The organism is Novosphingobium sp. BL-52-GroH (assembly GCF_044813085.1).
Lineage (GTDB): Bacteria > Pseudomonadota > Alphaproteobacteria > Sphingomonadales > Sphingomonadaceae > Novosphingobium.
In genome coordinates this window covers 3,060,001-3,116,295 of sequence record NZ_CP171152.1, presented here as the reverse complement: position 1 = coordinate 3,116,295, position 56,295 = coordinate 3,060,001, and the positions used below count along the sequence as shown (strand labels likewise).

At 67.2% G+C, this 56,295-nt stretch carries 49 protein-coding genes, 1 tRNA gene and 1 pseudogene (2 of these 51 cut by a window edge); 16 read left to right on the top strand and 35 right to left on the bottom strand.

All coding sequences use genetic code 11. From position 1 onward, the window contains the following. Positions 1–602, bottom strand: the 5' portion of a protein-coding gene (locus ACFFDA_RS27645) for a nucleoside hydrolase (protein ID WP_404480448.1). It extends 523 nt beyond the left edge of the window; 602 of the gene's 1,125 nt are visible here — the first part of the coding sequence; the start codon lies at positions 600–602; its stop codon lies off the left edge, out of view. Positions 603–895: 293 nt separating this feature from the next. On the opposite strand from ACFFDA_RS27645, the gene ACFFDA_RS27640 reads away from it, so the two are divergent. From ACFFDA_RS27640 to ACFFDA_RS27620, 5 genes are all read left to right on the top strand, one after another. Continuing rightward, positions 896–1,231 carry a glycine zipper 2TM domain-containing protein gene (locus ACFFDA_RS27640; protein ID WP_404480447.1) on the top strand — a complete coding sequence of 112 codons (336 nt, stop codon included), beginning with the start codon at positions 896–898 and terminating at the stop codon, positions 1,229–1,231. Between the two features lie 543 nt (positions 1,232–1,774). After that, on the top strand, positions 1,775–2,512 hold the full coding sequence (locus ACFFDA_RS27635) for an SDR family oxidoreductase (RefSeq protein WP_404482898.1): 738 nt from the start codon (positions 1,775–1,777) through the stop codon (positions 2,510–2,512). Between the two features lie 85 nt (positions 2,513–2,597). Then, positions 2,598–3,845 (top strand): class I SAM-dependent methyltransferase, encoded by a 1,248-nt coding sequence (locus ACFFDA_RS27630; protein ID WP_404480446.1) that lies wholly within the window; start codon positions 2,598–2,600, stop codon positions 3,843–3,845. Positions 3,846–3,946: 101 nt separating this feature from the next. Continuing rightward, the gene (locus ACFFDA_RS27625) at positions 3,947–5,164 is read left to right on the top strand and encodes an argininosuccinate synthase (RefSeq protein WP_404480445.1); all 1,218 of its coding nucleotides are present in this window, start codon (positions 3,947–3,949) and stop codon (positions 5,162–5,164) included. Positions 5,165–5,296: 132 nt separating this feature from the next. After that, complete coding sequence (locus tag ACFFDA_RS27620; protein WP_404480444.1) at positions 5,297–5,785, top strand: septal ring lytic transglycosylase RlpA family protein; 489 nt, start codon at positions 5,297–5,299, stop codon at positions 5,783–5,785. 234 nt (positions 5,786–6,019) lie between these two features. On the opposite strand, the gene ACFFDA_RS27615 is transcribed toward ACFFDA_RS27620, so the two are convergent. From ACFFDA_RS27615 to ACFFDA_RS27500, 24 genes are all read right to left on the bottom strand, one after another. Continuing rightward, positions 6,020–7,030, bottom strand: a complete 1,011-nt coding sequence (locus tag ACFFDA_RS27615; protein ID WP_404480443.1) for an adenosine deaminase — start codon at positions 7,028–7,030, stop codon at positions 6,020–6,022. 129 nt (positions 7,031–7,159) lie between these two features. Further along, positions 7,160–8,449, bottom strand: coding sequence for a guanine deaminase (gene guaD / locus ACFFDA_RS27610; protein WP_404480442.1), 1,290 nt, complete (start codon positions 8,447–8,449; stop codon positions 7,160–7,162). A 40-nt stretch (positions 8,450–8,489) separates the two neighbouring features. Then, entirely contained in the window at positions 8,490–9,413 is a 924-nt protein-coding gene (gene xdhC / locus ACFFDA_RS27605) for a xanthine dehydrogenase accessory protein XdhC (protein ID WP_404480441.1), read from the bottom strand. Next, complete coding sequence (gene xdhB / locus ACFFDA_RS27600; protein WP_404480440.1) at positions 9,410–11,737, bottom strand: xanthine dehydrogenase molybdopterin binding subunit; 2,328 nt, start codon at positions 11,735–11,737, stop codon at positions 9,410–9,412. The genes xdhC and xdhB overlap by 4 nt, the downstream gene beginning before the upstream one ends. Before the next feature lie 255 nt (positions 11,738–11,992). Further along, the gene (gene xdhA / locus ACFFDA_RS27595; RefSeq protein ID WP_404480439.1) at positions 11,993–13,408 is read right to left on the bottom strand and encodes a xanthine dehydrogenase small subunit; all 1,416 of its coding nucleotides are present in this window, start codon (positions 13,406–13,408) and stop codon (positions 11,993–11,995) included. Next, the gene (gene uraH, locus ACFFDA_RS27590; protein WP_404480438.1) at positions 13,409–13,741 is read right to left on the bottom strand and encodes a hydroxyisourate hydrolase; all 333 of its coding nucleotides are present in this window, start codon (positions 13,739–13,741) and stop codon (positions 13,409–13,411) included. After that, the gene (locus ACFFDA_RS27585; RefSeq protein ID WP_404482897.1) at positions 13,738–15,162 is read right to left on the bottom strand and encodes an NAD(P)-binding domain-containing protein; all 1,425 of its coding nucleotides are present in this window, start codon (positions 15,160–15,162) and stop codon (positions 13,738–13,740) included. The genes uraH and ACFFDA_RS27585 overlap by 4 nt, the downstream gene beginning before the upstream one ends. 11 nt (positions 15,163–15,173) lie before the next feature. Next, positions 15,174–15,614: a 2-oxo-4-hydroxy-4-carboxy-5-ureidoimidazoline decarboxylase gene (gene uraD / locus ACFFDA_RS27580; RefSeq protein WP_404480437.1), complete on the bottom strand. Its 441-nt coding sequence runs from the start codon at positions 15,612–15,614 to the stop codon at positions 15,174–15,176. After that, positions 15,611–15,991, bottom strand: coding sequence for an oxalurate catabolism protein HpxZ (gene hpxZ, locus ACFFDA_RS27575; protein ID WP_404480436.1), 381 nt, complete (start codon positions 15,989–15,991; stop codon positions 15,611–15,613). Before hpxZ ends, uraD begins: the two co-directional genes overlap by 4 nt. Continuing rightward, positions 15,978–16,868 (bottom strand): allantoinase PuuE, encoded by an 891-nt coding sequence (gene puuE / locus ACFFDA_RS27570; protein WP_404480435.1) that lies wholly within the window; start codon positions 16,866–16,868, stop codon positions 15,978–15,980. Before puuE ends, hpxZ begins: the two co-directional genes overlap by 14 nt. Before the next feature lie 34 nt (positions 16,869–16,902). Then, on the bottom strand, positions 16,903–18,090 hold the full coding sequence (locus ACFFDA_RS27565) for a pyridoxal-phosphate-dependent aminotransferase family protein (protein ID WP_404482896.1): 1,188 nt from the start codon (positions 18,088–18,090) through the stop codon (positions 16,903–16,905). Positions 18,091–18,154: 64 nt separating this feature from the next. Continuing rightward, positions 18,155–19,393, bottom strand: a complete 1,239-nt coding sequence (locus tag ACFFDA_RS27560; protein WP_404480434.1) for an allantoate amidohydrolase — start codon at positions 19,391–19,393, stop codon at positions 18,155–18,157. Positions 19,394–19,556: 163 nt separating this feature from the next. After that, positions 19,557–21,134: a gamma-glutamyltransferase family protein gene (locus ACFFDA_RS27555; RefSeq protein WP_404480433.1), complete on the bottom strand. Its 1,578-nt coding sequence runs from the start codon at positions 21,132–21,134 to the stop codon at positions 19,557–19,559. Between the two features lie 10 nt (positions 21,135–21,144). Further along, positions 21,145–22,086: a 5'-methylthioadenosine/S-adenosylhomocysteine nucleosidase gene (locus ACFFDA_RS27550; protein WP_404480432.1), complete on the bottom strand. Its 942-nt coding sequence runs from the start codon at positions 22,084–22,086 to the stop codon at positions 21,145–21,147. Beyond that, positions 22,083–23,432 carry an NCS2 family permease gene (locus ACFFDA_RS27545; RefSeq protein WP_404480431.1) on the bottom strand — a complete coding sequence of 450 codons (1,350 nt, stop codon included), beginning with the start codon at positions 23,430–23,432 and terminating at the stop codon, positions 22,083–22,085. The genes ACFFDA_RS27550 and ACFFDA_RS27545 overlap by 4 nt, the downstream gene beginning before the upstream one ends. Positions 23,433–23,524: 92 nt before the next feature. Next, entirely contained in the window at positions 23,525–24,883 is a 1,359-nt protein-coding gene (locus tag ACFFDA_RS27540) for an AtzE family amidohydrolase (protein WP_404480430.1), read from the bottom strand. Beyond that, complete coding sequence (locus ACFFDA_RS27535) at positions 24,880–25,068, bottom strand: hypothetical protein (RefSeq protein ID WP_404480429.1); 189 nt, start codon at positions 25,066–25,068, stop codon at positions 24,880–24,882. The genes ACFFDA_RS27540 and ACFFDA_RS27535 overlap by 4 nt, the downstream gene beginning before the upstream one ends. Before the next feature lie 183 nt (positions 25,069–25,251). Further along, positions 25,252–26,631, bottom strand: coding sequence for a class II fumarate hydratase (gene fumC / locus ACFFDA_RS27530; RefSeq protein ID WP_404480428.1), 1,380 nt, complete (start codon positions 26,629–26,631; stop codon positions 25,252–25,254). A 183-nt stretch (positions 26,632–26,814) separates the two neighbouring features. Further along, a complete protein-coding gene (locus ACFFDA_RS27525; RefSeq protein ID WP_404480427.1) occupies positions 26,815–27,723 on the bottom strand; it encodes a LysR substrate-binding domain-containing protein in 909 nt (302 codons plus the stop codon). A gap of 104 nt (positions 27,724–27,827) precedes the next feature. Continuing rightward, positions 27,828–30,023, bottom strand: a complete 2,196-nt coding sequence (paoC, locus tag ACFFDA_RS27520; protein ID WP_404480426.1) for an aldehyde oxidoreductase molybdenum-binding subunit PaoC — start codon at positions 30,021–30,023, stop codon at positions 27,828–27,830. 10 nt (positions 30,024–30,033) lie between these two features. Next, positions 30,034–30,984, bottom strand: a complete 951-nt coding sequence (locus ACFFDA_RS27515; RefSeq protein WP_404480425.1) for an FAD binding domain-containing protein — start codon at positions 30,982–30,984, stop codon at positions 30,034–30,036. Continuing rightward, on the bottom strand, positions 30,981–31,628 hold the full coding sequence (gene paoA, locus ACFFDA_RS27510; protein WP_404480424.1) for an aldehyde dehydrogenase iron-sulfur subunit PaoA: 648 nt from the start codon (positions 31,626–31,628) through the stop codon (positions 30,981–30,983). The genes ACFFDA_RS27515 and paoA overlap by 4 nt, the downstream gene beginning before the upstream one ends. Before the next feature lie 235 nt (positions 31,629–31,863). Beyond that, the gene (locus ACFFDA_RS27505) at positions 31,864–33,153 is read right to left on the bottom strand and encodes an MFS transporter (RefSeq protein ID WP_404480423.1); all 1,290 of its coding nucleotides are present in this window, start codon (positions 33,151–33,153) and stop codon (positions 31,864–31,866) included. 93 nt (positions 33,154–33,246) lie between these two features. Beyond that, complete coding sequence (locus ACFFDA_RS27500) at positions 33,247–33,708, bottom strand: Lrp/AsnC family transcriptional regulator (RefSeq protein WP_404480422.1); 462 nt, start codon at positions 33,706–33,708, stop codon at positions 33,247–33,249. 132 nt (positions 33,709–33,840) lie between these two features. Between ACFFDA_RS27500 and ACFFDA_RS27495 the strand changes: the two genes are divergently transcribed. Then, the gene (locus ACFFDA_RS27495; RefSeq protein WP_404480421.1) at positions 33,841–34,893 is read left to right on the top strand and encodes a Leu/Phe/Val dehydrogenase; all 1,053 of its coding nucleotides are present in this window, start codon (positions 33,841–33,843) and stop codon (positions 34,891–34,893) included. Between the two features lie 99 nt (positions 34,894–34,992). On the opposite strand, the gene ACFFDA_RS27490 is transcribed toward ACFFDA_RS27495, so the two are convergent. From ACFFDA_RS27490 to ACFFDA_RS27480, 3 genes are all read right to left on the bottom strand, one after another. Beyond that, positions 34,993–36,783 carry an acyl-CoA dehydrogenase C-terminal domain-containing protein gene (locus ACFFDA_RS27490; protein ID WP_404480420.1) on the bottom strand — a complete coding sequence of 597 codons (1,791 nt, stop codon included), beginning with the start codon at positions 36,781–36,783 and terminating at the stop codon, positions 34,993–34,995. A 135-nt stretch (positions 36,784–36,918) separates the two neighbouring features. Beyond that, positions 36,919–39,243, bottom strand: a complete 2,325-nt coding sequence (locus ACFFDA_RS27485) for a 3-hydroxyacyl-CoA dehydrogenase/enoyl-CoA hydratase family protein (protein ID WP_404480419.1) — start codon at positions 39,241–39,243, stop codon at positions 36,919–36,921. Continuing rightward, a complete protein-coding gene (locus tag ACFFDA_RS27480; RefSeq protein ID WP_404480418.1) occupies positions 39,240–40,376 on the bottom strand; it encodes a thiolase family protein in 1,137 nt (378 codons plus the stop codon). The genes ACFFDA_RS27485 and ACFFDA_RS27480 overlap by 4 nt, the downstream gene beginning before the upstream one ends. 236 nt (positions 40,377–40,612) lie before the next feature. On the opposite strand from ACFFDA_RS27480, the gene ACFFDA_RS27475 reads away from it, so the two are divergent. The 5 genes from ACFFDA_RS27475 to ACFFDA_RS27455 all read left to right on the top strand — a co-directional run bounded on the left by ACFFDA_RS27475 (position 40,613) and on the right by ACFFDA_RS27455 (position 45,401). Then, a complete protein-coding gene (locus tag ACFFDA_RS27475; RefSeq protein WP_404480417.1) occupies positions 40,613–41,047 on the top strand; it encodes a DUF2147 domain-containing protein in 435 nt (144 codons plus the stop codon). Positions 41,048–41,102: 55 nt separating this feature from the next. Continuing rightward, positions 41,103–42,398 carry an OmpP1/FadL family transporter gene (locus tag ACFFDA_RS27470; protein WP_404480416.1) on the top strand — a complete coding sequence of 432 codons (1,296 nt, stop codon included), beginning with the start codon at positions 41,103–41,105 and terminating at the stop codon, positions 42,396–42,398. Beyond that, a complete protein-coding gene (locus ACFFDA_RS27465) occupies positions 42,398–44,092 on the top strand; it encodes a long-chain fatty acid--CoA ligase (protein WP_404480415.1) in 1,695 nt (564 codons plus the stop codon). Before ACFFDA_RS27470 ends, ACFFDA_RS27465 begins: the two co-directional genes overlap by 1 nt. 62 nt (positions 44,093–44,154) lie before the next feature. Then, positions 44,155–44,547, top strand: coding sequence for a MerR family DNA-binding transcriptional regulator (locus tag ACFFDA_RS27460; protein ID WP_404482895.1), 393 nt, complete (start codon positions 44,155–44,157; stop codon positions 44,545–44,547). After that, positions 44,544–45,401 (top strand): acyl-CoA thioesterase, encoded by an 858-nt coding sequence (locus ACFFDA_RS27455; protein ID WP_404480414.1) that lies wholly within the window; start codon positions 44,544–44,546, stop codon positions 45,399–45,401. The genes ACFFDA_RS27460 and ACFFDA_RS27455 overlap by 4 nt, the downstream gene beginning before the upstream one ends. 12 nt (positions 45,402–45,413) lie before the next feature. Here ACFFDA_RS27455 and ACFFDA_RS27450 read toward each other — a convergent pair whose 3' ends face one another. Continuing rightward, complete coding sequence (locus tag ACFFDA_RS27450; RefSeq protein WP_404480413.1) at positions 45,414–45,968, bottom strand: TetR/AcrR family transcriptional regulator; 555 nt, start codon at positions 45,966–45,968, stop codon at positions 45,414–45,416. A gap of 74 nt (positions 45,969–46,042) precedes the next feature. Between ACFFDA_RS27450 and ACFFDA_RS27445 the strand changes: the two genes are divergently transcribed. Beyond that, on the top strand, positions 46,043–47,794 hold the full coding sequence (locus ACFFDA_RS27445; protein WP_404480411.1) for an acyl-CoA dehydrogenase: 1,752 nt from the start codon (positions 46,043–46,045) through the stop codon (positions 47,792–47,794). 43 nt (positions 47,795–47,837) lie between these two features. Here the strand turns inward: ACFFDA_RS27445 and ACFFDA_RS27440 are convergent, their stop codons facing one another. The 3 genes from ACFFDA_RS27440 to ACFFDA_RS27430 form a co-directional block, all read right to left on the bottom strand. Then, complete coding sequence (locus tag ACFFDA_RS27440) at positions 47,838–48,395, bottom strand: GNAT family N-acetyltransferase (protein WP_404480410.1); 558 nt, start codon at positions 48,393–48,395, stop codon at positions 47,838–47,840. A 1-nt stretch (position 48,396) separates the two neighbouring features. Continuing rightward, positions 48,397–49,575 carry an aromatic amino acid transaminase gene (locus ACFFDA_RS27435; RefSeq protein WP_404480409.1) on the bottom strand — a complete coding sequence of 393 codons (1,179 nt, stop codon included), beginning with the start codon at positions 49,573–49,575 and terminating at the stop codon, positions 48,397–48,399. A gap of 153 nt (positions 49,576–49,728) precedes the next feature. Then, positions 49,729–50,538, bottom strand: coding sequence for a DUF1134 domain-containing protein (locus ACFFDA_RS27430; protein ID WP_404480408.1), 810 nt, complete (start codon positions 50,536–50,538; stop codon positions 49,729–49,731). A 272-nt stretch (positions 50,539–50,810) separates the two neighbouring features. On the opposite strand from ACFFDA_RS27430, the gene ACFFDA_RS27425 reads away from it, so the two are divergent. Next, positions 50,811–50,902: transfer RNA gene (locus ACFFDA_RS27425), tRNA-Ser, on the top strand. Between the two features lie 315 nt (positions 50,903–51,217). Here ACFFDA_RS27425 and ACFFDA_RS27420 read toward each other — a convergent pair. The 3 genes and pseudogenes from ACFFDA_RS27420 to ACFFDA_RS27410 all read right to left on the bottom strand — a co-directional run bounded on the left by ACFFDA_RS27420 (position 51,218) and on the right by ACFFDA_RS27410 (position 54,020). Further along, positions 51,218–52,127: pseudogene (locus ACFFDA_RS27420) on the bottom strand (IS630 family transposase). A gap of 62 nt (positions 52,128–52,189) precedes the next feature. Then, positions 52,190–53,361, bottom strand: a protein-coding gene (locus ACFFDA_RS27415; RefSeq protein WP_404480407.1) for an IS3 family transposase whose coding sequence is annotated in 2 segments (ribosomal slippage) — positions 52,190–53,097 and positions 53,097–53,361 — 1,173 coding nt in all. Because the reading frame shifts where the segments join, the coding sequence is not laid out codon by codon here. Between the two features lie 233 nt (positions 53,362–53,594). Beyond that, on the bottom strand, positions 53,595–54,020 hold the full coding sequence (locus ACFFDA_RS27410; RefSeq protein ID WP_404480406.1) for a hypothetical protein: 426 nt from the start codon (positions 54,018–54,020) through the stop codon (positions 53,595–53,597). Positions 54,021–54,189: 169 nt separating this feature from the next. Here ACFFDA_RS27410 and tnpA point away from each other — a divergent pair, with 169 nt between their 5' ends. The 3 genes in view from tnpA to tnpC are tightly spaced (at most 31 nt apart) and all read left to right on the top strand, a layout consistent with a single transcriptional unit that may run on beyond the window. Beyond that, entirely contained in the window at positions 54,190–54,645 is a 456-nt protein-coding gene (tnpA, locus tag ACFFDA_RS27405) for an IS66-like element accessory protein TnpA (protein WP_404476433.1), read from the top strand. A 26-nt stretch (positions 54,646–54,671) separates the two neighbouring features. Next, positions 54,672–54,998: an IS66 family insertion sequence element accessory protein TnpB gene (tnpB, locus tag ACFFDA_RS27400; RefSeq protein WP_404476432.1), complete on the top strand. Its 327-nt coding sequence runs from the start codon at positions 54,672–54,674 to the stop codon at positions 54,996–54,998. Positions 54,999–55,029: 31 nt separating this feature from the next. Continuing rightward, positions 55,030–56,295 carry the 5' portion of an IS66 family transposase gene (gene tnpC / locus ACFFDA_RS27395; protein WP_404476430.1) on the top strand. Its footprint extends 306 nt past the window's final position, so only the first 1,266 of its 1,572 coding nucleotides appear in the window; the start codon lies at positions 55,030–55,032; the stop codon falls past the right edge of the window.

The following is a 56,295-nucleotide window of genomic DNA, read 5'->3' as shown; positions in this document are numbered from 1 at the left end:
AAGCCCTCGTCCAGCCGCTGCGCCAGCGCCAGGTTGGTGAGCGGGCCCATCGCGATCACGCTGACCTGCCCGGGATACTTGCGCGTCATCTCCAGCAGGAACTCGGCCGCCGAGCCCGCGCGCGCCTTCGCCGTGGGCATCCCTTCGGGCAGCGGCGGCACGGCGAAGGGCCCGTGCGGTTCGCGCCGCTTCATCGTGTTGTAGGCGGGCCAGGCGTCCATCCACGCGCCCTTGTAGGGCAGCGTGCCGTAGAGCGCCTCGCGCCGGGCATTGCGCTCCTTGGAATTGACCAGCGGAAAGACCGCGCCCTGGACCACCGGCACGTCGGTGCGGCCGACCAGTTCGAGCATCCGCAACGTCGCCGCCGTTTCCTCGGGCGCCCAGCCGTCGCCGCTGACGGTGGTGACGCCCAGCACTTCGACGGCGGGGTCCTGCAGCAGCATGAGGATGGGCTGGAGGCCCGGCCCCTCGAAGGCGTCCTGGTCGATGATGACCTTGCGCTTTTCCGGGTGGCTTTCCGGCGCCGCGGCTGCCGGGACGGGCAAGGCGAGCGCGGCCGCCAGGAGGGGGAGCAACGCGAGGCGAAGGGAACGCAAGGGCAAGGCATGTCTCCGGATGAACGCATTGCTCTATCGACGGGGAGAAGGTGCAGCCAACACAATAGTCCGCACGGGCCGTTGCCGAATTTGCCGCGCCTGCGGCGGCGCCACGCGGAAGCCTCGCCAAGGTTGCGCCATAATTTCCGGGCGACGCCATCCACCTCCGTTCGTCGCTCGACAGCATCGGTTCGTCACGCATTCCGGATCCCAACGCGTCGTTCATCCGACGTTGTGGATCAATGAACGAAGAGCCGCGTTACCAGTTCATTCCACGCAACCAATGAGGGCACACTCCCATGCGTAAGATCATTCTCGCTGCCACCATGATGGCGCTTGCCGCACCGGCCATGATGGCCGTTTCCGCTCCCGCCGAGGCGCGCGACCGCCACGAGCGCAAGTATCACCGCACCCATGACGGCGTGCGCTACTGGCGCGGCAACGACGGCCGTTATCGCTGCAAGAAGAACAACGGCACCACCGGTCTGCTGATCGGCGGCGTCGGTGGCGCCCTTGCCGGTCGCGCGATCGACACCCGCGGCGACCGCACGGTCGGCACGCTGCTGGGCGCTGCGGGCGGTGCCGTCCTCGGCCGCGAGATCGACCGTGGCGGTTCCAGGTCGCGCTGCCGCTGAGCCGGCCGCAAGGTTCCAGAAAGAAGGCGCGCCGTTCCCCCGACGGCGCGCCTTTCTTTTTGGCATGGTCAGGGCCCGGACGGATGCAGGGCGCCAAACCATGGAGCAAAAGAGCACCAGGAGCGGCAGCACGGACGCCGCGGCGCTGCAAATGCCGGCCAGGATCGACAGCGGCGATTTCGGTCGCTCATCGTGAAAAGTGCATAGAGACGGCAGAATCCGACGAAGCTGTCTCCGTCCGGACGGAATCGCAGTCCCGCCGTCCGTGCGGGACGATCGGGCGGGTGGCGCCAAGGCGACGATGCTCTGGAAGGCGACGATGCTCGGGCGCATCCACGATCGCCGGTCGCGGGGCCTTTCCTACGCCGGCCGGCTATGCTCCAATGCCATGATGTGCCAGCCCCTTGCCTCCCCTGCCCCCATGCCCTTCGAAACCGCCGACGACCGCTCCGGGATCGCTTCGCCAGGACAGTGTAAACCGTGTAAACCTGTCGCCTTGCGCGGGGGCGTCCGGTGAGTTCCATCGCAGGCAAGCGCCCCGCCATGCTGGTGACCGGCGGCGCCAAGCGGATCGGCGCCGCGATCGCGCGGGCCTTCGGGGCGGCAGGCTGGCACGTGGTGATCCACTACGGCCGTTCGCGCGCGCAGGCCGAGGCACTCGCCGCCGACCTGCCGTCGGCCGAAATCGTGTCCTGCGCGCTCGACGACTGGGACCAGGGTCCCGCGATGGTGGAGGAACTGGCGGCAAGGCTCGACGACTGGCGCGTGCTGGTCAACTGCGCCGGCGTGTTCGACATCGACAGCGCGCAGGACCTCGATCCCGCGACCTTCACCGCCGCCATGCAGGTCAATGCCGGCACCCCCGCCCGGCTGGGCCAGTCCTTCCTCGCCCGCGCCCGCGCGCCGGGCGGGCGACGGCTGATCCACGTGACCGACCAGAAGCTGGTCAATCCCAACCCGGACTTCTTCTCCTACACCATGAGCAAGCATGCGCTGTCCGCGACCATCCCGATGCTGTCGATGGCGCGGAGCGACGCTCGCGACCGCGTCTACGGCATCGCCCCGGGTGCCATCCTGGCCAGCCACGACCAGACCGAGGAAGAGGCGGAGGTCTCCCACCGCATGAACCTGCTCCACCGCCGCGCCACCGCGCAGGACGTCGCCGGGGCCGCGCTGTTCCTCGCCGGGGGCTGGCTGGCGAGCGGGGAAACGCTCTACGTCGATTCGGGCCAGCACCTGACCGCCCAGCCGCGCGACGTGCTGTTCCTCGCCCGGCAATGAAATCCGCGCCGGCTGTCCCCGGGTTTGTACATTTTGCAACGCAAGCCCCCTTGCGCCCGGCAACCGCCCCCCGCAAAAACACCCAATGGCATTCGGTATACTTGACCGCTTCCTCGAGCGCGGCGTCCGTCAGGGCGTGCTCGAGGTCCTCCGCCCCGATGGCACCCTCCGCCGCTTCGGCACTCCCCAGGAAGGCTTCCCGCAAGTCCGCATCCGGCTGACCGACAAGTCCGCCGAAAGCCGCATCCTGCGCGACCCCCGCCTCGGCGCGGCCGAAGCCTTCATGGACGGCCAGCTCGTCGTCGAGGAAGGCGACATCATGGCCCTCGTCGAACTGCTGCGCGCCAATGCCCGCTGGGACCGCGGCGGCGAACTGCACGAGACCAAGGCGCTCAAGAAGATCGCCGGCAAGGTCGTCACCCTGATCGACGGCATCAACAAGGCCACCAGCGCCAAGGCCAACATCGCCCACCACTACGACGTCGGCAACGACCTCTACCGCCTGTTCCTCGACACCGAGCACATGCAGTATTCCTGCGCCTACTGGCCGCATGCGGGCATGACGCTGGAAGAGGCGCAGAGCGCCAAGCTCGCCCACATCGCCGCCAAGCTGGCGATCGAACCGGGCAGCCGCGTGCTCGACATCGGCTGCGGCTGGGGTGGCATGGCGATCTACCTGGCGAAGAACTTCGACGTCTCGGTCAAGGGCATCACGCTGTCGGAAGAACAGCTCGCCCTGGCCCGCGACCGCGCGACCGAAGCCGGCGTCGCCGGCCGCATCGACTTCGAACTGGTCGACTACCGCGACCTCGCCGCGCGCGGTGACAAGTTCGACCGCATCGTCTCGGTCGGTATGTTCGAGCACGTTGGCCAGGCCCAGTTCGCCCGCTTCTTCCGCGACTGCGCGACGATGCTGACCGATGAAGGCGTCATGCTGATGCACACCATCGGCCGCATGGGCGGCCCCGGCTCGACCGACGCCTTCACCCGCAAGTACATCTTCCCGGGCGGCTACATCCCCGCGCTCAGCGAGACGCTCGTCGCCAGCGAGAAGGTCCGCCTGATCGCCACCGACGTGGAAACGCTGCGCCTCCACTACGCCCTCACCTTGCGCGAGTGGTACAAGCGCTGCGTCGCCAGCAAGGACGCCATCGTCGCGCTGATGGACGAGCGGTTCTACCGCATGTGGATCTTCTACCTCGCCGGCGCCACCGCCGCCTTTGAAAGCGGCGGCATGTGCAACTACCAGATCCAGTACGCCCGCTCGCGCCACGCCCTGCCCCTGACGCGCGACTACTTGCGCGAAAACGAGAAACGGCTGCCGGGCGGGTAAATGCCCGTCATGACGGATCGGCTCCACCATTGCGATCCACCCGCGCACCTGCTAGCCGCGCGCCCAACCATCCACCGCCCATCCTCGCGGAGCCGTTGACCATGTCCGACACCATCAAGAAGGTCGTCCTCGCCTATTCCGGCGGGCTCGACACCAGCGTCATCCTCAAGTGGCTGCAGGTGAACTACAACTGCGAGGTGGTGACCTTCACTGCCGACCTCGGCCAGGGCGAGGAACTGGAGCCCGCGCGCGCCAAGGCCAAGCTGATGGGCCTGCCCGACGAAAACATCTACATCGACGACCTGCGCGAGGAATTCGTGCGCGACTTCGTCTTCCCGATGATGCGCGCCAATGCCCGCTACGAGGGCGACTACCTCCTCGGCACCTCGATCGCCCGCCCGCTGATCTCCAAGCGCCTGATCGAGATCGCCCACGAGACCGGCGCCGACGCGGTCGCCCACGGCGCCACCGGGAAGGGCAACGACCAGGTCCGCTTCGAACTGTCGGCTTATGCGCTCGACCCGAACATCAAGGTCATCGCCCCCTGGCGCGAATGGGACCTGACCAGCCGCACCGCGCTGATCGCCTGGGCAGAGCAGCACCAGATCCCCGTCCCCAAGGACAAGCGCGGCGAAAGCCCCTTCTCGACCGACGCCAACCTCCTGCACACCTCGTCAGAGGGCAAGGTGCTCGAGAACCCCTGGGACGAGACGCCCGACTACGTCTACTCGCGCACCGTCAATCCCGAGGACGCGCCGGACCAGCCCGAATACATCACCGTCGACTTCGCCAAGGGTGACGGCGTCGCCCTCAACGGCGAGGCGATGAGCCCGGCCACGCTCCTCACCGCCCTCAACGAACTGGGCCGCAAGCACGGCATCGGCCGCCTCGACCTCGTCGAAAACCGCTTCGTGGGCATGAAGTCGCGCGGCATGTACGAGACGCCCGGCGGCGAGATCTACGCCCGCGCCCACCGCGGGATCGAGCAGATCACCCTCGACCGGGGTGCCGCGCACCTCAAGGACGAGCTGATGCCGAAGTACGCCGAGCTGATCTACAACGGCTTCTGGTTCGCCCCCGAGCGCGAGATGCTCCAGGCCGCGATCGATCACAGCCAGGCCCGTGTCAACGGCACCGTCCGCCTCAAGCTCTACAAGGGCTCGGTCTCGGTGGTCGGCCGCAAGAGCCCCGATTCGCTCTACTCCGAACGCCACGTCACTTTCGAGGATGATGCCGGCGCTTACGATCAGAAGGACGCGGCGGGCTTCATCAAGCTCAACGCCTTGCGCTTGCGGCTGCTGGCCCAGCAGGGGCGCTGAGAGTCTTTCCAACAGCTTAACCGCACAAGGCGGCCCGTTGCCAAAGCGCGACGGGCCGCTTTTGCGTGGGTGGCCATCGGGAACCCACCCGACTAGGACTCCCGCATCGTCAATGACGAAGTGGGGTCTTGCTTGAACTACCGTCGAACCGGCCGGATGGCGGCGCTTGCCGTTGCCATGACCTTCACCCTCGCAGGTCCCGTCCAGGCTGATTCCGGGCTTCTCGCCATCAACGCCGCCGTCGCTCCCGAAGTTCCCGTGTCGATGCTTCCCGCTCCTTCGGTCGACACGCCCGCAGCGGCGCCGTCGATGGAACTGAACGTCGAGCCGATCGCGGGCGGCATGGCCAGCTACTACGGCCGCCATCTCGCCGGAGCGCGCACCGCCAGCGGCCAGCGCTTCGACCCCGACGCTCTGACCTGCGCGCATCGCACACTGCCATTCGGCACTCAGCTTCAGGTGACCAACCCCGCCAATGGCGAATCGGTCGTGGTCACCGTCAACGATCGTGGTCCGTTCCACGGCAACCGTGTGATCGACCTGTCCGACGCCGCCGCCGAAGAGATCGGCATTCTCGGCAAGGGAAGCGGTAAAGTCCAGCTCGCCGTCCTGAGCGACTGAGCCTGTTGCGCATCGGCTGATTTGGGAAAAGTCGGCCGGCGCAGCTCGGAGGGGGTGGGGGAAGCGCCGCGCCGGCCTTCACTTTCGATAACAAGGAAACCGCAGGTCGGTTCCCAAATAGCTCAAAACAGCAAGTGATCGGGGCTACTGCGGTTATCGCTCGCGCTGCAATCGTCATTCCCGCGCAGACGGGAATGACGAACGGACGTTCAATCGAATGACGGTCCCGGCACTTCACATCGCGGCGTAGGCTTCGAGCTTTGCAAGGTTCGCGGCCACCGCCTCGGGCGGCAGGAACGAGCCTGTGAAGCTGTTGCGCGCCAGCGTCACCAGATCGTTACGCGTCAGCCCCCGCGCCTCCGCCACCGCGCGGTAGTTCTCTGCCACGTAGCCACCGAAATAGGCCGGGTCGTCCGAGTTCACCGTCGCCTTGAGGCCCAGCGCCAACATCCGGTCGAGCGGGTGGTCGACAAGATCGTCCACCACGCAGAGCTTGAGGTTTGACAGCGGGCAGACCGTGAGCGTCATCCCCTCCGCCGCCAGCCGCGCGACTAGCGCCGGGTCCTCCAGCGCACGGTTGCCGTGATCGATGCGGTCGGTCTGCAGCAGGTCGAGCGCCTGGTGCACATATTCGGGTGGGCCCTCCTCGCCGGCATGGGCGGTGATCTTGAGCCCCTGCGCTCGCGCGGCGGCGAAGACGCGGGCGAACTTCTCCGGTGGGTGGCCGACTTCCGAACTGTCGAGCCCGACCGCAGCGATGCGGTCGATCCACGGCTGCGCAGCCTCCAGCGTGGCGAAGGCGGCCTCTTCGGACAAGTGGCGCAGGAAAGAGAGGATCAGGCTGGAGGTCAGGCCCAGTTCCGCCTCGGCCATGCTCATGGCGGAGAGCAGGCCCTCTATCACGTCTGCAAAGGCGATGCCGCGATCGGTGTGGGTCTGGGGATCGAACATGATCTCGGCATGAATCACGCCGTCTGCCGCCGCCCGCACGAAATAGGCCATGGCGAGGTCGTGGAAGTCCGCCCGGGTGCGTAGCACGTCGGCGCCCGCGTAGTAGATGTCGAGGAAGTCCTGGAGGTTCGAGAAGGCGTAAGCCGCCCGTACTTCCTCCACCGAGGCGTAGGGGATGGCGACCTGGTTGCGCTGCGCCAGCTCGAACATCAGCTCGGGTTCGAGGCTGCCCTCGATGTGGAGGTGGAGTTCGGCCTTGGGGAGGCCGGCGATGAAGGGGGCGAGATCGGTCATGGTGTCCATTGTCGGGGTTACGGGGCGAAAATCAATCGTCGTCCCGGCGTATGCCGGAACCGCGGGGTGCTCTCGAGGCGGTAGCTCGTTGTAATGCGAGGGGGGCGAGGCCTTGCCAGCGGCCCCGGATCAGATGCGGGACGACGGCCGCGTCCATGCGCATTGCCCCATCACGTACGTTCGCGCGATGGCGCGCTCGTCGCCCAAGATCTGCAGCGCGAACAGGCGCGTCGCCAGGTCAGCGCCTGCGGTGCGGCGCGCGAGGAGCGGAGTGGCGGCAGCGTCGAGCACCACGAAGTCGGCCTCATGCCCCACTTCCAGCGCACCGACGCGATCCCCGATGTGCAGGAGCGCGGCGCTCCCGGCGGTGGCGAGGTAGAGCGCGCGGAACGGATCGAGCCGGTCCTCGCGAGCCAGCGCCGCCTGGTAGGCGAGGCCGGCGGTGCGCAGCATCGAAAACGAGGTGCCCGCGCCCACGTCGGTGCCCAGCCCCAGCCGCAACCCGTGCCGGTCCGCCTGCCCGAAGTCGAAGTGCCCCGATCCCAGGAACAGGTTCGAGGAAGGACACACCGCGATCCCCGCGCCGCTTTGATGCAGGCGCGTGCAGGAACGTTCGGGCAAGTGCACGCCATGCGCGAAGACCGAGCGCGGGGTGACGAGCCCGAAGCGGTCGTAGGCGTCGAGGTAATCCGCCGCATCGGGGAAGCGCCCGGCGACGGCGGCAATCTCGTGGACGTTCTCGGCGAGGTGGGTGTGCATCAGCACCTCGGGATGCTCAGCCAGTAGCGCGCCCGCGTCGGCCAGTTGCGCGTCACTGGAGGCGAGCACGAAGCGCGGCGTCACCGCGTAGCCGAGCCGGCCCCGGCTCTTCCAGCGGCGGATCAGCGCTTCGGTTTCGGCGCGGCCGGAGGCGACGGTGTCGTTCAGGCCATCGGGCCCCAGGTCCATCAGCACTTTGCCCGAGACGATCCGCATCCGCCGCTCCAGCGCCGCTTCGAACAGCGCGTCGACCGATTGTTCGTGGACGGTGGGGAACACCAGCGCGCTGGTGGTGCCGTTCTGCAGCAGCTCGTCGAGGAAGAAGGCGGCGATGGCGTCGGCGTGGGCTTTGTCGGCGAAGGCCTTCTCGGCGGGAAAGATATGCTTGTCGAGCCAGTCGAGCAGCTGTTCGCCGTAGGAGGCGATGCTGTCGGTCTGCGGGTAGTGGACGTGGGCGTCGATGAAGCCGGGGACGACGAGGCCGGGCAGCCGCTCGGCCTCGGGGTATTGGCCCGCAAGATCGGCATAGGCGCCGCGGGCGATGACGACGCCGTCCTCGATCGCGAGCAGGCCGTCGGGTTCGTGACGCACGGCGCCAGGCCCCGCATCGCGCGGGTCGTGGGAGACGGAGAGGAGTTCGGCGCGGTAGGTCAGGATCACCAGTCCATCCCCGTTTCGGGGAGGAGTTTTCTCGACATCATCATTGCCCTCTCAACGTCAGCAGTTGGGCGCATACGGAGATCGCGATCACGTCCGGCTCCTTGCCCGTCACACCCGCCATCCCGATCGGTGCGGTGAGGCGTGCGAGAGCCTCGGGCCCGATGCCATCGGCCGCCAGCCGCGACCGGAAGCGGGCGATCTTGGTGGAGGAACCGATCAGGCCGACGAACGCCATCGGCTCCGGGCGGGCCAGTGCGGCCAACGTCAGGTGATAGTCCAGCGGATGGTCGTGGGTGAGGATCAGCACTGCCGCATCGGCGGGGGCTTCTTCCACGCAATGGGCGATGTCCTCCTCGGCCATCACCGTCACGCCGTCGATCGCGCCCTGTTCGGGGCGGGTGTCGAACCAGGCGAGGTGCAGCGGCAGTCCGGTCATGTGCCGGGCGATGGCCTGGCCGACGTGGCCCGCGCCGAACAGATAGACCGGGCGCGGCCGCTCACCCACCGGCTCGACGAGGCGCGTGCCGGCCTCGGGCTTGTCGCCGCGGGCGGACTGACGGGTGGCCGTCTCGCGCTCGAAGACCTCGCGCACCACCGCATCCGCAGCGAAAGTGGTCGCCAGCATCCGGCCGGGTTCGGCATCGTGCAGCCAGTCGAGCCCGGCGGGATCGAGCCGTTCGACCAGCAGCCGCACCCGCCCGCCGCAGCACTGGCCGAGCAGCGGCCCGAGCGGATAGTCCTGCACCCGCCATGTCCCCGGCGCATGGTCCAGCATCGCGCGCGCCTGCTCGACCGCGCGATATTCGAGCTGGCCCCCGCCGATTGTGCCTTCCTGGCCGCCGGCGGTGACCAGCATGCGTGTGCCGGCGCCGCGCGGGGCCGAACCCTCGCTCGCCAGCACCGAGACCATCGCGGTCGGCACGTCCTTGGCCAGCCGCCGCAGCCAGCCGATCCACTGGCTCATGGGGTGGCCTTGTGGCCGATGCCCCGGTAGCTTGAAAGGGCCTTCAATATCTTCTCGGGCGTCGCCGGCGCATCGAGTGGCGGGATTGCGCGCTTGCCCGGCACTGTCGCGGCGATGGCGCGGTTCAGCGCCGAGAACACAGAGTTCGCCAGCATGAACGGTGGCTCGCCCACCGCCTTGGAGCGGTTGATCGTCGGCTCCACGTTCTCGCCGTCCCACAGCGCGATGGTAAAGTGCTTCGCGCGGTCGGAGGCGGTGGGGATCTTGTAGGTCGCGGGGCTGTGCGTGAGCAGGCGACCTTTGGCATCGAACACCAGTTCCTCGGTGGTCAGCCAGCCCTGCCCCTGCAGGAAGCCGCCCTCGATCTGCCCCTTGTCGACCATCGGGTTGAGCGAGCGACCGACGTCGTGGAGAATGTCCACCGCCAGCACCCGGCTTTCGCCGGTCAGCGTGTCGATCACCACTTCGCTGACCGAGGCGCCATAAGCGAAGTAGTAGAACGGCCGCCCCTTGAACACGGTGCGGTCGTAGTCGATCCCCGGCGTCGCGTAGTAGCCGGTGGAGGATAGCGATATCCGCCCCAGATGCGCCTTGCGCGCGACCTGCCCGAAGGTCAGCGTCTCGGCCCCGACCAGCACGCCGGCGGGGGTGAAGTGCACCCCCTCCTCGCCGCAGCCGTAAGTGCGGGCAAGGAAGGCCACCAGCCGTTCGCGGATCGCGGTGGCCGCGTTGTAGGCGGCCATGCCGTTGAGATCGGCGCCCGAACTGGCAGCCGTGGCCGAGGTGTTGGGCACCTTGTCGGTGCGGGTGGCGGTGATGCGCACCGCGTCGAGCGGCACGCAGAACACGTCAGCGACCACTTGCGCCACCTTGACGTAGAGCCCCTGTCCCATCTCGGTGCCGCCATGATTCACCTGGATCGACCCGTCGGCATAGACGTGCACCAGAGCGCCCGCCTGGTTGAGGTGGGTGGTGGTGAAGCTGATGCCGAACTTCACCGGAGTGAGCGCGATGCCTTTCTTGAGCACCGGGCTGGCGGCGTTGAACGCCTCCACCGCACGGGAACGCTCGTCGTAGCGGGCGGTGTTGCGCAGCCGGGCGATGATCTGCGGTGCGATGTTGTCGGCCACCACCATCTCGTAAGGCGTAGTGTCGCGGCCGGGCCCGTAGAGGTTGGCCACGCGCACGTCGAGCGGGTCGAGCCCGAGGTGCGCGGCGACGTGGTCGATCACCCGTTCGATCGCCAGCATCCCCTGCGGACCTCCGAAGCCGCGAAAGGCGGTGGCCGAGACGGTGTTGGTCTTGAGTCTTTCCGAGACCACGTCGACGTTGGGCAGGAAATAGCAGTTGTCGGCATGAAACATCGCGCGATCGTTGATCGCGGGCGACAGGTCCACCGTCGCCCCGCAGCGCGAGGCAAGGTGCAGCGACAACGCGGTGAGCAGGCCTGCATCGTCGAATCCGACGTCGTAGCGGACCTCGAACTCGTGGCGCTTGCCCGTCATCACCATGTCGTCGTCGCGGTCGCAGCGGAACTTGGCGGGGCGGCCGGTACGGTGGGCGACGAGCGCAGCGGCCCCGGCGAACAGCGCGGCCTGTGTCTCCTTGCCGCCGAACGCCCCGCCCATGCGCCGGACCTCCACCGTCACGTCGGCGGAGGAGAGGTGGAGCATGTGGGCGATCAGGTGCTGCACTTCGCTGGGGTGCTGGGTGGAACTGAGGACATGGATCTGCCCGTCCTCCCCCGGGGTCGCGACGGCGACCTGGCCTTCGAGGTAGAAGTGATCCTGGCCGCCCATCTCGAACGCGCCTGCGAGGCGGTGCGGGGCGACTGCGAGCGCGCCCGGGGCATCGCCGCGCGACATGCGCTGGACCGGTTCGATGTGCGCCTCGGCGGCTTGCGCATCCGCGATGGTGATAGCGGCGGGGAGCGGTTCGTACTCGACCTTGCCCAAACGCGCCGCGATGCGCGCCGCGCGCTGGCTGGTGGCGGCGACGAGGAACAGCGACTGGCCGTGGCAGATCACTTCGCCATCCGCGAGCAGTCGGTCGTCACCCGCTACCGGGCTCACGTCGTTGGCGCCCGGGATGTCGGCGGCGGTGAACACCGCGACGACGCCCGGCGCGGCGCGCACGGCGGCAAGGTCCATCGATGCAACGCGGGCACGCGCCTCGGTCGATTGGCCGAAGGCGAGGTGGAGCATGTCCGCCGGCTCGCCGAGGTCATCGGCATAGCGCGCCTCGCCGCTGACGTGGAGGCGGGCGCTGTCGTGCGGGTGGGATGGCTTGGGGAGCACTTTCCAGGCGGGATCGCGTTCAGCCATTTCGGGGCTTTCGGGTAGGAGCTCCACGCGAAGGCGCGGAGACGCGCAGAGAGGACAAGGGGGGGCTCACGCGAAGACGCGCAGGCGCTAAGGTATCCCATGCTTCCTGCGACCCGCCGCGTCCTATGCGGCGTTGCAGGTGTAAAGCGGCTGCGCCGCAAGCGCGGCACCTTAGGAACTCCGCGCCTCCGCGTGAAAAAGGGATCCAGGCGCGACGGCTGCCCCAGGATGCCGGAAGATCGTGGAACCGGCCCATCATGCCTCGACCTCCAGCACGGAGATCGCCGTGCCCTGCTCGCGCAGCCAGAGGCGGTGCAGGAGGTTGGCGGCGATCTCGACGCGGTAGGCGGAGGAACCGCGCACGTCGGTGAGCGGATCGAAGTCCGACTTGAGCGCCCCGCCCGCAACCGCAAGGGTCGCCTGCGCGAAAGGCTGCCCGACCAGCGCCGCCTCGCAGGCCCGCGCCCGCTTGGGCGTTGCCGCCATGCCGCCGAAAGCCACGCGCGCGGAGGTGATGATGCCGTCCCGTACCGTCAGTGCGAAGGCCCCGCAGACCGCCGAGATATCGCTATCGAACCGGCGTGAAAGCTTGGCGATATGGATTACCGTATCCGGCCCCGGACGCGGGATGCGCACCGATTCCACGAACTCGCCCGGCCGGCGGTCCTGCTTGCCGTAAGCGAGGAAGTAATTCTCCAGCGGCATCGTGCGGCGCCCTTCCGCGCTGCGCAGCGTCAGTTCCGCGCCCAAAGCGATCAGCGCGGGTGGCCCGTCCCCGATGGGCGAGCCGTTGGCGATGTTGCCCCCCACGGTGCCGGCGTTGCGGACCTGCAACCCACCGATGCGGCGCACCAGTTCGCCGAGATCCGGGTGCAGCCGAGCCATCGCCGCATGGGCGTCGGCATAGCGCACGGCGGCACCCAGGGTCAGGGCTTCGTCGGTCTCGTCGATCGCGGCGAGGTCGGCGACGTCGGCGAGGAAGATCACGGTATCGAGGTCACGCAGGCCCTTGGTCACCCACAGCCCGACGTCGGTGGCCCCGGCGACGAGGCGCGCCGCAGGGTGCTCGGCCAGCAGCGCGGTAAGTTCGTCACCCGAGCGCGGCGCGAACCAGCGGCGGCCGTGCCATTCCCCTCGGGCCGAGCCCGCAAGCGCCTTGAGGCCTTCGACCAGCGCGGCATCGGCGCAGGGGTGGGCGTCGGCCTTCCCGCCCGCTTCGAGGATCGGGCCATAGCCGGTGCAGCGGCACAAGTTGCCGGCGATCACGTCCGCGACGGGCAGTTCGCAGCCCCTGGCACCGATGGTCCGGCCGTGGAGCGACATGACGAAGCCCGGCGTGCAGAACCCGCATTGTGAGCTGCCGTTGGCCGCCATCGTCTGCTGCAAGGGGCATAGCGCACCATCGGCGGTCTTGAGGCTCTCGACCGTCATCAGCGCCTTGCCGTCGACCATCGGCAGGAACTGGATGCACGAGTTCACCGCGCGCCAGGCCACGTCCTCACCCTCCAGCGAGCCGACGAGCACGGTGCAGGCACCGCAGTCGCCCTCGGCGCAGCCTTCCTTGGTTCCCGTGCGCCGCATCGTGTAGCGCAAGTGGTCGAGCAGCGTGGCGGTAGGGTCGACATCGCCCAGGTCCACAAGCGCGCCGTCGAGAAGGAAACGAACGCCCATTCAGCTCCCCCGGTATGTCGAATAGCCGAACGGCGAGACCAGCAGCGGCACATGGTAGTGGGCGGCGGGGTCCGCCACGCCGAAGTCGATCGCGACGCGGTCGAGGAACGGCGGCTCGGGCAGGTCCACGCCCCGCCCGCGGAAGTAGGCGGCGACGCTGAAGGTCAGGCGGTAGGTGCCGGTGGGCAACTGGGGCACGCCGGGGCAGCGGCCGTCGGCATTGGTGTCGCCGGTAAACAGCACGGTGCCGCCGCCGGTTTCGAGCACTACCGCGACGCCGGCGGCAGGGCAGCCGTGAGTGGTGTCGAGGACGTGGGTGGACAGCGTGCTCATGCCACGGCCTCCCTCGGCCATTGTCCGAGGAATTCGTGCTCGTCGTAAGCCAGAAAGTCCGCGACCAGCGCCGCGCGGTCGTCGAGGAACAACTGGTCGGCGACTCCCTTGACGAGGCGCGGCAGGGCATTGTGCAGCCCCGACAGCGCCGAAGCGGACAACCCGAGGCTGACCAGCGCGGAATAGTTGAAGGCGAAAAGCCCGTGCAGGCCGGTGCCTTCGATGCCTTCACGGGGGAGGAACTCGAAGGCGTCGCCGAGGTAGGGATGCGCGTCGATCAGGGCATTGCGCTTGCCTGCAGGCGTCACGCGTTCGCCCCAGCGGGCGATCTGGTCGGCGACGTCGCACAGCTCCGGTCGCAGGCCGGGATCGCTCAGCAGACCGGTGGAGATCACCACGAAATCGTAATCGTGATGACCGTGCGGGCTGGTGACGCGCACGATGCCTTCATGTTCCGCGACGTCGAGCCAGGGGGCACCCAGGTGCAGCGCGAAGCCGGGCCATGCCGCCGCCCGCTCGAACGTATCGTTGGTGGGCGGCTGGTTATGGCCGAGAAAGGCATCCATCGCCGCGTACTTGGTGGTATCGTCGAGCGCGGGGTAGCGGGCGGTGAAACCGACGCGCTCCATGAAGCGGATCGGATTGACGCGCGGCAGCTCCTTGCGGCGCATGAACACTTCCGCCGCCGCGACGCCTTGCGTAAGCGCATAGTTGGCATTGTCGAACGCCGAGGCGCCGCCGCCCAAAACGCCGATGCGCTTGCCGTGAAGTTTGGTGAAATCGATCGGTTCGCTGGTGTGCGCCCACAAGTGCTTGGGCAAATTGTCGCGCACCATCGCCGGGGTGTGCCATTCTCCCCCGCCCTGGATACCCGTCGCCAGCACCACCTTGCGCGCGAGTTCCGGGGCCCGGCCCTCGAAGTGCAGGCGGTGGAGGCCAAGCGCGGGCAACGGCTCGATGCGGGTGAGCTTCGTGCCGTTCTCGATCGGTAGGTCCAGCACCCGGCGATACCAGCGCAAGTACGCCATCCAGTCGCCCCGCGCGATCTTGTCGACCGCGTCCCAACCCGCCGCCCCGTGCTGCGCTTCCCACCACGCGCGGTAGGTCAGCGAGGGGACGCCGAAGTCGATCGGGTTGAGGTGCTTGGGTGTGCGCAGCGTGACCATGCGCGCATAGGTTTCCCAGGGCCCTTCGTAGCCGGCCTCGTTCTCGTCGAAGACCACGACGTTGGAAATACCCTCGCGGCGCAGGCCGAAGGCGGCGGAAAGCCCGCACTGGCCTCCGCCGATCACCGCGACGTCGAGCACCGTCTCGCCCTCGTGAGAGCGCGGCCGCACCCATTCGGGGCGGTAGAAGCCGATGAGGTCGAGGTCGCGGGCAAGCCGTGCCTCCAGGGCGGGAAGGCCGATCACGTCGCTCATTTCCGGTCCGCTCATTTCGCGTCTTCCAGGCGCAGGCGCACGATCTCGCCGATCTGCTCCAGCGCCGTCGCGATTTCCGCCTCGCGCTCGTTGCCGAGGCGTCGTTCCATCGCGGCGAGGATACCAGCCTTGTCGGTCAGGCGCACGCAGATGATGAAGGGGAAGTCGAAACGCGCACGATAGGCGGCGTTCAGGGTGTGGAACCGGTCGAACTCGGCCTGGCTCAGGCGGTCGAGACCGGCGCTGGCCTGTTCGGCGGCGCTGGCATCGGTCAGCGTCCTGTCGATCGCCGCCTTTCCGGCGAGTTCGGGGTGGGCGCGGATCAGGGCGAGCTGTTCCTCAGCGGTGGCGGCGTGGAGCACCGCCATCAGGTCGGCATGGCGGTCTCCGCTGGAGGGCAGCGCGTCGGCACGCTCCTCGATCCAGGGGCTGTGTTCGAACAGGGCGGTCACGAAGTCGTTCCCTCAAGGCTGACGTGGGCGGAGACGACTTTCCAGCCATCCCCGAATTTCACCCAGGATTGCGTCTGGCGGCCGCGCAGCTCGGAGCCCTCGCGGACAAATTCGGCGTCGGCGGTGGCGAAGCTGTCGCCGTAGACGGTGATCGCAACGCGCCCGAGCCTGCGTTGCGGAGAGCCGCCGCGGCCCTTGCGAAACGCCCGGATTTCTTCGATTCCGTAGAGCACCTCGCCCACGCCGTACCGGTTGGTGGTCTCCGCATCGTGGAACAGCGCATCCATCGCCGCCACGTCGTCGGCCATCAGTGCCAGCTCGTAGGAGTGGAAGGCATGGGTCACTTGCGCGAGCAGGACCGGGTCATTGATCCGCATAAGGATGTACCTCCTGCCAGTGCCGCGCGATGTCGATGCGGCGGGCAACCCAGGCGTCGCCACTCTCGATCACATGGTCCAGGAAGCGCGCAAGCCAGCGCGCGCGGCCGGGCTTGCCGGCGATGCGGGCGTGGAGGCCGATCGACATCATCCGCCCGCCCTCCTCGCGCAACTGGTCGAAGGTGTCGCGCATGTGGCGAAAGAACTGCTCGCCCTCGGTGAAGCCGTTGAGCGCGACGATCTTCATGTCGTTGACGTCGAGGGTGTAAGGCACGATGAGCTGCGGCTTGCCGTAACGCGTGTCCCAGTAGGGCAGGTCGTCGGCGTAGCTGTCGGCGTCGTAGGCGAAGCCGCCCTCCTCGGCCACCAACCGCGCGGTGTTGGGGGAGGTGCGGCCCTGATACCAGCCAAGCGGGCGCTGGCCGGTGAGCTTTTCGTGCAGGGCGACGGCCTTGGCGATGTGGTCGCGCTCGATGTCCTCCGCGACGTACTGGTAGTCGATCCAGCGGTAGCCGTGGCTGGCGATTTCCCACCCGGCTGCGAGCATGGCGTCCACGGCTTGCGGGTTCATCTCCATCGCCGTCGCCACGCCGAACACGGTGACCGGCATATCGCGTTCGGCAAACAGGCGATGGAGTCGCCAGAAGCCGGCGCGACTGCCGTATTCGTAGAGGCTTTCCATCGCCATCGCCCGGTCGGGATGGCTGCCCGCACCGACCATCTCGGAAAGGAACGCCTCGGAACCCTTGTCGCCGTTGAGGACCGAGTTCTCGGCACCCTCCTCGTAGTTGACGACGAACTGCACCGCCACGCGGGCGCCGTCCGGCCAGCGCGGATCGGGCGGGGTCTGCCCGTAGCCGACGAGGTCACGCATCACCGCCCCCTCCCCGTTCCAAGAAGCATTCGCGCGGTCATGATCCTCCCTCCCACGCCTCGATCGCCGCTGGTACCGCCGCGCCCAGCGGCAGCGCGAAGCCCTCCAGCCGCAGGCATGCTTCGAGCGCCGCGAGGGTCAGCAGGACCTTGTGCTTCATCGCGTTGTATCCCATCGCGCCCAGCCGCCAGACCTTGCCCTGCAAGGGACCGAAAGCCGTGCCGATCTCGATCTCGAACAGTTCGCGCATGGCCTTGCGCACCGCTTCGCCATCGACGCCGTCGGGGATGAACACCCCCGTCACGTTGGTCATGCGATAGCGGTCGTCGCCGAAGACGGTGAGGCCCATGGCGCGCAGGCCGGCGGTCATCGCGGCACCGGCGGCGGCATGGCGGGCGTAGCGCGCCTCCAGCCCCTCGCCCAGCACGATGCGCGCGCATTCCCGCGCGGCGTAAAGCATGCTGGTCGCCTCGGTATGGTGATTGAGGCGCTTTTCGGACCAGTAGTCCATGATCATCGCGAGGTCGAAGTAGTTGGAACCGATCCGCGGCCCCGCCCCGTCGACGGTCCCGGCAACGCGGATGCCCTGCTCGACGTGGCGGCGCTTGCCGATATGCGTGGCGGCCTTGTCCGAAATCGTGATGGGGGCCGAGCCGGACGGACCGCCCAGGCACTTCTGCAGGCCGCCGGTGACCACGTCGACGCCCCAGCGATCGGCGGCCAGCTCCATGCCGCCGATGGTGGCGGTCGCGTCGACGTAGGACAGCGCGCCGGCCGCCCGGCACAGGTCGCCGAAGCCTTCGAGCGGCTGGGCCATCGTCGTCGAGGTATCGCCGTGGATGGTGGCGACGACCTTGGGATGGGCCCGGGCGATCGCCGCCTCGATCCGTTCGAGCGGCACGACTTCGCCCCACGGCGCCTCGACCGTCTCGATCACTGCGCCAATGCGCTGGAGGATTTCGGTCAAAAGCAGCCCGAAGCGGCCGAAGTTGACCACCAGCACCACGTCGCCGGGCGCCACGAGGCTGACCAGAGCCGCCTCGATTCCCGCGCGCGCGGTGCCGTCCACCAGCATCGTCCACTGGTTCTGCGTGCCGAAGATCGGCCGGTAGAGCGCCATGACCTGGTTCATGAACCCGGTCATCTCTGGGTCGAACTGGCCGAGCAGGTCGGCGCTCATCGCGCGCAGCACGCGCGGGTGGGCGTTGATCGGGCCGGGTCCCATCAGCAGGCGCTGGGGCGGGTCGATCTCTCCGAAGAGGGCCTGATTCAGGGCTAGGGGGTCCAGTTCAGGCGGCACGGGTATCTCCAAGGCGTTCGATGAAGCCGAGCATGACCTTGAGCGCGATCTCGGCGTCGGCAGGTTCGACATGTTCGGCGGGGTTGTGACTGATGCCCTCGCGGCAGCGGATGAACAGCATGGCGGTGGGGCACAGCGCGGCCATCACCATGGCATCGTGCCCCGCGCCCGAGACGAGCCGGCGCACCGGCTGGCCGGCAGCGGCGAGCGCGGCGTCCATGAGGTCCATCAGCGCAGGATCGCAGGGACTGGCGGCAAGGTCGTGGACCAGTGCGACGGCCAAATCGAGGTCGCGGGCCTCGGCGATTTCGGCGATCCGGTCGAGGATCGCCTCGGCCACAGAATTGCGCCGGGTTTCCGCGCCCGAACGCACGTCGATGGTGAAGCGCACTTCGCCGGGAATGACGTTTGGCGCCCCGGGCAGTGCCTCGATCGTACCGACGGTGGCGACGACGTCGGAATTGTCCCCCCGCGCGAGCTGTTCCACCGCCAGCAGCATCGCCGCCGCCCCGGCGAGCGGATCGCGACGCAGGCGCATCGTCGTGGTGCCGGCGTGGCCGGCCATGCCCTTGACGGTGACGGCATAGCGCAACTGCGCGGCGATCCCGGTAACGGTGCCGACCGCGAGGCCGTCGGCTTCGAGCACGGGGCCCTGCTCGATATGCGCTTCGAGGTAGGCGAGCGTGGCGGCGGGATCGCGCCGCGCGGTGAGATAGTCCGCAACCGTGGGCAGCGCCTGCGCCAGCGTGACGCCCTGGGCGTCGGCCACGTCGAGCGCGGAGGCGTCCAGAGTGCCGGCGACCGCGCGGCTGGTGAGCATCGCGGCGGGAAAGCGCGAGCCTTCCTCGTCACCGAACGCGTAGATTTCGATCGCGAACGGCAGGCGGCGGCCTTCCAGCGCGGCAACCGCCTCGATGCCGAGCATGATGCCGAGCGGTCCGTCGTAGGGCCCGCCGTCGCGCACGGAATCGAGGTGGCTGCCGATCACCAGCGCAGGCGCATCGGGCTCCAGCCCCTCGTAGCGGCCTACGAGATTGGCGGCGGCATCACGGCGCACGCACATCCCGGCCGCTTCCATCCAGCCGGTCAACGCGCCTTGTGCAGCGGTATAGGCGGGCGTCAGATAGGCGCGGAACAGCCCGCCCTCGATGTCGCTATAAGGCGCGACCCGCAATGCATCGCAACGCGCGACCGCGCGGGCACCGCCGGGGAGGTCGTGCGCGCTCATGTGGCTTTCCCGGGAGCGAAGTTCACGCGAAGGCGCGAAGACGCGAAGGAGTTCCGCAGCGCCGCAGGCTTTGCCCGCCGCCCTTGGTCGCGCGATCCGCAACGTCGAGGCGATAAAGTGGCTTGGCCACGAGAGCACCCGCTCCGCGCCTGCGCGTGAACGCTCACCACGGCGAAACCCCGCCATCGCTGCGCGGATCGGTCGCCCCTTCGAAAGACCCGTCCACCATCCGCACCACGGCGCCGGCATGCCCCATCGTCGCCGTCAGCGGCCCGACACGCTCGACGTCGTGCCCAGCCTCGGCCAGTTGCGTGTAAAGCGTCTCGTCAAAGCCATCTTCCAGCTTGAGCGTCGTCGACTGATCGCCCCAGGTGCGACCCAGCAGCCAACGCGGGGCGCTTATCGCATCCTGCAGGTCCACCCCGAAGCGGGCGTAACGGCTGAACAGCGCGGCCTGCGTCTGCGGCTGCCCCTCGCCGCCCATGGTGCCGTAGGCCATGACGCGCCCGTCGTCGAACACCGCCAGCGCGGGGTTGAGCGTGTGGAACGGCTTGCGTCCGGGCAGAAGCGCGTTCCAGCCGGTTTGGGCGAGGCGGAACGAGCTACCGCGGTTCTGCCAGGTGATCCCGGTCTGTGGCAGCACGAGACCCGAGCCGAACTCGAAGTAGGTCGACTGGATGCAGCTCACCACCCGGCCCTCGCTGTCGGCGGCGCCGAACCAGCAGGTATCGCCCCATTGCGAGGGCTGCGGCCAGGGCAGCGCCTTCGCCGGGTCGATCCGCTCTGCGAGGTCGTCGAGCCCGGCGGGGTCGGAGAGCAGGCCCTGGAAATCGAAGTCCGTATAGGCCGGATCGCCGACATGGACGTCGCGCAGCAGGAACGCCTGTTTGGTCGCCTCGACCAGGCCGTGGACATGGTCGAAACCGTCGGGCACGTCGGCGGCGAGGCGGTCGAACAATGCCAGGATCATCAGCGCGGCGAAGCCCTGCGTCGGCGGCGTGGCATTGTAGAGCGTAGCGCCGGCGATGACGGTGTGCAGCGGGTCGGGCCGGGTCGCGGCGTGGGCTTCGAGGTCGGCCAGCGACACCGGGCTGCCCAGCGCGGCGAGGTCCTGCGCGATCGATGCTGCCAGTTCGCCCCGATAGTAGTCATCGAGGCCGTTGGCGACCAGCTTGCGCAAGGTCGCCGCCAGCAGCGGCTGAAGCAGCACCTCGCCTTCTTCGAGCGGCTTGCCTTCGGGCTCGAAGACTTGCGCCCAGGCGCCCGGCTGGCCGCGCAGTTCGGCGCCCTTGGTCGCGGCGATGGCGGCGCCGCCCGCCGTCACCGAGACGCCCATCTCGGCATGGGTGATCGCATCGCGCAGCAGACGTTCGAGCGGCAGGGTGCAGCTCTCGCCGGCCAGCGCCGCCCCCCAGCCCGAGATCGTCCCCGCCACGGTGTTCGCCGCCAGCGGCCCGCGCGTCGGCACCGCCGCGAGGCCGGTATAAAGCGACAGGTCCGCCTTGGCCGCAGCACCGCCCACTCCATGGATCGAGTGAACGCGGCCATCGGGCTCGCGGATCACCCAGAACCCGTCGCCGCCGATCCCGGTCATGTGCGGGTAGACGACCGCGAGCGTGGCGGCGACCGCGACGCAGGCCTCGATGGCATTGCCGCCATCGGCCAGCACGTCGCGACCGGCCTGGGCTGCGAGGAAGTGCGGTGCGGTGACGATGCCGTTTGCGGCGGTGACGGTCTTCATGGCCGTATCCTCAATCGGGCAGCGCGGCCACGAAGGCGCGCACCACATGCGCGGAGTTCACCGCGGCGAGATGCTCGTAGGTGTCCTCCATGTTCTTGTCCCTGTTGCCGCCGGCAAGGTCCGAAAGCGAGCGGAATACGATCGTCGGCACCTGGTTGGCATAGGCGACTTGCGCCACCGCGCCGCTCTCCATGTCGAGCACGCGGGCGTCCCAGGCCTTGTAGAGATATTCGCGGAACTCGGCGTTGTCGGCATAGACGCCCGCGCTGACTCCGGTGCCGCCCACGACGACCTTGGGGGCCTTCCCCAGGCACAGCTCGCTGCCGGGAAGCTGCGTGGACGATGGCGCGACGCAGCGTTCCATGGCCACCGTCGATGCGACCTTGCGGGCGAGGTCCAGCAGCGCCGGGTCCATCGGGAATTTGAAGATGCGCTTCATCGGTGTCGCGGCATTGGCCACGCTCACCCCGCGCGGGAAGATGAAGTTCCAGTTGGCCGGGGCGTCGGCCGCGACCGGCTCGGGCGACTTCCAGCCAGGCGTTTCCCCGTAGCCGTCCTTGCGCGCGAAGTTGACTTCCAGGTACTGCCCCCAGTCCTCCAGCACGATGACGTCGCCGATCGACAGGTCGGGGTCGACGCCGCCGGCAATGCCCGAGAAGACGATGCGCTTCACTGCGAACCTGTCGATGACCAGCTGCGTGTTCATCGCCGCGTTCACGATCGAGACGCCGCTCTGCATCAGCAGGATCGGCTTCCCCTCCAGCGTGCCGGTGCGGTAGGTCATCCCGTTGATGCGGTACTCCTTGCCGCCGGTGACGGCGTGGACGAGCGCGTTCCATTCGGGCTGGTAGGCGGTCATCACCAAGGTGCGCGGAGTGGCATCGAGCCGCTCGTCGGCGAGCGCGGGGGTGGCCGTCAAAGCGAGCGCGGCAGCGATGGCGAGGCGCATCATGCTCCTCCCATCCACACGAAGCGGGCGACGAACAGCGCGGCCAGCACCAGGAGGAACCAGTCCTTCTTGACGAACGTGCCCCGCACCAGCTTGAGCGCGCAGTGAGCGGTGATGCCGAAGGCGAGGCCGTTGGCGATCGAGAATGTCAGCGGGATCATCGCCACGGTCAGGAAGGCGGGGATCGCCGAAAGCGGGTCCTCCCACTCCACCTCGGTCAGCGGCAACAGCATCAACCCGCCGACGATGATGAGCGCCGGCGCGGTCGCGGCAAGCGGGATGAGCTGGGCGTAAGGCGCCACGAACATCGTCGCCAGGAACAGCAGGCCGGTGACGACCGCGGTGAGGCCGGTACGACCGCCCGCCTGAACACCCGCCGCGCTCTCGACGTAGCTGGTAACGGTGCTGGTGCCCGCCATCGAGCCGACCACGGTGGCGACCGCGTCGGTCACGAGGATGCGGTTGAGGCCCGGAATGCGGCCCGCAGCATCCATCAGCCCGGCCCGCTTGGTGACGGCGACGAGCGTGCCGATGTTGTCGAACAGGTCGACGAAAAGAAACACGAAGAGGATTTCGAGCAGTCCGAGGCCATGCTTGCCCGAAAGACCGAAGACGCCGCCAAGGTCGAGCTGGAAAGCGGTGCCGGTCAGCGCGGCGAGCGAGTACGGCTCGGGGCTCACCGAGACCATGCCCGCGATCCAGCCGACCAGCGTGGTCGCGACGATGCCGACCAGCATCGCGCCGCGCACGTTCCACACGCTCAGCGCGCCGATCACCAAGAGGCCGAAGATCGCCAACGCCGCGCCCGGGGCCTTGAGGTCGCCCAGCGCCACGAACGTCGCGGGGTTGGCGACGATGATGCCGGCGTCCTTGAAACCGATGAAGCCGATGAACAGGCCGATGCCGCCGGCGACGGCGGCGAAGAGGTACTGCGGGATCGAGGAGACGATGAGCTGGCGGATACCCGTCAGCGTCAGCACCAGGAAGGCGCAGCCCGAGATGAACACACAGCCCAGCGCCACCGGCCAGGGCACGCCCATCTGCTGCACCACCGTGAAGCTGAAGTAGGCGTTGAGCCCCATCCCCGGCGCCAGCGCCAGCGGCACGTTGGCGACGAAGCCCATCAGGATCGAGGCGAAGGCCGCCGCAAAGCACGTCGCCGCCGCCACCGAGGCCACCGGCATCCCCGCGCTGCCCAGGATCGCCGGGTTGACGAGCACGATGTAGGCCATCGTCAGGAATGTGGTCATTCCCGCCAGCACTTCGGTGCGCGCATCGGTGCCGCGCGCGGAGAGCGAGAAGTACCGGTCGAGCGGGCCCGAGGGCGGGGCCTCGGGTGCTTCCGTCATGCTTTGTGTCTGCGTCACGCTATGCCCCTTCCACCGCCCCCTGCGGCGCACTCGATTTCATACCTCGTCCCGGACGTGATCCGGCCCCGCCCTCAAGAGTACCCAGCGGTCCCCGCATATGCGGGAACGACGGTATTCTGCGGCGCGGTGAAGCCCGTAACCCCCTGACCTTCCAGCGCCGCGGCGAAGGCGAACAGCTCCGCCTCCCGCCCCGGCCCGCCGATCAACTGCAAGCCGATCGGCAACTTGCCCGGACGGTAGAGCGGAACCGCCAGCGACGGCAATCCGGTGAAGCTGATCGGCTGGGTATGAATCCCAAGGTCCGCACGCGCGGGCGACAAGGCGCCGTCGATCAGGATGCGCGGGTCCTCCACCAGTGGCGCTACGGTGGGCGTGGCAGGCGCGAGCAGCACGTCGTAGTCGGCCACAAGCGCCTCGATCCGGGCGCGGTATTCGGCACGGAAGGCTTGCGCTTCCGCATAGAGCGCATCGGGCAGCAGGGCGCCGGCCAGCAGGCGGTCGCGCACTTGCGGGTCGAAGGCCATGGCATCCGCCGCCAGAGCCTCCCGGTGCAGCGCTCCGCCCTCGCAGGCAGTGATGAGGAAGGCCGCCGAGCGGGCGCGGGCGATCTCGGGCAGTTCGACCAGCGGCGCGTCTGGTGCGATGGCGTCGATCGCGGCGATCTGGTCGGGCTCGGCGTTCTCGCGGAACCGGCCGCCGAGGCGGGCGAGGCGCAAGGAATGGCCGGGCGCGGCGGCGTCCTGCCGGGATAGGACTTCCCACACAAGTGCCATGTCCTCCACCGAGCACGTGAACGGGCCGACGTCGTCGAAGCTCTTGGCGAACGGGAATACCCCGGTCAGAGGCAGGTCGCCGTTGGTGGGCTTGAGGCCGTAGATCCCGGTCAGGCTGGCGGGCACCCGCACCGACCCGTTAGTGTCCGATCCCAGCGCGAAAGGCAGCAGTCCGGCCGCGACCACCGCCGCCGAACCGCCCGAGGAGCCCCCGGCAAGACGGGACGTGTCGTGGGGATTGCGGGTAATGCCGTAAGCCGCGTTGATGGTCGCGAAACCATAGGCGAACTCGTCCATGTTGAGCGTAGCGACCACGACCGCACCCGCCGCCCCGAGCCGCTTGACCGCCTCGGCGTCCTGGCTCGCGGGGGCGGCATCGGCATAGAGCGAGGAGCCGGCGGTGGTGGGCAATCCTGCGAGGTCGAACAAATCCTTCACGCCATAGGGCACGCCTGCCAGCGGGCCGGGATCGCGCCCGGCGGCGACCATGGCATCGACCGCATCCGCCTCGGCCCGCGCCCGGTCATGGAGCAGGCGCGTGACGGCGACCAGATCACGGTCGGCCTCGACCAGCGCGCAAAGGCAATCCTCGACAAGGGTGCGGGCGCTGAGCCGCCCGGTACGCACGCCTTCGGCGATTTCGCGCACGCTCCTCATGCCTGCGTCTCGCTCGGCGCCTGCCGCAGGATACGGGCATGGCGCGCCAACAGTGCAAGGTTTGCGGCAACGCCGGTCTCGCATTCGGGCAGGATCGACAGGCCGCGCGCAGCGGCAGCGGCGGCGATGTCCTCGGCGCTCAGGGGAACTGCGGCGTCGGGCGCCTCAGTGGGGATTTGGGCCATGGTCTCACGATCGGTCGGCGCGGCAGGGAAAGATAGCCCTAAGTGCCTGCACGCCCCCTATCGATCAAACGCAATGATCGGAACGGATCGTTGCAAAAATTGGAACGCCGGGCCGATAACCGGCAGAAGCGTTGCACCCGGCTCGACCCGGCCGGAGCCGGAAACGACGTCATCCATGCAGCTTCAGATCATCGTTTCGGGCCGAACCACCCGGTCGAAGGTCGCCTCGTCGACCAGCCCCAGTTCCAGCGCCGCCTGCTTGAGCGTCTGGCCTTGCGCGTGCGCGTGCTTTGCGATCTTGGCGGCGTTGTCGTACCCGATCTCGGGCGCCAGCGCGGTAACCAGCATCAGCGAGCGGTCGAGCAGGTCGGCGATGCGGGCGCGGTTCGGCTCGATGCCGTCGATGCAGCGCTCGGCGAAGCTGACCATGCCGACCGAAAGCAGATCGATCGATCGGATCACCGCCGCGCCGATCAGCGGCTTGAACACGTTCAGCTCGAACGCGCCCTGCAAGCCGCCGATAGTGGCCGCCTGGTGGTTGCCGATGACTTGCGCGGAGACCATCGTCAGCATCTCGCACTGGGTCGGGTTGACCTTGCCGGGCATGATGGAACTGCCCGGCTCGTTGGCCGGAAGGTCGAGTTCGCCCAGCCCCGAACGCGGCCCGGAGCCCAGCAAGCGCACGTCGTTGGCGATCTTGGTGAGCGCCACCGCAAGCGTCGAGAGCGTGCCGGAAAGCTGAACCAGCGCGTCGTTCGATGCGAGTGCTTCGAACTTGTTGGGCGCGGTGACGAACGGCCGTCCGCTAAGCGCGGCGATTTCAGCCGCAACGGCTTCGGCAAAGCCTTCTGGCGCGTTGAGCCCGGTGCCCACCGCGGTGCCGCCCTGCGCGAGGCGCAGGACCCAGCCCTCCGCTTCGCGGACACGCTGGTAGGCGTCGCGCAACTGCTGGACGTAGCCGGAAAATTCCTGCCCGAGCGTCACTGGCGTCGCGTCCTGCAAATGGGTGCGCCCGATCTTGACGATGTCCTGCCAGGCATCGCGCTTGACGGCCAGCGAACCGGAAAGCTGGTCGATCGCCGGGATCAGCCTGTCGTTCAAAAGCGACACCGCAGCGACATGCAGCGCGGTCGGGAAGCTGTCGTTCGAGGACTGGCCCATGTTGACGTGGTCATTGGGGTGGACCGGCGACTTGCCGCCACGCGTGCCGGCAAGGATCTCGTTGGCGCGGCCGGCGATTACCTCGTTGAGATTCATGTTGGTCTGGGTGCCGCTGCCGGTCTGCCAGATCACCAGCGGGAACTGGTCGTCGAGCCTACCCGCGACGATCTCCGCCGCCGCGGTTTCGATGGCATCGGCCAGTTTCGCGTCGAGTCCGTGCTTGCGATTAACTCGCGCCGCCGCCTGCTTGACCAGCGCCAGGGCGTGAACGATCGCGATCGGCATTCGCTCGGACGCGGCGAAGGGGAAGTTCTCGATGCTGCGCTGGGTCTGCGCACCCCAGTAGGCGGCGGTGGGAACATCGATTGCGCCGATGCTGTCGGTCTCGCTGCGGGTATCCATGCGGGCTGGTCTCCTTGGGGGCGTTGCCGGTAGATAAGGTTGGCGGCGCTGAAATCAAACGCTATTGCGAATTAGTTGCATATTTTTGAGGCGCACTGGACCGGCCGCTCACCTCCATTCGGGGTGACGAGAGGGGCAAACGCAGGTTTGAGCAAGCGAGTGCGAGTCCGCTCGCCCCCTCTCCTACAGCCCCAACGGGCGCAGTTCGCGGATCAGTTCGACCAACAGGCGCAAGCCGCGCGGGACCTGCCGGCGGCTCGAATAGTAGATGAAGTAGCCCGGCCCCGCCGAGGCCCAGTCCGGCAGCGCCACGCGCAGGGCGCCCCGGTCGACGAGGTCGCCGATGCATTCGCGCGCGATGTAGATGAGCCCGAGGCCGCGCAGCGCCATGGCACGGCTGGCGCTGCCGTTGTTGACCGTCACCCCGCCCGGCACGTCGAGCACGCAGGTCTCCTCGCCGCGCTCGAACTCCCATTTGTAGATGCGGTCGTTACCGAGGCGGATGCGGATGCACTGGTGGCGCATCAGGTCGTCGGGGTGGGCGGGCTCGCCGCAGCGTTCGAAATAGGCCGGCGACCCGGCGACGACCCAGTGGAAGTCGGCCGAGAGGCGCTGCGTAATCATGTCCTCGGGCACGGTGCCGCCGAAGCGGATTCCGGCGTCGAAGCCCTCCCCCGTGACGTCGACCATCGCGTTGTTGACGCAAATGTCGAGTTCGACATCGGGGTAGCGTGCCGTGAACTCGGGAAGGACCGGAGCCAGCAACTGGGTCGCGGCATCGTCGGGCACGTTGATGCGCACCCGGCCGGTGGGAGCGTCGCGGTGGAGATTGAGCCGGTCTTCCGCGTCGTGGATGGCGGCGAAGGGATCTCGGATCGCCTCGTGCAGGTCCTCGCCCGCCGCCGTCAGTGTGACCGAGCGGTTGGTGCGGTTGACGAGGCGTACCTTCAGCCGTTCCTCCAGCCCCCGCAGCGAATGGCTGAGCGCCGAGGCACTGACGCCCAGATCGGTCGCCGCCTTGCGGAAGTTGCGGTGGCGGGCAATCGCGAGAAAATAGCTGAGGTCGGCAAGGTCGGAGCGCCTGAACGGCATGTCGGGGTTATCCGCTTGGAGGAAGCGATGGTCCTAGAGCGTGTTCCCGCAGCTTGCCAAGGGTTCGTCATCCCGGCCGTGATCCGGGACGACGAGATGCGGATTCACACCACTTCGCCTAGGCGGTCCAGATACTTGTCCAAAGTGATCGGATAGTCGCGCACGCGCACGCCAGTGGCGTTATAGATCGCGTTGGCCACCGCCGCTCCAACGCCGCACAGGCCCAGTTCGCCCACGCCCTTGGCCTTCATCGGCGAGACCTTGTCGTCGGCTTCGTCGATGAAGATCACCTCCTGATGCGGGATGTCGGCATGGACGGGCACTTCGTAGCCGGCGAGGTCGTGGTTGACGAAGAAGCCGAAGCGCTTGTCGACCGCGAGTTCCTCCATCAGCGCCCCGCCCACGCCCATCGTCATCGCGCCGATCACCTGGCTGCGCGCCGCCGTGGGATTGAGGATGCGACCCGCCGCGCACACCGCGAGCATGCGGCGCACGCGTGCCTCGCCGGTGTAGCGGTCGACCGCCACTTCGACGAAGTGCGCACCGAAGGTCGACTGCTGGTACTTCTTGTCGAGATCGCCGAATTCGATCGTGTCCTCGGCGACGATCTCGCCCCCCTTGGCCGCGCTGGCGATGTCGGCCGAGCGGTTGCCGACGTGGACCTCGCCGTTCTCGAACACAGCCTCGCCCGGACCGAAGCCAAGCTTCGCCACCACCGCCTCGCGCAGCTTGACGCAAGCAGCGTAGACGCCCGCGGTGGAGCTGTTGGCGCCCCACTGGCCGCCCGAGCCCGCCGAGACCGGGAACGAGCTGTCGCCCAGCGAGACCTTCACCTTGGCCAGCGGCACGCCCATCATCTCGGCCGCGGTCTGGGCGATGATGGTGTAGGTACCGGTGCCGATGTCGGTCATGTCGGTCTCGACGGTGACTTCCCCCGAGGAACTGAGCCTCACCCGCGCGCCCGACTTCATGTTGAGGTTGTTGCGGAACGCCGCGGCCACGCCCATGCCGACCAGCCAGCGGCCATCGCGCACCTTGCCGGGAGCCTTGCGGCGGCTCCAGCCGAAGCGCTCGGCACCATCCTGGAGGCAGCGCACGAGATTGCGCTGCGAGAATGGGCGCTCGGGCTTCTCGGGATCGACCTGGGTATCGTTGAGGACACGCAGGGCCACCGGGTCCATCCCCAGCTTCTCAGCCAGTTCGTCGACCGCGATCTCCAGCGCCATGAGGCCCGGCGTCTCGCCCGGCGCACGCATGGCGTTGCCTTCGGGCAGGTCGAGCACGGCGAGGCGCATCGCAGTCATGCGGTTGGCGCCGGCATAGAGCAGCTTGGTCTGCTGCGTCGCCACTTCCAGCCCACCGCCTTCGAGATCGCCCGACCAGCTTTCGTGGCCGATCGCGGTGATCTTTCCGTCCCTGCCCGCACCCAGGCGGATGCGCTGGATGGTGGCCGGACGGTGCGTCGTGTTGTTGGCCATCAGCGGCCGTTGCAGCGCCACTTTGACCGGCCGCTTCGCCGCGCGCGCGCCCAGGGAGGCCATGAGCGCATCCGAGCGAAGGAACAGCTTACCGCCGAAGCCGCCGCCGATGTAGGGCGAGATCAGCCGGATGTTCCCGACCGGGACCTGGAGCGTCGCGGCAAGGTCCTTGAGGCTCCAGTTTATCATCTGGTTGGCGGTCCAGACGGTCAGCTTGTCGCCTTCCCAGGCAGCGATGGTCGCCATCGGCTCCATCATCGCATGGCTCTGGTCCGGCGTGGTGTAGTTCTGGTCGAGCTGGACCGCCGCTGAGGCGAAGGCCCCTTCGAAATCGCCGACGGCGCTGGGCGCATCGCCCCCACCCTGCTCCTTCGCATCGGTCCTGGCGACGGCGAGGTCGAAGGCGCCGCCGTCACGCGCATAGTCGACGTCGATCATCGCGGCGGCCGCGCGGGCCTGCTCGAACGTGTCGGCGACGACGACCGCGACGGCCTGGTGGTAGTGCTGCACTTCGGGCCCCGCGAGGAGCTTGGCGGTGTTCATCCGACCCTTGCCGAGCTTGCCGGCGTTGCGGTGGGTGACGACCGCCAGCACGCCCGCCGCGCGTTCGGCCCGCGCAGTGTCGATCGAGCGGATCGCGCCCTTGGCCACGCCCGCGCCGAGGATGTAGCCATAGGCCATCTTGCCCGGCACGTCCTGGTGCTCGTAGGCATAAGGCGCCTGGCCGCTGACCTTGAGCGGGCCGTCGATGCGCGGCGTGGCCTTGCCGACCACGGTCATCCGATCGATCGGGTTGGTTCCTGCGGGTTGGTCGAACTTCATCGGTCGTTCCTCAGCCCCTGGCCTCAGCGATGACCGCGGCGATCGTACGCCTGGCCAGCATGATCTTGAACGCGTTGTCCTCGCGCGGGGTGGCGTCGGCGAAGAGGCGGTCGGCTACCGGACCGGCGCCCTTGGGCAGCAGGGCATCGGCTTCCGCGTCGCGCCAGGGCTTGGGGGCGACGCCGCCCAGCGCCACCGCGCCCTTGCCGTCGCGCCCGATCACCGCCGCGACCGCGACCAGAGCGAAGGCATAGGACGCACGGTCGCGGACCTTGCGGTAGATGTGGGTGCCGCCACGCGGCTTGGGCAGGGCGACCGAGATTATCATCTCGCCCGTCTCCAGCGCGGTCTCGACGTGCGGCGTATCGCCCGGCAGCTTGTGGAACTCGGCGATGGGGATCGCACGGGTGGTGCCATCGGGACGGATCGTCTCCACCGAGGCGTCGAGCACGCGCATCGCGACGGCCATGTCGCTGGGATGGGTGGCGATGCAGGCATCACTGGTGCCGACGACGCCGAGCGGGCGCGAGAAGCCCCCGATCGCCGCGCAGCCCGAGCCGGGCTTGCGCTTGTTGCAAGGCATGTTGACGTCGTAGAAATAGGGGCAGCGGGTGCGCTGGAGCAGGTTGCCCGCCGTCGTCGCCTTGTTGCGCAACTGGCCCGAGGCGCCCGCGACGAGCGCGCGGGTCAGCACGCCGTAGTCGCTGCGGATGCGCTTGTCGGCTGCGAGGTCGGTGTTGCGGACCAGTGCGCCGATGCGCAGGCCGCCACCGTCTATCGGCTCGATCTTGTCCATGCCCAGGCCATTGACGTCGATCAGGTGCGAGGGCGTCTCGATCTCCAGCTTCATCAGGTCGAGCAGGTTGGTGCCGCCCGCGATGAAGCGCGCGCCGGGGGTGGAGGCGGCCTTGGCGGCGGCGTCCTGCGCGCTGGTGGCGCGTTCGTAAGTGAAGGGCCTCATGCGGCGTCTCCCTTCACGCCGGCGACTTGCGCCATGGCTTCGGCGATGTTCGAGTAGGCGCCGCAGCGGCAGATGTTGCCGCTCATGCGTTCGCGCATTTCGGTGACGGTCATCGCCGGGCCCTCGGCGATGTCGCCGGTGACGTGGCTGGGGATGCCGGCGCGGATTTCTTCGAGCACGGCCACCGCCGAGCAGATCTGCCCGGGAGTGCAGTAGCCGCACTGGTAGCCGTCGTGCTCGACGAAGGCGGCCTGCATCGGGTGCAGCTTCTCGGGGGTCCCGAGGCCCTCGATGGTGGTCACCTCGTCGCCCTCGTGCATGACCGCGAGAGTGAGACACGAGTTGATCCTCCGGCCATCGACGATCACCGTACAGGCGCCGCACTGGCCGTGGTCGCAGCCCTTCTTCGTGCCGGTGAGCTTGAGATGTTCGCGCAAGGCGTCGAGCAAGGTGGTGCGGGTGTCGAGATCGACACTGACCTGCCTGCCGTTTACCTTCATGCGCACCGCAGCGCGCGGCGGTGCCGAAGCCTCCGCACGGGCCAGGGCGACGCCGCCGGGGCCGATGGAACCTGCGAGTGCGGCGCCGGCCGCACTGGTCTTGAGAACGTCGCGCCGGGAGATCGCTCCGCATCCTTCCGTCATGGTGAAGTTCCTTTATCGGGACCGGACGCGGCAAATGCCAGACCCGTCGCGCCCTGCTTGCCCAAAGCGCGCCCTATGTGCCCATTAACCCGTTTTGCGCGCGTCGGTTGCATAAAGCCATGGCGCCGATGTTGCACGCCGCGTTGAACAGCATTCAACATGGCGTGGAGTTCTATGCATCATCAGATATAGTAGTCCACCCCGAGCGATGAGCCTTGGCTCGACCCTGGCGACCCTAGCGATCGAGCGGATTGTCCCGGCGGGTGTCCGGCAACATCAGGGCGGCGATCAGCGACACCACGCAGAATGCCGAGACGTACCAGTAGAAGCCGTGCTCCACCCCCGCCTGCTTGAAAGCCAGCGCGACGTTTTCGGCCGTACCGCCGAACAGTGCATTGGCCAGCCCATAGGCCAGCCCCACACCCAGCGCGCGGACGTGCACCGGGAACAGCTCCGCCTTGAACAAGCCGCTTACCGCGGTGTAGAAACTGCAGATCGTCAGCCCCGCCGCGATCAGCAAGAACGCCGAAACCGGGCTCTGCGCAGTGGCGAGCGCGCCGAACAGGAACGGCGTGCACACTGCCCCCAGCCCGGCGAAGACGATCATGTTGGTGCGCCGGCCGATGCGGTCGGACAACAGGCCCATCAGCGGCTGCTGGACCATGAACACGATCAGCACCACCGTCATCAGCAGCGTGGCCGTCTCCTTGCTCATGCCCACGGTCAGCACCAGGAACTTCTGCATGTAGGTGGTGAACGAATAGAACATCAAGCTGCCTCCCGCCGTCAGCGCGGCGACGATCAGGAAGGCGCGGGTCGAATGGCGGAACAGCTCGACGAGGCTGCCGGCATGGCCGCCCTGACGATCGGCGGCGCTGGCGGTCTCGTGCATGTGGTCGCGCAGCAGGATGATCGCTCCGGCCGCCACCGCGCCGATGGCGAAGGCGATGCGCCAGCCCCACTCCTTCATCCCGGCCTCGCCGAAGACCTGCTGGAGCACCAGGATCACCAGCGTCGCGGTCAACTGCCCGCCGATCAGCGTGACGTACTGGAAAGAGGACCAGAAACCGCGCCGCTTCGGCCCGGCGATCTCGCTGAGATAGGTGGCGGCGGTGCCATACTGGCCGCCGGTCGAGAACCCCTGCAGCATTCGCCCGACCAGCAGCAGCGCCGGTGCCGCCGCGCCGATCCGGGCATACGTCGGCAACACCGCGATGAGCAGCGCGCCCGCCCCCATCATCAGGACCGAGACCACCATCGCCGCCTGCCGTCCCTTGCGATCGGCGTAGCGGCCGAAATACCAGCCGCCGAACGGACGCATCAGGAAACCCACCGCGAAGATGCCGCTGGTCGCCATGATCTGCACCAGCGGATCGCTCTTGGGGAAGAACTCGGACGAGAAGTAGAGCGCGGTGAAGGCGTAGACGTAGAAGTCGTACCATTCGATGAGATTGCCCGCCGACCCCGCGACGATGGCGCGCAGGCGCATGGCGTCGGTGAGGGGAACGGTGAGACTGTCGGACATCGGTTTCCCCCGGTTGGCTGCGTCGTCCCGGATCAGGTCCGGGACGACGACGGTTTTGTATGGGCGAAGCGCAGGCTCATAACAACCGCCCCCTCAAATCGGCAGGGCAGTGGTCGCCTTGATCTCGGAAAGCGCCACGGTGGACGTGATTTCCTGCACCCCGGGCAGCTGCGACAGCTTCTCGAAGAAGAACCTCTCGTAGGCGCTGATGTCTTCCGCCACGACGCGGATCATGAAGTCCACCGAGCCCAGCAGCACGTAGCAGTCGAGCACCTCGGGGAACTCGCGGATCTTGGCGGCGAACTCGTCGAGGTTGGCGCGGCCGTGGGCGTTGAGCTTCACTTGCGCGAAGACATGCGCGTTCAGGCCCACCTTGTGCCGGTCGACGATGGCGACGCGGCGCTGGATGACGCCTTCGCGCTCCAGCCGGTCGATCCGCCGCCAACACGGCGAGGAGGACAGCCCGACCCGCTCGGCGATCTGCGCCGTTGTCTGATTCGCGTCGCGCTGCAGTTCGCGGAGAATTTTTCTCTCGTATGGATCAAGCTCGGTCATTTTCACCTGATATCATGCCATTCGGGGTTCGGTCGTGCGGTAAATTCCGTTCCGGTCTCGAAACGAGGTCAGAATGTCCCGAGCGACGATGCGACAATGCGGGCCTTGTCAAAGCTCACTCAGGAACCCGCCATGGTTGCCCAGACCCGCCGCATGATGCCGCCGATGGAATATGTCCGCCTGCTCGACGAGAGTGCCGGTCTCGACGGGGTCATCGCGATCCACTCGACGGAGCGTGGACCGGCCGCGGGCGGTTGTCGCTTGTGGTCCTACGCCGATGCGGGCGAGGCCATGGCCGACGCCTTCCGCCTCGCCGAGGGCATGAGCTACAAGAACGCCATGGCCCGCCTGCCCTTCGGCGGCGGCAAGGCCGTCCTGCGCCGCCCCGCTGGCGATTTCGACCGTCGCGCCCTGTTCGAGGCGTTCGGCCGCGCCGTCGCCAGGCTGGACGGCCGCTACGTCACCGCCGAGGACGTGGGCACCGGTATTGCCGACATGGAATGCGTGGCCCGCCAGACCCGTCATGTCGCCGGTCGCACCGCGATGCCGGGCCTCGCCGGCGGAGATCCCTCGCCGTGGACGGCCTTGGGCGTGTTCGAGGCGATGAAACAGGCGGTGGAACTGCGCTACGGCGGCACGCTGTCGGGCCTTACCGTCGCGGTGCTGGGCGTCGGCAATGTCGGTGCGGAACTGGCCCGGCTCGCGGCAGGCGCGGGGGCGCGGCTCGTCATCGCCGACATCGATCCCCTGCGCTGCGCCCGGCTCGCCGGGGAAACCGGCGCGCACATCGTCGCGACCGATGCGATCGCTGGCATCGACGCGCAAGTCTTCGCGCCCTGCGCGCTCGGCGGCGCCCTTGACGAGGCGACCGTCGCCACGCTCCAGGCCCGCATCGTATGCGGAGCCGCGAACAACCAACTCGCGTCGCCGTGCATGGCCCAGGCGCTGACGGCGCGCGGGATCGACTATGCGCCGGACTACGTCGTCAACGCGGGCGGCATCATCAACGTCGCGGCCGAGTATCTCGGCGAAAGCGCCGACCAGGTGCGCGGGCGAGTGTTGGAAATCGGCCCGCGCACGCGCGAAATTCTCGAAGTCGCACGCAGGGGAGGACTGGCCCCTTCGCTGGTCGCGGACCGCATGGCCGAGAGGCTGATGATGCGACGGGAATCCTTGCCCGCCTGAAAGCGCGACCCTGCCCCTTCCGTCCGGATGCGATGGAAGAGCGGAAAAAGTGGACCACGCTCGCCCAGTCCCGGACCTGATCCGGGACTAGGCGAGCGATCAGAAGGCCGCTTCGTCCAGCGCCATCATCGAGGTCTTACCCGCCTTGATGGCCAGGAACGCAGTGGTCGCCTGCGGCAGGATGCGGTCGAAGTAGAACTGCGCAGTCGTCAGCTTGGCCTTGTAGAAGGCCGCTTCCTCGGCGCCCCGCGCCAGGGCATCGCGCGCCACCAGCGAAGCTTGCGCAAAGCAGAAGGCCATCGCCACCAGCCCGGTCAGGCGCAGGTAATCGGTCGCCGCAGCCCCGGCTTCCTCAGGGTCCTTCATGCCCTTCTGGGCGATCGTCGCGGTCGAAAGCTGGAGCGCGCCGAAAGCCTTCTCCAGCGCCTCGATCATCGGCTTGAACTGCTCGTCCGTCTTGTTGGCCTCGATGAACTGCGAGACCGGGTGGAAGAAGCTGCGCAAGTTGCGACCCATGTGCGCCGGAAGCTTGCGGCCGACGAGGTCGAGCGCCTGGATGCCATTGGTGCCCTCGTAGATCATCGCGATGCGGCCATCGCGCACGTACTGCTCGACCCCGCTCTCGGCGATGTAGCCGTGGCCGCCGTAGACCTGCACCGCGAGGTTGGCGTTCTCGTATCCGAGGTCGGTGAACAGCGCCTTCACCACCGGGGTCATCAGCGCGATGAAATCGGCGGCGCGCTGCCTGACCTCGGGGTCGGTCGAATAGCGCTCGGCATCGAGCGCGCGGCTGACCCAGCCGCCGAGCGCGCGGCACCCTTCGTTGTAGGCGCGCATCGTCATCAGCATGCGGCGCACGTCGGGATGGACGATGATCGGGTCGGCGGGGCCGGAGGGGTTCTTCACCCCCGAGAGCGAGCGGCCCTGCAGGCGATCCTTCGCGTACCACACCGCCGACTGATAGGCCGCCTCGCCGACGCCGAGGCCCTGAACGCCCACCGAGACGCGCTCGGTGTTCATCATCGTGAACATCGCCTCCATGCCCTTGTTGGGCTTGCCGACGAGCCAGCCGGTCGAATCGTCGAAGTTGAGCTGGCAGGTCGCGGAGGCCTTGAGCCCCATCTTGTGCTCGATCGCCGCCACCGACACTCCGTTGGACGGGCCGGGCGTGCCGTCGTCCTTGGGGAGGTACTTGGGCACGAGGAACAGGCTGATGCCCTTCACCCCCTCGGGCGCGTCGGGCAGGCGGGCGAGGACGAGGTGGACGATGTTCTCGGTCAGGTCGTGCTCGCCGGCCGAGATGAAGATCTTCGAGCCGGTGAGCTTGTAGCTGTCGTCACCCTGCGGGACGGCCTTGGTGCGCAGCATGCCGAGGTCGGTGCCGCAATGCGGTTCGGTAAGGCACATCGTCCCCGACCACTCGCCAGAGACCATCTTGGGAAGATAGGCCTGCTTGAGCGCGTCGCTGGCGTAGCCCTCGATCGCGGTTGTCGCGCCGTGGGTGAGGCCGGGGTAGAGGCTGAACGACAGGTTGGCCGAGCAGATCATCTCCTCGGTCATCTTGTTGACCGTTTCGGGCAGGCCCTGCCCGCCCCATTCCGGGTCCGAGGCCAGCGCGCACCAGCCGCCGTCTCGGAACATCGCATAGGCTTCCTGGAAGCCCTTGGGCGTACGGACCACGCCGTTTTCCAGCACGCAGCCCTCGATGTCTCCCGAGCGGTTGAGAGGCAGCAACACTTCGGTCGCGACCTTTGCGGCTTCCTCGAGCACCGCATCGACGAGGTCGGGGGTGAACTCGGAGAGGGCATCGATCTGGCCGAAGCCGTCGTTCTGGTGAAGTTCGTGGATCACGAACCGCATGTCGCGCAAGGGCGCTTCGTATACTTGCATGTCACTCTCCTCGCGCGTTCGGTCATGGGCTTTGCCACCCCGAACCTTGCGTTAAACCCACCATCATCCTGAGCCTGTTTCAGGGTGACGGTGGAGAGTTGGGCAAGGCCAGCGTCCTTTACCCAACCCGTTTCATCAATTCCGCAGCGGCTTGCCGGTTTCGAGCATGTGCTCTACCCGGGCGATCGAGCGGGGCTCGCGCACCAGTCGCATGAAGGCCTCGCGCTCCAGCTTGAGCAGTTCCTGCTCGCTCACCACGTCGACGAGGTCTGCCTCGCCGCCCGAGAGCACGCCGGCCAGCGCATCGGAGACCACCATGTCGTAGTCGGTCGCCTTGCCCTGCTTGTGGAAGCCCTCGGCCGCCATGCCCAGCGCGGTGCGGCCGCTTTCGCCGGGCAGGCGGAAGTGCGGGGCCTCGGGCGGGGCGTAGCCTTCGACAAGCGAGAGGGCCTTGCGCTTGGCATCGTAGAGCAGCCGGTCGCGGTTCATGGTGATGGCATCGTCCTCGCGCAGGAACAGCATTTCCTTCGCCTGCGCCGCCGAACGCGAGACCGAAGCGGTGGAGACCGTCTCGAAGACTTTGGCGACGGCCGGCATCGGGCCCTTGGGCAGGAACCTGTTCTTCTGCCAGCGATCGAGCATCTCGCCATTGCCGCCCCAGCCCGGGACCAGCCCGACGCCGCATTCGACGAGGCCCATGTAAAGCTCGGCATGGGCCTGGATCGCATCGCAATGGAGCAGGATCTCGCACCCGCCCCCGACCGCAAGGCCGGCCGGTGCGCCCACCACCGGGAACGGTGCGTACTTGAGGCCCTTGTAAGCCATCTGCCCGCCTGCGACGAGCTTCTCGATCTCCCCCCAAGCGGCGATGTTCACCGCGAAGAGCGCGAGGCCCAGGTTCGCGCCGGCCGAGAAGCTGTCGGCATCGTTGTAGACGACGAGCGCCTTGTATTTGGCCTTCACCAGGCCGATCGCCTCGACGACCAGCTTCATGACGTCGCCGTCGAGCGCGTTCATCTTGCCGGTGAATTCAAGCGCGACAACGCCGTCGCCCACGTCCCACAGCGCGGCGGAACCGTTTTTCAGCAGCGGCTTGGACGCGAGCTTGATGTCCTCGAGCCGCAACACGCCCTCGGGGCGCACCACGTCGCGGTATTCGCCGTCGAGGCCGAGGAACTGGCGCTTGCCGTTTTCGATCCGGTAGAAGGTTCGGTCGCCCGCCGTCTTGAGGATTCCCGGCACCGGCCTGCCTTCGGCTTCGAGGCGCGCGGCGAGCCAGCCGGCGCCCAGCTTGTCGATCATCTCGAACGGGCCGGCCTTCCAGTTGTAGCCCAGCTTCATCGCGTCATCGATGGCCACCACGTCGCCGGCCGCCGAGGGTACGAGGCCGGCCGCATAAGTCAGCGTCCCTCCGAGTACGGCCCAGGCGTATTCGCCGATGGCGCCCTTGGCTTCGACCAGCGCGCGCAGGTCGCCCTTGCCAGCGGCACCTGAGGGACCGAAGGCGCGGATGCTCTCGCGATATTCGCCGGTGGCGAGGTCGATGGTCTCCTTGCGGCGGCCCATCTCCTTGTTGAGGCGGTAGAAGCCGCCCTTCCCCTTGCGGCCGGTATAACCCTCGCCGATCATCTTCTCGATCAGGGGATGGGTCCGGGCGATGGCGTGGTAGGCATCGTCCTTGGGCAGCGTGGACGTCAGGCTCGCCTGCAGGTGCGGCATGAGATCGATGCCGACGAGGTCGACGAGGCCGAAGATGCCGGTCTTGGGCACGCCCATCGGCTTGCCCGCAATCGCGTCGGCCAGTTCGACGGTCAGGCCCATGTCGAACGCGGCATTGAGGCCGAGCTGGATCCAGTAGGTGCCGATGCGATTGGCTATGAAACCGGGGGTATCGTTGGCCCGCACCACGGTCTTGCCCATGGCGACGTCGGCGAACTGCTCGACCTTGGCGGCAACGGCAGCGTCGGTTGCGGGGCCGGTGACGATCTCCAGCAGCCGCATGTAGCGCGGCGGGTTGAAGAAGTGAGTGATGAGGAAATCGCGGGCGAACGCGTCCGAACGCCCCTCGACCAGCTGGCCGAGCGGAATCGTCGAGGTGTTGGAGGACACCGCCGTGCCTTCGCGCTTCACTGCCTCGATCTTCGCATAAAGGCCCTGCTTGATGTCGAGGCGTTCGATGACCGCCTCGATCACCCAGTCGCACTCGGCGATCCTGCCGAGGTGATCCTCGATGTTGCCAGTCTCGACCAGCTTGGCAGCCGCCTTGCTCATGAAGGGTGCGGGCTCGGTCTTGAGCATCTTCGCCACCGCGCCCTCGGCAATGGCGTTGCGGTTAGCTGCGTCCTTGGGAACGATGTCCAGCAGCAGCACCGGGACCCCGGCATTGGCGACTTGCGCCGCGATCCCGGCGCCCATGGTGCCCGCCCCGATGACGCAGACTTTCTTGATCGTATCGCTCATTCCACCGCCTCTAGGACGGTGGCGATGCCCTGCCCGCCGCCGATGCACTGGCTGGCGAGCGCGTATTTGCCGCCCTCGCGCTTGAGCAGCGAAGCCGCCTTGCCGACGATGCGCGCGCCCGTGGCGCCGAGCGGATGGCCGATGGCGATGGCGCCGCCGTCGATGTTCACCTTCGCCCGGTCGAGGCCAAGGTCCTTGATGCAGGCGAGCGCCTGGCTGGCGAAGGCCTCGTTCAATTCCACCACGTCGAGGTCGGCGGCAGTGATCCCGGCGCGCTCCATCGCCTTCTGGCTGGAGAGGATCGGCCCTAGGCCCATGGTCTCGGGCGCGCAGCCGGAGACGGCGACCGACTTGATGCGGGCAAGGATCGGCAGGTTATGCGCGCGCGCATAGTCCTCGGTGGTGACAAGCACGGCGCTTGCCCCGTCGGTCAGCGGCGAGGATGTGCCGGCGGTGACCGAGCCATTGGCGTCGAACGCGGGCTTGAGCCCGGCGAGCGCCTCGACGGTGGTGTCGGCGCGGATGGTGCCGTCCTCGCTGACCGTGCCCCCCTTGGTCTCGATAGGGACGATCTCGTCGACCAGCTTGCCGGCATCGCGCGCGGCCGCGGCCTTCTTCTGGCTGTCGACGGCGAGCGCTTCCTGCTCGGCGCGGGGGATCTGGTACTTGGTAGCGACGTTCTCGGCCGTCTCGCCCATGCCCATGTAGGCGGCGCTGGTCTTGGCGAGGACCGGGTTGGGCAGCGGATTGAAGCCGCTCATCGGCACCCGGCTCATCGATTCGATGCCGGCGCAGACGAAGACCTCACCCGCACCGATGGCGATCTGGCCCACGGCGATGTGGATGGCGCTCATCGAGGAGCCGCAGAAGCGGTTCACCGTCATGCCCGCGACCGAGATCGGCAGGTCGGCCAGCAGGCCGATCATGCGCGCGACGTTGAGGCCCTGCTCGCCCTCGGGAAAGGCGCAGCCGACGATCACGTCCTCGATGTCGGCAGCATCCACACCGGTCCTGCCGATGAGCCCGCGGATCACCTGCGCCGCCAGATCGTCGGGACGGACCCGGGCCAGGGCGCCCTTGTTGGCCAAATGGAACGGCGAGCGGGCATATCCCGCAATCACGACGCTTTGCATGCATTCTCTCCATGGTGGACCGGCGCTCAGCGTTCTGGGGCTGAGGCGCCGAATCCGTAACGATCCCGTTCTCGCGAACGTCTTGCCCTAAAGGTGCGAATCTTTCCCTATACGTCAAGTGATTTTTGGGTTAGACCGATTCTTGTTCCCACCTGGGATCGGCGGTCACCTTCAGAAAAGGGACGCCCGATCAGGCTCAGGAGGACGCGGGTAGAGAGATGGAAGAGGTCGCTCCAATGCAGATTTTGAAACACCTTGCGCTGGCTTTGGTTGCCACCGTCGGCGCCGGCGCGCCTGCCTGGGCCGCCGATGCGGATTCGGTGCTCGGCACCTGGCGCACGCCTTCGAAGAACGGCACCGTGGAGATCACCCGATGCGGTGCCTCGATCTGCGGAAGGCTGATGTCGTCGGACAACATCCGGACCAATCCCGAGCTTCGCGACGTCCACAACAAGGATGCCGCCAAGCGCGACCGCAAGCTCAAGGGCCTGCTGATCGTCGGCGGCTTCAAGCGCGACGCGAACATGTGGACGGGCGGCTCCATCTACAATCCCGAGGACGGCGGCACCTACAAGGCGACCATCGCGCCGACCGGCCCGGATAGCCTCAAGCTGAAGGGCTGCATCGTCTGGCCCCTGTGCAAGACCCAGACATGGAACCGGATCAAGTAAGCCCCCGGATCGTTTGAGAATACGCGAAAGACAATCGCCTAGGGAGAGTACCGAAATGCATATCAAGTCAGGCCGCATCCTTCTTGCCGGCGCGGCCAGTGTCATTGCGATCGCTTATGCCGGGTCCGCAAATGCCCAGGCCTTCTATCTCCAGGAACAGTCCGTGCGCGGCCAAGGCCGCGCCTTCTCGGGCGAAGCTGCCGACACGGGCGTCGATTCGCTGTGGTGGAACCCGGCGTCGATCGCCGACATCCAGGGCGGCGAGGCTTCGGTGCGCGCCAGCTTCATCCGCCCTCGCGGCGACGTGGTCGACAAGGGCACCGTGATCGTCCGCCCGGGCCAGCCCGCCGCGTCGGTCGGCGGCAATCCGGTCGCCAAGAACCCGATCGACAATGGCATCCTGCCCTCGGGCGCGATCGCCTACGGCTTTGGCAGGGTGGCCGTGGGCCTGGCGATCACGGCGCCCTACTCGTTCACCACCAATTACGACGCCGATAGCTGGACGCGCTATTCGGCCGACAAGACCAAGCTGCGCACTTACGACATCCAGCCCAGCATCGCCGTCGCCGTGACCGACTGGCTGCGCGTGGGCGCCGGCGCCAACATCGAGCGCGTCGATGCGACCCTCGGCAACTACCTGCCCAATCTCTCGCCGCTGCTGGCCGATGGGCACCAGACCCTCAAGGGCAAGGGCTGGGACGTGGGCTGGTCGGCGGGCCTGCAGATTCATGAAGGCCCCGTCACGATCGGCGCCGCGTACAAGTCCTCGATCAAGCACAAGCTCGACGGCACCGTGACCATCGAAGGCCTTGCCGGCCCCCTCGCCGCCCAGAACGGCACGATCGACGCGCGGGCCGAGTTCAATACCCCGTGGCAGGCGATCGGCAGCGTGCGCGCCCGCTTCAGCCCGAAGCTGACGCTGAACGCGCAAGTCGTGCGCGCCGGCTGGAGCAAGTTCGATTCGATCGACCTGGGCGCCCCGCTCAACGTCTCGATCCCCGAGAACTATCGCAATGCCTGGACTTACGCGGTCGGCGCCGATTACGAGGTCAACCCGCAGTGGACGGTGCGCGCCGGCGTCCAGCGGGGCTTCACCCCGACTCAGGACGGTGAACGCGACGCACGGGTGCCGGACTCGAACCGCTGGAACTATTCGGCAGGCACCAGCTACGCCTTCGGCAAGTTCACCATCGACGCCGCAGCGTCGTACATCGACTTCAAGAACGCCAGCATCGACCGCACCACCGCCGCTTATGCCGGCACGGTCGTGCAGACGCCGATCCTCGTCGACGGCGCGTTGCAGGACGCTTCGGCTCTCGTATTCTCCCTCGGTGCAAGGATGGCCTTCTGATGAGCGACGCGGCGACGATCGGCGGGGTCGCTCCCGCCACCCCCAACCAACATGCGGACGAGATGCCGCCGATCGCGCCGCGTCTGCTGACCGACCTGCTCGACCATGCCGTCGAGGCCCACGGGACCTGGCCGGCCGTCGACTTCATGGGTCGCAAGTGGACTTATGCCGAGATCGGCGCGCTTTCCCGGCGCGCCGCTCGCGGTCTCCAGGACCTCGGCGTGGTCAAGGGCATGCGGGTCGGCCTGTGCCTGCCCAATACGCCTTACTACGTGATCTGCTACTTCGCGATACTGCGGATCGGCGCGGTCGTGGTGAACTTCAACCCGCTCTACACAGAGCGCGAAATGGCGCACCAGGTCACCGATTCCGGCTGCGAGGTGATGATCGCCACCGACCTCGCGCTGTGCCTGCCCAAGCTCGAGCCGCTGGTCGGCAAGACCTGCCTCAAGCGCGTCGTCGTCTGCCCCTTCGCCGACGTGCTCCCCGCCTTCAAGCGCCGCGCCTTCCTGCTGTTCAAGCGCGCAGACATCGCGCACGAACCGCATGACCTGCGCTACGCCCGTTTCGAGAACCTCATCGCCCGTGACGCCGCGCCCGACCCTGTCGAGCGCTCGCCCCACGACCTCGCGGTGCTGCAGTACACCGGCGGCACCACCGGCGTGCCCAAGGGAGCGATGCTGAGCCACGCGAACCTGGCCGCCAACTCCGCGCAGATGATCGCCCATGTGGGCCACATGCCCGACCATCAGGAGCGCACCCTGGGCGTGCTGCCGCTGTTCCACGTATTCGCGCTGACCACCGTGCTCAACTACTCGGTCGACACAGCCGCGGAGATGATCCTGCTACCCCGCTTCGAGATGAAGTCGTTCCTCGCTACCGCCAAGCGGACCCGGCCGACTCAGTTCTTCGGCGTGCCTACGCTCTACACCGCGCTCAACAACCAGCAACTCCACGGGGAGTTCGACGCCGTACGCGTGTGCATCTCGGGCGGGGCGCCGCTGCCGCTCGAAGTGCGCCGCGAGTTCGAGGCGCGCACCGGCGTCAACGTGGTGGAAGGCTATGGCCTGTCCGAGGCCAGCCCGATCATCGCCTGCAACCCGCTGGAAGGCGTGGTCAAGGACAACTCCTGCGGCCCTGCCTTCCCCGGCACCCAGCTAGAGATCCGCGACCCCAACGATCCCACCCGCACTTGCCCCCCGCACGAGAAGGGCGAGGTCTGCGCGCGCGGCCCGCAAGTCATGAAAGGCTACTGGAACCGGCCGGAGGAAAGCGAAAAGACCTTCATCTACGGCGCCCTGCGCACGGGAGACATTGGCTATCTCGACGAGGAAGGCTATCTGTTCCTCGTCGACAGGATCAAGGACGTGATCCTGTGCGGGGGCTACAACGTCTATCCCCGGATCATCGAGGAGGCTCTGTACGAGCATCCGATGGTGTGGGAAGCGGCGGTGATCGGCGTGCCCGACGCCTACCGGGGCCAGTCCCCCAAGGCGTTCGTGGCGTTGCATCCGGGGGATATCTTGGACGAAGAAACATTGCTGGCCTTCCTGCGCGAGCGGCTGAACAAGATCGAGCTTCCATCCTCGATCGAGTTCCGTGATTCGCTGCCCAAGACGATGGTCGGCAAGCTTTCCAAGAAAGACCTCGCGGCAGAGGAAGCGGCGCGGCGCGCAGGCGGGAACCCCGCTTGACCGCCACCTCCACCCAATCCGGCGCCGCCCACTCGGGCCCCGTCCTTGCGGCCGATCCCGAAATGCTCGGGATCCAGGATGCGGCGACGCAGCTTGGCGTCACCATGCGCACCTTGCGCTTTTACGAGGACAAGGGCCTGATCGCGCCGCAGCGGGTGGGCACCACGCGCATCTACTCGAGGCGCGAGATCGGGCGGATGCAACTCATCCTGCGCGGCAAGCGGCTGGGGTTCACGATCCGCGAGATCGCCGAATTCCTCGACCTCTACGACGTCGATCCGGAACATCACGAACAGGTGCGCATCCTCCAGGCCAAGGTCGGCAGCCGCATCGCCGACTTGCGCAAGCAGAAACGCGCGATCGAGCAGACGCTGGAGGAACTGCTGTCCATCGAACGGCAGGCCCGCGCCTGGCTCGAAGGCACTCCCGTCAAGCCGGTGGAGGACGCGACATGAGGCAGGCCGTGGCGGAACTGAAGGCCCTGCTGGATGTCGAGGAGATCGACACCGACCTCTATCGCGGTGCCCCCGCCGCCGAGGGACCGGGCCGCGTGTTCGGCGGACAGGTCGTGGCGCAGGCTCTTGCCGCTGCCGCGCGCAGCGTGGGCGAGGAACGCCAGGCCCACTCGCTGCACGCCTATTTCCTGCGCGCGGGCGACACTACGCGCCCGATCGTCTACCGGACCTTGCGCGATTTCGATGGCGGCAGCTTCGCCAACCGGCGCGTCGTCGCCATGCAGGGCGGCAAGCCGATCCTCAACCTCGCCGCCTCGTTCCACCGGCGCGAGGATGGTTTCGCCCATGCCGCGCCGATGCCGCAGGCGCCGGGCCCGGAGAACTTCCCGGAACTCGCCGCCGCCCTCGCCGCGGTGGGTCAGACCTTGCCCCAGATGATGGCCGAGCGCCTGGCCGCGTTGGAAATCCGCCCCGGCCCCCCGGCCACCCAGAGCGCCGGCACGCCGCACCAGTTCCTGTGGTTCCGTCTCACCGCGCCGATGGAGGCCGACGATGCGCTCCGGCGCGTTGTGCTCACGTATGCCAGCGACTTCGCGCTGTTCGCCACCGCCATCCTGCCTCACACCCCGGCCGTCTTCGCCCCCGGCCTCCAGGTTGCCAGCCTCGACCATGCGGTATGGTTCCACTCCACCCCGCCGGTGGACGACTGGCTGCTCTACGCGATGGACAGCCCCTGGGCCGGCCACGCCCGTGGTTTCGCGCGCGGTGCGATCTACGATCGCGCCGGGACGCTGGTCGCCAGCGTGGCGCAGGAAGGTTTGTGCCGAGTGGTGGCGCCGCAAGGCGCGGCCTGAGCAGGACCCCTTCTACCCCTCGATCGCGTAGACCCGCAGAATCTGCCGGGCGACTTCGTCCAGACTCAAGCGGCCGGGACGATACCAGGTACTCGCACTGTTGATCGTCGTCAGCAGCAGGATGCGATAGACGCCCCGGTCCACCCCTTCCCGAAGGGGCACCGACTCCACGAGCCCGGCGAACAGCGCCTCGAAGGCATCGCGCCGCTCGACCAACCGACCACGCACCGCATCCGGCACGGCACGGAAATCGTTCATCAGCGGCATCGTCAAGGACGCGGGGTCGAGTTGGATGTCCAGCAGCACCCGGCACGCCGTCGCCAGCCGGGCGAAGGGATCGTCCATTCCGGCGATCGCCGCGCGGATGCGGTCCTCGGCACCTTGCAACGCACGGTCGTGGATGCGCACGAACAGCGCGTCCTTGCTTTTGATGTAGTGATAGAGCGACCCGCCGAGCAGCCCCACCCGCTCGCCGATGTCGCGGATGCTGGTGGCCGAATAGCCCCGCTCCGCGAACAGCGCCGCCGCGGCGCCCAGCACTTCTTCCTCACGGGTGGTGGCGGTCAATCTGCACTCGTTCTTGATTGTATCGATCGTTTGGTACAATACGCCGCCACCTTACGCAAGCAGGAGACGACCCTATGCCCGCAACGTATCAGCCCCCTGTCGCGACCATGCGCTTCCTGCTTGAGCACGTCCTCGATTTCGATGCCCAGATGGCCGCGCTTCCGGGGCTGGAAGACGTTACCGCCGAACTCGCCTCCGAGGTCCTGACGATGGCCGGCCGCATGTGCGCCGAGCGTCTCGCCCCGCTCAACCTGCCGGGCGATGCAGCGGGGACAAAGCTGATCGACGGCCAGGTCTTCACCGCCCCCGGTTTCGCGCAGGCCTATGCCGACTATGTCGAGGCGGGCTGGCCCGCCCTCGCCGGCGATCCCGCGTTCGGCGGCCAAGGCCTGCCGCGCACCGTGCAGATCATGCTCGATGAGATGGTCTCGGCCGCCAACGTCTCCTTCGGACTGTTTCCCGGCCTGACCCGCGGCGCCTCCGAAGCGCTGGCCGCACATGGTTCGGACGAACTGAAGGCCACCTACCTCGAAAAGCTCACCACCGGCGAATGGTGCGGCGCCATGGCCCTGACCGAGGCTTCCGCCGGCACCGACCTCGGCCTCCTGCGAACCCGCGCAGACCCGCGCGGTGATGGCAGCTACTCGATCATCGGCACCAAGATCTTCATTTCCTCGGGCGACCAGGACTTCGGCAACAACATCGTCCACCTCGTCCTGGCCCGCCTGCCCGATGCCCCGGCGGGGGTGAAGGGTATCAGCCTGTTCCTCGTGCCCAAGTTCCTGCCGGGCGAGAACCGCACCTGGGACGAACGCAACGCGCTTTCGGTCGGCGCGCTGGAGCACAAGATGGGCATCCACGCGCAGCCGACTTGCGTGATGAACTACGACGGCGCCACCGGCTGGCTGGTCGGCGAGGCCGGGCGCGGACTGGCAGCGATGTTCACGATGATGAATGCCGAGCGCCTGTTCGTCGGCATCCAGGGCCTCGGCCTCGCCGACGCCGCTACGCAGCAGGCGGTAGCCTATGCCCGCGAGCGCCTGCAGGGCCGCGGCGCCGACGGAAAGGGCCCGGTTCCCATCATCGCCCATGCCGACGTGCGCAAGATGCTGCTCGCCGGACGCGCCTTCGTCGAGCCAGCCCGAGCCCTCGCCGCCTGGACCGCGATCCGCATGGACGTCGCCGACCGCCACCCCGATCCGCGGGTCGCAGCCGCAGCCCACGCCGACGTCGCCCTGCTCACGCCCGTCATCAAGGCCGCCTTCACCGACTTCGGCTTCGAGACCACCGTGCTGGCCCAGCAGGTCCTGGGCGGCCACGGCTACATCCACGAGGCCGGGATGGAGCAGTACGTGCGCGATGCGCGCATCACCCAGATCTACGAGGGCACCAACGGGGTGCAGGCGATGGACCTGGTCTCGCGCAAGGTGACGATGGAAGGCGGCGCCACCTTGCGAGCCTATCTCGCCACGATCGCCGCCGACCTCGACACCGCATTGGATCACCCGATCGTCCCGCAAATGCGCGAGGCGCTCGCACTTCTGGAAACCGCCAGCGAGACGATCGCCGCAGCAGCCGGCGACGTCGACCGACTCGGCGCGGCGGCGACGGAGTATCTCAACCTCTTCGCGCTGGTATCGATGGGCTGGATGTGGGTGCGCATCCTCGCCGCCGCACCGGCCCTGGGCGATACCCGCACGCCCGAGGCGCACGCCTCCCTCGCCCGCTATTATGCGGCCTACGTGCTGCCGCGCGCGGCCCTGCACGCGGTCCGCATCGCCGCCGGCCCGGAAGCCGTGATGGCGCTGGACGAAGAGCTGTTCTGAAGGACACCGAACTGCCCCTCCCGGACGGAGGGGCAGTTCGAAGCTAACGTCGAAGCCGCAACGGCCCCAAGGGCCCGGCCGCGAAGCTCTCGCGGGTGATTTCGAAGATCACGTGGTCGACCATCACCCCGCCGCGCTCGTACGTGCGAACGCGGTCGGTCAGAATGCCGCCTATGTTGGCCATGGCCTTGCGCGAGATGACGTTGTCCGCGCCGACCTGGAAGACCACGCGCTCGAAATGGTCGAGGGCATGGGCGAGCATCAGGCGCTTGAATTCGGCGTTGTAGCCGCCGCCCCAGTATCGGCGCGCAAGGAAGGTCCAGCCGATCTCGATCTCGCCCCGCCCTTGCGCTTCGGGCACCCCGTAGCGGCTCGAACCGGCGATTTCGCCACTGGCCTTGTCGACGATCGCAAGCGCTCCGCCACCGGCCAGAGCTTCCTGGAAAAACGCACGGAACACGGGCTCGCGCCAACGGTCGTGGGAGGGGTGCACGGCCCAGATCGCCGGATCGGAAGCGACTGCGAACAGCGGCTGCCAATCGCCGGGCACGAGGGGCCGGAGCGCCAGCCGGTCCCCTTCGAGAACCGGCTGGCGGTTCATGTCAGGCAGTCACGTCCGCCACGGCGGCGATGAACTGGTCGATGTTGCCCAGCGTCAAGCCCGCGACGTTGATGCGGCCCGAGCCGGCGAAGTAGATGCCGTGCTTCGAACGCATTTCCTGCACCTGCTCGGGCGTGAAGGGAATGATCGAGAACAGGCCGTTCTGATCGCCGATCGCGGTGAGGTCGACGCCGCCGGTCTTGCCGGCCGCGGCGAGCTTGGCGCGGACCTGGCGCATGCGGTCGCGCATCTGGTCGAGTTCGTCGAGCCACTGCGAGGTGAGCGCCTCGTCCTCGAGCACCAGGCGCACGGCGGCAGCGCCGTGGTCTGGCGGCTGCGACCAGTTGGCGCGAGCCAGCGAGTGCCCGTTCGACATCACTGCGGTCAGGTCGGCCGGATCGGCGACGAGAGCGTACAGCGCGCCGACGCGGTCGCGGTAGAGGCCGAAGTTCTTGTCGCAGGAATAGCAGATCAGCGCCTCCGGCACCGCTGCGAGCACCCGGCGAAGGCCGTAGGCATCCTCCTCCATGCCCAGGCCAAGGCCCTGGTAGGCGAGGTCGAGGATCGGCAGGATCTTGCTGTCGGCGATCAGGCCGGCGATCTCGTCCCATTCGGAATTGGTGTAGTCGATGCCGGTCGGGTTGTGGCAGCAGCCGTGCAACAGGATGGCATCGCCCGCCTGCGCCGAGGCAAGCGCACCGCGCAAGGCGTCCATGTCGGTCGAGCCATCGGCAGCGGCATGGTTGAATTCGAGAACGTCGAGGCCGAGGTCGGCGCAGATCTGGTTGTGGTTGGGCCAGCTTGGCTTGCCGACGATCACGCGGGTGTAGCCCGCCCGCTTCACCATCGCCAGCGCGAGTCGCAGCGAGCCGGTGCCGCCCGGCGTCTGCATTCCTTCGATGCGGCCGCCCATGGTGGGGTCCTGCTTGCCGAAGACGTAGGGCATCAGCTTCTCGACGAAGCCCATGTCGCCCTCGGGGCCCAGGTAGGCCTTCGAGTCCTGCTCGGCGACCAGCTTGGCTTCGGCCGCCTTGATCGCGCCGAACACGGGCGTGTCGCCTTCGGCGGTCTTGTAGACGCCGACGCCGAGGTCGATCTTGTCCGCGCGGGGATCGTTGTTGTGGAGCTTTATCAGCGCAAGAAGCGCGTCAGCGGGCTGTTGCTTGAGGTCGTTGAGCATGGCGGGCGGCCATTAGCCCCGCTGGAGGGGCAGTGCAACAGTCGAGTGCCCGGACTTGTGCACGAGTGCCATTATCTTGCGCTCGAACACCTCGTCAGGCCGCATTCGTGGTCCCGGCGGAGGCCGGGACCGCGGGGACGACGGCTCCTCGCTTTAGAACGGCAGCCAGCGCTGCTTTTCGGAAAACTTCATGTAGCCGATGTTCGCCCCCAGGCGCAGCCCCGCCCCCGCACGCACGGGAATCAGCACCGTATTGCCGCGCCGCAGGTAGCTGACGGTGAAGCCGCCGACGAGATAGGCCTGCCCCTCGCCCGCGCCGAAACGGTGGAACAGTTCCTGGCTGTCGTAGAGGTTGTAGACGAGGACGAAGGCGCTGCCGGCATTGGCGCCCGCATCGAAGCCGATCGACGGGCCGGTCCAGTAGACGGGGCGCTCGCCCTCGATCTTGTGGTGCAGCGTGCCCGAGCCATAGCGCAGGCCCACGGCGATGGCGCCGCCCGCCTCGCGGCCGACGATGTAGCCGTTGGGCTCGCCCTGCTTGGCGAGGAGGTCCTTGATGACCCCGGCGAGGCCCTTGGCACCCTTGCCGAACACGCCTTCGGCAGCGCCAATGAGGTCGTCCTCGCGATAGGTCGAGCTGTTGTCGCCCGCGGTCACGGCAGGCGATTGCGTGGCGGAAGGTACGGGCTCGGCCGGAACCGGCGGAGCGTTCCAGTCGGTCGCCGGGGGCGCCTCGACCGGCGTGCCGTTCCCCGGTACGCCGCCCTGGGGCGTGGCAGAATACGTCGTGCCCCGGTTAAGGTCGGAATCGATGGCGGCATCGGGATCAACGGTGGTGACTTGCGCCACGGCCGGCGCAAGCGGCGCGATCACCGCGAGCAGCGCTGCCGCCACGGCGACGAGCTTGCGGCGGTGATGGCCCGCCGTCGCACCCGTGTCCATGGATTGCTTGCGGTTCGGCATGAGATGACCCTTTCGTGGCTTGCGCCCTGCAGTGCCGGCCCTTGCCGGCGTTCCCCACCCCCGGCCGCTTGAGGGACCAGAATGGTGCCATCGCACAAGAATCCACCGCGCCTGACCTCGCAATGAACGGGCGACGACACGACTCGCATTTGCGGCGGGCCGAATCAGGAAGCCCTCGTTTTTGCAGCTTTTTCGTAAATCGACATTTGTGCACGGATCGCCCCTTGCCGCCCCCGATACCTCTCGCTATAGGGCCGGCCTGAGCCGCATCCGGAGACGTGGGTGAGTGGCTGAAACCAGCGGTTTGCTAAACCGTCGTGCCCTTAAGGGGGCACCCCGGGTTCGAATCCCGGCGTCTCCGCCATTGCGCCTTGCGCTCAAGGTAGCCTAACATATTCTAGCTGTTAGGTTTTTTGGGCAGCAAGGCGCCTCAATGGCGATAGTCTTCATCCGCCCATCATAAGCCGATGCATCCTGGCGCTAGGGTTTGCATCAAGCAGTACCCTGCGGCGGCACTTCAGTGCCCGGCAAAGTGGCGGACCACGGCCCAATGGCGTTCGTTACCCCAACCCGACGCGCCGCCACATCGAAGTCGGCAATGGCACGATAGAGTTCGTCTTCAGATTGAACCGCCCCAGGAGCGCCGGAGGCCATTTCAATTGAATTAGGCATTTTCCTATCAGTTGGGATTGGCGCATTCGGTGGGCTGGAAGATGTCGACGAGTTTGCCGATGAGGCTCCACCGGCCGCTGACCCTGCGCTCGCCAGTTTTCCTGAGCATGGTCTTGAGACGAGAGAAGGCTTTCTCGATCGGATTGAAGTCCGGGCTGTAGGGCGGAAGGAAGCGCAGTATGGCGCCGGCCGCTTCAATCCGGTCCCGGACTTATGGCTCGACAGATTGTCCATGATGACAACGTCGCCGGGCTGCAATTCGGGCACGAGAACCGGTGCCACGTAAGCCTCGAACCAATCGCCGTTGATAGGACCGTCCAGTACCATCGGCGCGACCATGCCGGTCATGCGCAGAGCTGCGACCAGCGTGGTGGTCTTGCGGTGCCCGTGAGGAAAACCCATCCGCACTCGCTCGCCTTTGGCGCAGCGGCCATGGCTGCGGGTCATGTTGGCAGCGGTCCAGGTTTCATCGACGAAGACCAGGCGCTCCGGATCGAGATCGATCTGCTCCTCGAACCAGTCATGCCGCTGCTTCAGGACGTCGGGGCGATCCTGCTCGATTGCATGGCCAGTCTTTTTTGCGCGTCATGCCCCGGCGGATGAAGAAACGATGAAGTCCTGCCACCGAGACGATCAGGCCGGTGTCAGCCAGCGCCATCCGCAGTTCTTCCAGCGAGATGTCCTTATGCGCCTACCAGATAGAGAGGACGTCCGCCGCTCGCTCCTCGATCCGACGCGATCGCACATCACCGCCTCACGGCTTGGCTGCAAAGGTACCCGTGTCGCGCCGACGCGCATGCCAACGGATCGCCGTCGAGGGGGCAATGCCAAATCGCGCCGCTGCCGCACGGCAGCTCAATCCGTTATCGATCGCTGCCAAAAGGCGAACGCAAATCTGTCGAAAGCGGATGACTCATCTGAGGTGGTCCCGCCTTCTTGGACAGTTTGGCGGCTGAGTTAAGCTAATCCCGGTTATCGTTCATGCCGCCTGTTTGATCATCAGATCATGGGGGGCATGCCCCCCATGATCTGATTGTCCGATCCGCCGATAGGCCTCGAGTGGGGTTCTCCCGGCCAGGCTCGAGTGCGGACGCTGGGTGTTGTAATAGGTGATCCACCGGCCCAGGCCAGCCCGCAGTTCGGAGCCCGTCTCAAAGGCGTGGAGATAGACGCACTCGTACTTCAAGGATCGCCAGAGGCGTTCGATGAAGACGTTGTCCATCCACCGGCCTCGGCCATCCATGCTGATGCGGACCTCGGCGTCGCGTAGCACGCTGGTGAACGCGTGCGACGTAAATTGGCTGCCCTGATCGGTATTGAAGATCTCGGGCTTGCCGAAGCGGGTCAGGGCCTCCTCCAGCGCTGCGACACAGAAGCCGGCGTCCATGGTGTTCGACAGCCGCCAGGCCAGTACCTTACGGGTTGCCCAGTCCATGATCGCTACCAGATACAGAAAGCCGCGCCGCATGGGGATGTAGGTCACGTCGGCACACCACACGTGGTTTGGCCCCTCGATCGCCAGCTTGCGCAGCAAGTAGGGATAGACCCGGTGCTGCGGATGGGGATCGCTGGTGCGCGGCCGCTGGTAGATCGGCGTCAGCCCCATCTTCGCCATCAGCCGCCGTGCCCGACGGCGACCGACCTCATGTCCTGCACGCCGCAGGTGCCGCGCCATCTGGCGGCTGCCGTACCAGGGGCAGTCCAGAAACGTCGCGTCGATCACCGTCATCAGCGCCAGCGTCTCGTCCGTTTCCGGCACCGGGGCGTAGTAATAAGACGAACGACTGATCCGCAGCAGGCGGCATTGCGCAGAGATCGACAAGCGGTGGTGAGCAGGTTCGATCATCGCCCGCCTCCGATCCACGCTCATCGACCGAAGGCTTTCGCTAAAAAATCCCGCTCGACGACCAGTTGCCCGATCTTCGCGTGCAGCTTCTCGAGCTCGCTATCGTTGGCGGTCTTGGCCACATCGCCCGCACCGGAGAACGTGCCGGCCATCCCTTCGATGGCCTGCCGCTTCCAGGATGCGATCATCGTATGGTGCACGCCATGTTTGGCGGCTAACTCCGCCAGCGTCAGGTCACCCCGGATCGCCTCCAGCGCCACCTTCGCCTTGAAATCCGCGCTGTAGCGCTTCCTCGTCGTCTTCATTCCCGTACCAAACCGAGTAGCAATTCGCTAGATTGATTAGAAAGCGCTAGGTTCTTGAGCGGCAGGAGAAAATCGAAACGGCCGCAGGTGGCTGATGGGCCATGGGCAATGGAGGAACTTCAACTTGCCTTCGAGGAAACCGTTCAACAGGCTCAGGAGGAAGGCGCACGCTTAACCGAGAAGCAAATTGAACGGCTGGCGACCGGAACGGTGAATTCGGCGGGAAGGGCTTTCTACCGCTCATTAATTGAGACTGCGCCATTCGCGCGTTCACTGGAAAGAACATTTACTTCTTCAATAGAGTCCAACATGCCACGACCGGCAGCTGCAGATAATATTTCTGCACCAACCAAACGAGCGGGGTGAGCAAGGGCATATTTGCCACATAACTGTTCAACCGCTTCGGCTTTTTTAAAGCAGGTGTCTCGATAATCAGCATCGTATTGAAATATTTCCGCCAAAACTGGCATGGAAATCGCAAAGATGACTTCGCCACGGTTCTTCCGCTCAACGAGATCCAAGAATAGCGCCGAGAGCGCATCATCTTTCGATGCTCCGCGTAGTAAGTCACCGAAGCGACTATAGTCCTGCGAGTCAAGATAAACGACCGGGATATCGGCAGTCCCCACGGTTTTCGGCACGGGAGCAGCAATTGTCACGGGTGACTCCAGATCGATTCCCTCGATCGCCATTGATTAAATTTGCGATCACAGATTGATCAAGGAGGTACCCGTTCTAAGGCGTAAGCGAAGCCTGAGCCCCACCTTGCGGGTGTGAGGCGCATCGCCGAGTTTCACCGCCTTTGATCAGGCGGAGGTCTTTAGTGCTATGACGATGTCATGTGACGATGCTGGCACTAGCGAGGTTCAGCGGTTCGAGGTCTTCACCGGCGCGGGGAAGCGTCGGGACTGGCCACCCGAGCTCAAGGTCTCGATCGTCGCGGAGAGCTATTCCGGCCAAGAGTCCGTCAGCGCCGTTGCTCGGCGGCACGGCATGATCCCCTCGCAGCTTTTCACCTGGCGCCGCGAACTGCGCAAGCAGATGGAAGCCCAAGGGTTCGCGCTTCCTGTTGCCCCGGCGCCCGCATCTCTCTTCGTTCCCGCAGTGATAGAACCGTCGCCGCCAAGCGAGGTGCCTGCCGTTGCCAAGCGTCCGCGGCGTCAGCGCCGATCGTCTCCGAGCGCGGTGGAGCTGGAGATAGATGGTGTGGCGGTGAGGATTGCCCGCGGTACCGATAAAGGGCTGATCGCCGCGGTGATCGAAGCGCTCAAGGCTACGCGATGATCGGACCTGGTGTTGGCGCCCGCGTCATGATCGCAACGCGGCCAGTGGATTTTCGCAAAGGGCCGGATGCTCTGGCTGCACTCGTCGGGGCCGAGTACGGCGGCGACCCCTTTTCCGGGGTCATCTACGTCTTCCGGGCGAAGCGAAGCGACCGAATCAAGCTGATCTGGTGGGACGGCACTGGTCTGTGCCTGATGGCGAAGAAGCTCGAGCAGGGCGGCTTTCGTTGGCCTGGGATACAGGACGGCGTGATGCGTGTGACGGCGGCCCAACTCGGCGCTTTGCTGGAAGGTTTGGACTGGCGCCGCGTACATGGTGGGCGCCGGCCGCAGGCGCCGCAGATTGCCGGTTGACGGGGCTTTCGCCTACTGATTCACTGCCTTCATGCTCACCGAAGCCGACCTACCCGAGGACGTTGCCACGCTACGTGCGTTGGTCCTCGAGCAGTCCCGGATGCTTGCCGAGGTGCAGGTCGCCAAGGAGGCCCAGGTCGCTGAGCTGACCCTCGCCAAAGGTGAGGCCGATGCCGAGATCGAGCGGCTACAGGCGATTATCGACGCCTTCATGCGCCACCGTTTCGGCCCCCGTTCCGAGCAGCTCGATCCTGACCAGCTCCAGCTTGGCCTGGAGGATGTCGAGACGGCGCTAGGTCAAGCACGCGCGAGCCGCGATGCGGTCTCTCAGCTCGCTCAAAGCCATGAGCCGCGCAAGACCAACCGCGGCTCGCTTCCTGGCCACCTCGAGCGGGTCGAGCAGGTGGTAGATGTAGAGGACAAGGCCTGCCCCTGCTGCGGCGGCGCGCTGCATGCGATCGGCGAGGACGTCTCCGAACGCCTCGACGTCGTGCCGACCACATTCCGCGTCCTCGTGACGCGTCGTCCACGCTACGGCTGCCGTTCTTGCGAAGGGGCGGTCGTCCAGGCGCCGGCACCGGCCCGGATAGTCGAGGGCGGCATTCCGACCGAGGCACTGATAGCCCAGGTTCTGGTGTCGAAGTACGCCGACCATGTTCCCCTGTACCGGCAGGCGCAGATCTACGCCCGCCAAGACATCAAGCTCGACCGTTCCACCTTGGCGGACTGGGTCGGCCGAGCAGCCTGGTACCTGAGACCCCTGCGGGATTGCACGCTCGAAGAGCTACGAAGATCGCAGCGCCTCTTTGCCGACGAGACGACGGCGCCGGTGCTAGAACCCGGACGTGGGCGCACCAAGACCGGCCAGATCTGGGCCTACGCCCGCGATGATCGACCATGGGGTGGCAGCGATCCGCCGATGGTCGCCTACGTCTACGCCCCCGACCGCAAAGCCGAACGGTCCGACGCCCATCTCGGAGACTTCGCAGGCATCCTGCAGGTGGATGGCTATGGCGGGTATACGGCGCTTGCCAAGCGTCGCCAGCAGGTCAGCCTCGCTTTCTGTTGGTCGCACGTCCGGCGTAAATTCTTTGAGCTCGCGGATAAGTCGCCGGTTGCGACCGAGCTTCTGCGTCGCATCGCCATTCTCTATGCCGTCGAGGATGAAGTACGGGGCACATCGGCCGAGCAGCGCCGTGCCATGCGTGCTGAACATAGCCGCGTGGTGGTGGATGACCTGAAGCTCTATCTGGAAGCGCGGCTTCGGCAGGTGAGCGCCAAGAGCAAACTGGCCGAT

Excerpts from the sequence above, each read along its gene's own strand:
- ACFFDA_RS27640 (WP_404480447.1), top strand. The coding sequence starts at position 896 with ATGCGTAAGATCATTCTCGCTGCCACCATGATGGCGCTTGCCGCACCG.
- ACFFDA_RS27635 (WP_404482898.1), top strand. The coding sequence starts at position 1,775 with ATGCTGGTGACCGGCGGCGCCAAGCGGATCGGCGCCGCGATCGCGCGG.
- ACFFDA_RS27630 (WP_404480446.1), top strand. The coding sequence starts at position 2,598 with ATGGCATTCGGTATACTTGACCGCTTCCTCGAGCGCGGCGTCCGTCAG.
- ACFFDA_RS27625 (WP_404480445.1), top strand. The coding sequence starts at position 3,947 with ATGTCCGACACCATCAAGAAGGTCGTCCTCGCCTATTCCGGCGGGCTC.
- ACFFDA_RS27615 (WP_404480443.1), bottom strand. The coding sequence starts at position 7,030 with ATGACCGATCTCGCCCCCTTCATCGCCGGCCTCCCCAAGGCCGAACTC.
- xdhC (WP_404480441.1), bottom strand. The coding sequence starts at position 9,413 with ATGAGCCAGTGGATCGGCTGGCTGCGGCGGCTGGCCAAGGACGTGCCG.
- xdhB (WP_404480440.1), bottom strand. The coding sequence starts at position 11,737 with ATGGCTGAACGCGATCCCGCCTGGAAAGTGCTCCCCAAGCCATCCCAC.
- xdhA (WP_404480439.1), bottom strand. The coding sequence starts at position 13,408 with ATGGGCGTTCGTTTCCTTCTCGACGGCGCGCTTGTGGACCTGGGCGAT.
- uraH (WP_404480438.1), bottom strand. The coding sequence starts at position 13,741 with ATGAGCACGCTGTCCACCCACGTCCTCGACACCACTCACGGCTGCCCT.
- ACFFDA_RS27585 (WP_404482897.1), bottom strand. The coding sequence starts at position 15,162 with ATGAGCGACGTGATCGGCCTTCCCGCCCTGGAGGCACGGCTTGCCCGC.
- hpxZ (WP_404480436.1), bottom strand. The coding sequence starts at position 15,991 with ATGCGGATCAATGACCCGGTCCTGCTCGCGCAAGTGACCCATGCCTTC.
- ACFFDA_RS27565 (WP_404482896.1), bottom strand. The coding sequence starts at position 18,090 with ATGGGACCCGGCCCGATCAACGCCCACCCGCGCGTGCTGCGCGCGATG.
- ACFFDA_RS27560 (WP_404480434.1), bottom strand. The coding sequence starts at position 19,393 with ATGAGCGCGCACGACCTCCCCGGCGGTGCCCGCGCGGTCGCGCGTTGC.
- ACFFDA_RS27555 (WP_404480433.1), bottom strand. The coding sequence starts at position 21,134 with ATGAAGACCGTCACCGCCGCAAACGGCATCGTCACCGCACCGCACTTC.
- ACFFDA_RS27550 (WP_404480432.1), bottom strand. The coding sequence starts at position 22,086 with ATGATGCGCCTCGCCATCGCTGCCGCGCTCGCTTTGACGGCCACCCCC.
- ACFFDA_RS27545 (WP_404480431.1), bottom strand. The coding sequence starts at position 23,432 with ATGACGGAAGCACCCGAGGCCCCGCCCTCGGGCCCGCTCGACCGGTAC.
- ACFFDA_RS27540 (WP_404480430.1), bottom strand. The coding sequence starts at position 24,883 with ATGAGGAGCGTGCGCGAAATCGCCGAAGGCGTGCGTACCGGGCGGCTC.
- ACFFDA_RS27535 (WP_404480429.1), bottom strand. The coding sequence starts at position 25,068 with ATGGCCCAAATCCCCACTGAGGCGCCCGACGCCGCAGTTCCCCTGAGC.
- fumC (WP_404480428.1), bottom strand. The coding sequence starts at position 26,631 with ATGGATACCCGCAGCGAGACCGACAGCATCGGCGCAATCGATGTTCCC.
- ACFFDA_RS27525 (WP_404480427.1), bottom strand. The coding sequence starts at position 27,723 with ATGCCGTTCAGGCGCTCCGACCTTGCCGACCTCAGCTATTTTCTCGCG.
- paoC (WP_404480426.1), bottom strand. The coding sequence starts at position 30,023 with ATGAAGTTCGACCAACCCGCAGGAACCAACCCGATCGATCGGATGACC.
- ACFFDA_RS27515 (WP_404480425.1), bottom strand. The coding sequence starts at position 30,984 with ATGAGGCCCTTCACTTACGAACGCGCCACCAGCGCGCAGGACGCCGCC.
- paoA (WP_404480424.1), bottom strand. The coding sequence starts at position 31,628 with ATGACGGAAGGATGCGGAGCGATCTCCCGGCGCGACGTTCTCAAGACC.
- ACFFDA_RS27505 (WP_404480423.1), bottom strand. The coding sequence starts at position 33,153 with ATGTCCGACAGTCTCACCGTTCCCCTCACCGACGCCATGCGCCTGCGC.
- ACFFDA_RS27500 (WP_404480422.1), bottom strand. The coding sequence starts at position 33,708 with ATGACCGAGCTTGATCCATACGAGAGAAAAATTCTCCGCGAACTGCAG.
- ACFFDA_RS27495 (WP_404480421.1), top strand. The coding sequence starts at position 33,841 with ATGGTTGCCCAGACCCGCCGCATGATGCCGCCGATGGAATATGTCCGC.
- ACFFDA_RS27490 (WP_404480420.1), bottom strand. The coding sequence starts at position 36,783 with ATGCAAGTATACGAAGCGCCCTTGCGCGACATGCGGTTCGTGATCCAC.
- ACFFDA_RS27485 (WP_404480419.1), bottom strand. The coding sequence starts at position 39,243 with ATGAGCGATACGATCAAGAAAGTCTGCGTCATCGGGGCGGGCACCATG.
- ACFFDA_RS27480 (WP_404480418.1), bottom strand. The coding sequence starts at position 40,376 with ATGCAAAGCGTCGTGATTGCGGGATATGCCCGCTCGCCGTTCCATTTG.
- ACFFDA_RS27475 (WP_404480417.1), top strand. The coding sequence starts at position 40,613 with ATGCAGATTTTGAAACACCTTGCGCTGGCTTTGGTTGCCACCGTCGGC.
- ACFFDA_RS27470 (WP_404480416.1), top strand. The coding sequence starts at position 41,103 with ATGCATATCAAGTCAGGCCGCATCCTTCTTGCCGGCGCGGCCAGTGTC.
- ACFFDA_RS27465 (WP_404480415.1), top strand. The coding sequence starts at position 42,398 with ATGAGCGACGCGGCGACGATCGGCGGGGTCGCTCCCGCCACCCCCAAC.
- ACFFDA_RS27460 (WP_404482895.1), top strand. The coding sequence starts at position 44,155 with ATGCTCGGGATCCAGGATGCGGCGACGCAGCTTGGCGTCACCATGCGC.
- ACFFDA_RS27455 (WP_404480414.1), top strand. The coding sequence starts at position 44,544 with ATGAGGCAGGCCGTGGCGGAACTGAAGGCCCTGCTGGATGTCGAGGAG.
- ACFFDA_RS27445 (WP_404480411.1), top strand. The coding sequence starts at position 46,043 with ATGCCCGCAACGTATCAGCCCCCTGTCGCGACCATGCGCTTCCTGCTT.
- ACFFDA_RS27440 (WP_404480410.1), bottom strand. The coding sequence starts at position 48,395 with ATGAACCGCCAGCCGGTTCTCGAAGGGGACCGGCTGGCGCTCCGGCCC.
- ACFFDA_RS27435 (WP_404480409.1), bottom strand. The coding sequence starts at position 49,575 with ATGCTCAACGACCTCAAGCAACAGCCCGCTGACGCGCTTCTTGCGCTG.
- ACFFDA_RS27430 (WP_404480408.1), bottom strand. The coding sequence starts at position 50,538 with ATGCCGAACCGCAAGCAATCCATGGACACGGGTGCGACGGCGGGCCAT.
- tnpA (WP_404476433.1), top strand. The coding sequence starts at position 54,190 with ATGACGATGTCATGTGACGATGCTGGCACTAGCGAGGTTCAGCGGTTC.
- tnpB (WP_404476432.1), top strand. The coding sequence starts at position 54,672 with ATGATCGCAACGCGGCCAGTGGATTTTCGCAAAGGGCCGGATGCTCTG.